Below are 56,942 nucleotides of genomic sequence, written 5' to 3'. Positions count from 1 at the left end.
AAGGGGCTTCTCTTTTACTTGTTAAAAATTGCTAACAGACCTTTTCTTGTCTAGTTGTTGAAATAGCTACTAGCTAGAAAAGATTTGTGTTACAGCCTCGAAAGAGCTGATTTTATTATACTTCCAGCAATTCTTTTTCTTTTTCAGCAGCAATAGCATCCAATTGCTTGATTGCATCGTCTGTCAAAGCTTGAACATCTTTTTCAGCTGTACGGAGATCATCTTCTGTGATATCCCCCGCTTTTTCTTGCTTCTTATAGCCATCTAAGGCGTCCCGACGAATATTGCGGATAGCAATTTTTGCATTTTCTGCTTCTTTTTTCACTTCTTTGGCCAACTCTTTACGGCGTTCTTCCGTCAATTGCGGAATCACCAAACGGATCACAGTACCGTCCGTTTGTGGTGTGATCCCTACATCACTGGTTTGGATGGCTTTTTCGATTTCTTTGATCATTGTTTTGTCAAATGGTGTAATCACCAACAAACGAGCTTCGGGAATACCGATTGAAGCCATTTGGTTGATCGGCGTTGGTACACCATAGTATGAAACCATCACTCGATCCAAGATGCTGGCGTTGGCACGACCGGCACGAATCAAACCCAGTTCCCGTTGCAGCGCTTCTGCTGCTTTTTTCATCTTGTCTTTTGCTTCTTGCATAACTGTATCTGCCATATTATTTCCCCCTCACTGTAGTTCCGATATTTTCACCCATTACTGCCCGACGGATATTACCGACTTCGTTCAAGTTGAAAACTACTAGTGGAATATCGTTATCCATCGACAGCGAACTTGCGGTTGAATCCATTACTTGTAACCCTTTTGCGATGACATCCAAGTGCGTCAACGTATCGAATTTCACAGCATTGTGATCGAGTTTTGGATCAGCTGAATAAACACCATCGACATTGTTTTTCGCCATTAAGATAACATCGGCATTGATCTCTGCTGCACGTAATGCAGCTGTGGTATCTGTAGAAAAGTAAGGGTTCCCGGTTCCGCCAGCGAAAATTACGATTCGTCCTTTTTCCAAGTGACGTTCTGCCCGACGACGGATATAAGGCTCAGCAATTTGGCGCATTTCGATAGAAGTCTGCACCCGAGTCGGTACTCCCTCATTTTCCAATGTGTCTTGCAATGCCAAAGCATTCATGACTGTTGCCAACATTCCCATGTAGTCTGCTTGGGCCCGCTCCATTCCCATTTGCGCACCGATTTGTCCTCGCCAGATATTGCCACCACCGACAACGATAGCCATTTCTACGCCCAAATCATGGACCTCTTTGATTTCTTTGACGATTTCTTTGATCGTTGGAGGCTTGATGCCGAAGCCTTCGTCACCTGCCAAAGCTTCACCGCTCAATTTCAGTACCACGCGTTGATATTTAGGTTTTACCATAATGAATTCCTCCGTGTCTTAATGCTATTGTAGCATATCAAAAAAGTTATGCCAGTTGCAAAGAAGGTCCGAAAAATCTTTCGGGGCGCTTATTTGCAAAAAAAGGGAGCGCATTTTCATGCGTTCCCAGCTATTCAATTAGCGAATAGTCTTATTTTTTAACTTGGCTCATTACTTCTTCAACAAAGTTATCAACTTTTTTCTCGATACCTTCGCCGACTTCAAAGCGCACGAATGATTTCACTGTGCCACCTTTAGAGGAAACATATTCTTCTACGGTCATGTCAGGATCTTTAACGAAAGGTTGGTCAACCAAGGCGATTTCCGCTTTGAATTTCTTCAGACGGCCTTCAACCATTTTTTCAACGATATTCGCTGGTTTGCCTTCGTTCAATGCTTGTTCAGTCAAGACTGATTTTTCATGTTCCAATTCTGAATCAGGAATTTGGCTTTCGTTGACATAACGAGGATTGATTGCTGCGACGTGCATGGCAACATCTTTAGCAACTGTTTCATCAGTTGTTCCTTCAACTACTGTCAATACAGCGATACGTCCGCCCATGTGCAAGTAGCCACCAAATGCGGCATTGTCATCTTTATCAACAGCTTCAAAACGACGGAAGCTGATTTTTTCACCGATGACTTGAGTAGCTTCGATCAATGCTGCTTCGATCGTTTCGCCTTTAGCATTTTTCATTGCCATTGCTGCGTCCATGTCAGCTGGTTTGTTGGCAGCAACCAATTCAGCGATTTCTTTCACCAAGTCTTGGAACATTTCGTTTTTAGAAACGAAGTCTGTTTCAGAGTTAACTTCAACGATAGCCGCTGTATTGCCGTTGACTGCAACTGCAGCCAAACCTTCAGCAGCGATGCGATCATTTTTCTTGGCAGCTTTCGCCATTCCTTTTTCACGCAACAAATCAACTGCTTTGTCGATATCACCTTCTACTTCTACCAAGGCGCGTTTTGCGTCCATCATGCCGACACCCGTCATGTCTCGCAGTTCTTTAACTAATTTTGCTGTTACTTCAGCCATTTTAAGTTCCTCCTAAGAAAGATTAATGCGACCTATTTCCTATCTGCCTTTCCCACATCCCTCTATCAAAAGAGACGCACCAGCTAAGACGGAAGAGCCGTTTTATTGCTTTAAAAAAGCTGCTTCAAAGGGAGTGCGGCTTGTTAGCCCAGCCTTTGAAACAGCTCCTCAATTTATTGATTATTCAGCTGAACCTTCAGAAGCGTTGTCGCCTTCAACGACATCAACGATTTCTTCGATTGAAGTTGCATTGCCGGCTTCAGGTGCGAAGTCTTCTGCAACGACAGCTTGATCTTCACCTTGGTTGCCTTCGATGAAAGCATCTGCCATTTTACCAGTGATCAATTTAACCGCGCGGATCGCATCGTCATTTGATGGGATCACAACATCGATTTCATCAGGGTCACAGTTGGTATCAACCATTGCAACGATCGGAATGTTCAATTTACGAGCTTCTTGAACAGCGATACGTTCTTTGCGAGGGTCAACAACATACATTACATCTGGGATGCGAGGCATGTCAGCGATACCGCCCAAGAATTTTTCAAGACGTTCGCGTTCTTTGTTCAAGCCCACGACTTCTTTTTTAGGCAATACTTCGAAAGTACCGTCTTCTTCCATTTTGTTGATTTGTTTCAAGCGAGCCACACGTTTTTGGATTGTTTCCCAGTTGGTCAATGTTCCGCCCAACCAACGATGGTTTACGTAAAATTGACCAGCGCGAGTTGCTTCGTCTTTAATTGCTTCTTGTGCTTGTTTTTTAGTACCGACGAACAATGCCACACCGCCGTCTTCGGCAACAGCTTTCATGTAGTCATAAGCTGCATCAACCAATTTAACGGTTTTTTGCAAGTCGATGATGTAGATACCGTTACGTTCTGTGAAGATGTACTTCTTCATTTTAGGATTCCAGCGACGTGTTTGGTGACCAAAGTGTACGCCGGCTTCCAGCAATTGTTTCATGCTGATTACTGCCATTTTGTGTTTCCTCCAATTGGTTTTTTTGTTTTCCTCTCCAATCTTTTAGCTCTTTGAAGAACCAACGATACGTCGGCACCCCTTCGCAGATGAGATAGGATGTGGATTTTAGTGTGATCTGTCACACCTCGAATAGTATACAGTAGCTCCTTAAGAAATGCAACTGCTTTTCATGATAACCACGAAAGTAGCCCCTAAGATTTTCTCGTAACGCTAGATTAGACTTCTCTTCTTCCACTAACCGGTAGTCACTCTGTCTGATCGTTATTCCTTCTTTAACATCATTTTGGCTGTAACCGACAAAAAGTCGGCAAGAAGCAACCGGTTAAAACCGTTTCTTACCGACTTTTTCGACCTGTTTTATATAGAAACATCAGTCAGTAGACTTCCCCAGCCCGTTTTGAAAAGCGTGGCGGATCTTAGCGTAGGTTTCAAACGGAGCCGGTGTATACTGCATCAAAACGATTTCCCAGACGGCCTTTTTTTGCAGTAACAACGTGAGGTGGGCCATTCGCTCATCAACAATGTGATCGGTTTGCCGTCTGGTTTTTCCTGTATGGCACCGAAACAGCACGATCGTAGGAGTCAAACGCTTCAGCTCAACTGGTACGGATTGATACAATAGGTCTTGTTCGACTTGAAAAAGATCTTGGACATACTGATAGATTTCATTTTTTCCTTTGACATATGTGCCGTCAAAGGCGATTAACGTACCGTCATTTGCGAAACAAGCCGCGAAATCTCTTGGATTTCGCTGAATCCAGGAGCGCTGCAATTCATTAAATAGCAGTTCTTCTTCCTTCATTTTGATGCACCTCTTTTCCGTAGTTAACTGGTGATTACAAAAAACTTTTATGGCAATTGTGCTGCAAAGTGTGCCATAGCCTCAGTAACTTCGGATACATTTTCAGGCTTCAATAAGGGGATTAATTGTTCTTTTAAAGCGACAAAATCTTCCTTATTAAAATTACCTGTAGCCTGATCGGCAAAAGACTGAAGTAACAATTTTTCAGCTGTTTCCGTGTCTTCATCGCGGGTGCGTTCTTTAAAAAAGTTCAAAAAAAGTTCTTGTTCCTTCAACATAAAAAAGCCTCCTTTTATTTTTTTATTATAGCATCTTCTCCATTTGCAACAAAAATATCCACCTCGGATTTCTTCTGTTCTTTTTAAACCTTTTTTGCTATGATTACGATGAATATCTATGCAGGTTTGGATAGCTCCCTTTTTAGCTCAAGGGTGTTTTCTCAAAATAGTCGTTTAACTACCTGCATGAAAGGAGCAAAATTATGCGCAAAGCCGAGCGTCATGCTATCATCCGGCAAATCATTGCAGCTGAGACAGTGCGTACGCAAGAAGAATTATTGAATTTATTGGAAAAACGTGGTGTCATTGCCACTCAAGCAACCATCTCACGAGACATCCGTGATTTGAAAATCGTAAAGGTGCAAGACAAAGATGGCCAGATTCATTTCGAACTCTTCAATGAATACGAAACGGAGCCTGACAATCACGAAGAAGAAAAACGTTTGATTCGTATGATTGAAGATGTGGTGACCAACGTTGATCGCGTGCAGTTCATCACCATCATCAACACGATGCCAGATAACGCTCAACTGATGGCAGCAGTGATGGATGAGGTCAAAATGCCAGAAAAAGTCACGACGCTGGCAGGGTTTGATACCGTCATCACCATCTGCCGCACAGAAGAGGATGCCGAAAAATTAACTGATTACTTCCGCAGCCATATGCTTAGTTAAATCCATATTTGACGTCTCTGTTGTGTTATCCCATTGCTGCTGGTAAAGGAGCTGAGAACAGATGAATGGAATGTTCACCGGATTAGACTTGATCTCTGGATTGATTTTTTTCGGATTTAGTGCCACCGCATTGCTACTGATTTTAGGAACACTTCTGAAAATCAGTGGCGGCTTGTTCTGGTCTCGCCCACCGCAACGATTCAAAGACGATCAAAACGCCCCTGAATTTGAAACCGAAGAACGACTAGGCAAGGCGTTCTACCACGTTGTTTTCAAATACGTGCCACCTTTTTTTCTGGGGTTTGTGCTGCTTTTATTCTGGCAACTTTTCTTGCGTAAGTAGCTGTGGTGGTAAGACCTTTTTTATATTACTCTTGGCTTTATATCCATAAAAAAATCCGAACTTGACGAAGGTTGTCGCTATCCTTCACAAGTTCGGATTTTTTCATTTTGGACAGTCAGCACTCAAAGAGACAGCCCATTTTTTAACCACTTCTCTCGAAAACGGTAGTCGGTTTTCAGCGTTTGAACATCCCAGTTGTTAACCACAGCAGCGGTCAACTCGTTCATTACCAGATCCATCATCAGATACAAAAAAGCTAATGACTCAGCTTTATCTGCCATCACGATACGATTTTTTTCCAATAATCCTGTCCAGGCTGTCAGTACATGCTCCTCAAGGGCATCGGCAGGAGCCAATCGCTTGGCAAACACATCGCTGCTTTGAGTCAAAAGTTTGATCATCTTCCATTCGTTGTCCTTTCGTTCCAGTTGCATGACACCAATCAAATAAGCTTCAATCCCCCGAAAGAAATCCTCCTGCTCTTCGCTGATTGCCGTGAGAATAGCCTGATGGACTTGGGCCGAAGCTCTTTTAATCATATACAGATGCGCATCTTCCAAATCCTCGAAGTACTTGTAAAAAGACCCTCTGGCCATGCCCATCCCTGTCACAATCTCTGAAACTTTTACCTGTGCCACATGGCGGTTGTAAAACACTTCTAATAAAACATCTTCAACGGCTTTTTTCTTAGCTGGAGGTAAATTCAGAAAAGTTGATTTTGGCACATTTATCACCTGGTTTCTTTTGAATGTAGAAGCCTTCGATACAAAAAACATCAAAACCTCTCATCATGTAATCTAAGCAACTGATTTTGACTACTCTTTACTCTCATTATAGAACAAAAGATCGCGGCTGTCCCCTGTCATTGGAGAGGAGCACCGCAATCTTTGTCCAACAATCTTTCTTTGAATGAAAGACTACATCTTATCTGGCGCAGCAAGTCCCAGTAAGCGCAGGTCTTCTTTAAGAACTACAGTCACCGCGTAAACCAGTGCCAGACGTGCGTCTTTTTGATCATCGTCTGCCAATACTTTAACATTGGCATAAAACTTGTTGAAGACTTGGGCCAATTTGATCGCATGTTTAGCAATCACAGACGGTTCATATTTTTCAGCCGCATTCAAAACTGTGTCCGGGTATTGTTGCAAAAGCTTGATAACTTCCCAGCTATTTTCATCCGACAAGCTGTAAACTGCTGAGGCATCTGGTGTGAAATCAGCTTTGGCAAGAATGCTCATCCCCCGTGCATGAGTGTATTGAACATAAGGACCCGTCTCGCCTTCAAAGCGCACGACTTCTTCCAAATTGAAATCAAAGTTGTTCATCCGATCGTTTTTCAAGTCATGGAAAATGACTGCTCCCACGCCGACTTGTTTAGCGACTTCATCTTGATTTTCCAGCGTTGGATTTTTTTCAGCAATCTGGCCTTTTGCCAAAGCAGTGGCCTCCATTAATACTTCTTCCAACAAGACGATCTTCCCTTTACGAGTGGATAGCTTTTTGCCGTCTTTTGTGATCAACCCAAAAGCGACGTGATAGATTTCATCTGCCCAGTCAAAGCCCATTTCTTTCAAGACTGCTTTTAACTGTTTAAAGTGATAGCTTTGTTCATTCCCCACGACATAGACGGATTTGGCAAAATCGTATGTCCGTTTGCGGTAAAGTGCCGCAGCCAGATCCCGGGTGATATAAAGTGTAGCACCATCGGATTTGCGAATCAAAGCTGGATTCAAATCATAGGCGGACAAGTCCACAATTTCAGCCCCCTGGTCTTCTTTTAACAGGTGCTTTTCTTCCAGCATTTCCACGATTTCTGCCATTTTGTCGTTGTAAAAAGCTTCCCCATTCATGGAGTCGAATTTGACATCCAACAAATCATAAATCTTATTGAATTCTTTCATGGATTCATCACGGAACCATTGCCACAAAGAAATAGCCTCTTCATCGCCATCTTCCAGCTTTTTAAACCACGCCCTTGCTTCATCTTCCAATGCGGGTTCTGTTTCCGCTTTTTCATGAAAGTCGACATATAAGCGCAACAGTTCTTGAATCGGCTGTGCTTTGACTGCTGCTTCTGAACCCCATTTTTTATAGGCCACAATCAGCTTACCAAACTGTGTTCCCCAATCGCCTAAATGGTTGATTCGAATTGGGCGGTAGCCGATTTTTTCCAAGATAAATCCGATAGCATTGCCAATTACTGTAGAGCGCAAGTGTCCCATTGAGATAGGTTTCGCAATATTTGGTGAAGACATGTCGATTGGGACAGTCTGATCCATACCTACAGAAGCATCTCCGTAATGATTTTTTTCAGTAATGACTTGCTTCAAAACAGTTTCAGACACACTACTTTTACTCATGAAAAAGTTCAAATACGGTCCTACAACTTCGATTTTTTCAAAGGCATCGGGTTCGATTTTTTCTGCCAATTCCGCGGCAATTTGTTGAGGTGCTTTGCGATAAGCTTTTGCCAAGACAAATGCCGGAAATGCGACGTCCCCGTGATCTGCCGACTTAGGGTTTTCTAAGAGTGCTTGGACTTGCTCCAATGAAAGGTCGTCTTTCACCACATCAAAGACAGCTTTTGCTACGATTTCTTTGTTATTCATGTCATCTTCTCCTTTTTACGATTGACTGACGGTTTACTACACCTGAGAAATAAGCTGGCACAAGTAGTAATTGGGCAAACAAAAAACGTCCCTGATGTCTACACATCAGAGACGAGAATTCCCGCGGTACCACTCTTCTTGTCCAAACTTATCGGACCACCTCACCTCTAACGGTAGGCTGCCGTCTGCCAGTGCAGAAAACTCACAAGTGCGTTTCACGATGCGACAGATACCCGGCTTCCACCTCCCCGGATTCGCTTTAATCAGACTGCAGCGCTACTTTCTTGCTCAACGTTTCGTATTAAACTGAGACAAGTATAGCAAAAATGCAGCCCGTTGACTAGTTAAAAAATCAGCCATGCTTTTGTCAGCAAATGCAGGGCTACCCCACTTTGCTTCAAACTTTAGGAATAAACAGATTGCCCAGTGTTGCTGCCATCACAGCTTTGATGGTATGCATCCGGTTTTCAGCTTGTTGAAATTGCTTGGCAAAAGGCGCGTTGAATACCTCATCTGTCACTTCCATTTCCGTAATGCCAAAAGAGGCCGCAATGTTTTTTGCATATTGAGTTTTGGTGTCATGAAATGCCGGTAAGCAATGTAAAAAGATGACTTCTTCATTGCCTGTAGCAGCGACCATCTTCCTATTGACTTGATAGGGCAGTAAAAGATCCACTCGTTCAGAAAATTTCTCTTCTTCTCCCATGGAAACCCAGACATCCGTATACAGCACATCTGCCCCTTTGACCCCTTTTGAAACATCAGCGGTAACCAACAGCTGAGCACCAGATACATTGGCATATTCTTGCGCCAAAGCCACGACCTCCTCTTTTGGAAACAGGGATTCCGGTGCCACGATATGCACGTTAACTCCTAACAGCGCACCGGTCACTAATAATGAATTGGCGACATTGTTTCGACCATCGCCGGCATACACCAGAGTCAAGCCCTCCAGCTTGCCAAAATGCTCTTTAATCGTCAAAAAATCAGCCAACATCTGGGTTGGATGCCATTCGTCTGTTAGTCCATTCCATACTGGCACACCGGAAAAGGTCGCCAAGTCCTCCACCGCAGTTTGACTGAACCCGCGATACTCGATTCCGTCAAACATGCTTCCCAATACTTTAGCCGTATCTGCTACAGACTCTTTTTTCCCCAGCTGAATATCATTGGCCCCGAGAAATTCCGGATGTGCTCCCAGATCATTGGCGGCCACAGTAAAAGCGGCTCTAGTCCGAGTAGAGGTCTTTTCAAACAGCAACGCGATATTTTTTCCCTCCAGATATTTATGCGGGATTCCGGATTTTTTCAATTGTTTTAAATGCGCGGAAAAGTCGATCAAATACAGCAGCTCTTCTTTCGTAAAATCCTTTTCCTTCAAAAAACTCTTCCCTTGAAACACTGAATATTCCATCTTCGATCAACCTCCAAAATGTATAATTATTCATTTTGTTCAGTGTATCATAAAAACGGGAAAGTTCAAAGACTTTCCCGCCAAAAAGGTTGACTCATGCATCGGGGACCGCCTCTGCCTCGAGACAGCTCGCCAGAAGGGATCTCAAATACCGTAATCCCAGCTTCTCTCAACAATTCATTGGAAACGTAGTTGCGATCATAGGTAACCACTTTTCCCGGTGCAATCGCTAACGTGTTGGAGCCATCATTCCACTGCTCTCTCGGTGCGGCAATGGCATCACCGCCACCGGTAGGAATCAAAATCAGCTCACTAAGTCCCAACAGCTTTTTCAACACTTGCTGCAAATCCCGCTGGGCTGTGATTTTCAAGTTTTCAGCTGCTGCTTCAATCACATAAATATCCAGCATGCCTTCTGCTGAGAGGATCATTGGATGAATCGTAAATTTGTCTTTGTCCACCATAGTAAAAACCGTATCCAAATGCATCATCGCCCGCTCTTTAGGTATCTTAATTGCCAGGATCTTCTGAAAGCCGCCTGATTTGCCCAAAATATTACGTGCCAGCTGCTCAATTGCTTTGGCACTAGTTCGTTGGCTGATGCCTACTGCCAACACCTCGTTACTCAATACCAAGACATCTCCACCCTCAATCGGGGCGTCATAGTCCCGATCCAGCCAGATAGGAGTTTCTTCTTTGGCAAAATCTGGATGATGTCGATAGATGTATTCTACAAAAAGTGATTCTCGCTTACGGGCTTCAAAAGCAAGGGGGTTGATCAACAAGCCCCGTCCGACACAAGCCAATGAGTCCCTAGTAAAATAGAGGCTGGGCATTGGCATCAGATAAAAAGGTTTACCGTCGTCTCGAGAAAAGTCCAGTAGCGATCTGCCGCTCACCTTGATCTCATTGGTACGAACACCTGCCATCAGCTTTTCCACCAGCGCTTGGGTATCAAGGGCCATCAAATATTCAAAAAGCTCTTGCCTCAAAAAAGGCGATTGAATTTTTGACTCATTTAAAAAATCAACGACAAAGGGAACTTTGGCCCCGCCGGCAGCAATCGCTTCTGCTGCCATCTTTTCCAAATAGCAAACCTCAATTTCCTGTGACCGCAGCAAATCAGCAAAAACATCGTGCTCTCTTTGAATCATCTTCAAAAACGGAATATCATCAAACAGCAACTCTTCCATGCTGTCAGGAGTCAAATTCTCAACTTCTTGTCCCGGACGTTTCAACAAGACCTTTTTCAATTTACCAATCTCGGAAAATACTTCAATGGTACTCACTTTTCCAGCCTCCCGCCACACGTTTTCTGTCAAGAAGCCGCCGTAATTTCCTAACCGACCTCCTTTTGTCTTTCTTAATTATAACTTACTTTGCTATTTTTCTTCATGCAGCACCTCTTCACCGTCTATAAAAAAGATTTGCCAGTTTAGCAATTTACTGTTAGCGATCGCTGACTGTCTGTTCAAAAGCTATCCAAAACATAACAAGTCCATACAAAAAAAGAACAGCCTCCAGCGCTTATTTGAAATGTCATAAAATCGTAAGAACTTCATCAGAAAGAAGTGATACTTGAAACTGCCACTCACGATATGCTGAACCTACAAAATGACTGCATTGCTTTGAAGTACATCGTTTAGATCCTATAAGCAATCAACAAACAGTCGCTATTGGAGGAATCGATTATGGCACACAATAAAACAATTTCTGTCAGACGTTCTTTGACACAAAAAAGTAATAGGCGGCAAAAAAATGTCCTCAAGAGCCGTCTTTCATTGTTTGTGACAGGAACCTTACTACTAATTGTTGGCTACAGCTTAATAGGACGTGGCTATCAACTGCCTTTCAGACTCCCTTGGGGTTTTTCCAGCAGCCCAGGAGTCCAAATTTTACCTGAGAGCTTCAGTCAAAAAGCCAATCAGTTTCTGAACAAAGATAAAAAAAACGGAGATTTGCCTTTGCTGTTACAAACAGACGAACGTTGGGGGGAAGTCACTTACGGTCTGGAAAGCTCAAATAACGACTTGGCTCATAATGGTTGTGCTTTGGCGTCGTTAGCTATGATTAATTCTTACTGGAAACAACACACGACTACTCCTACTGATGTTCTTTCTTGGGCCAAAAACACCTATTACGTCAAAGGGCAAGGAACCTCGTGGCAGATTTTTTCCGACTTTGCAGCTGCCAACAATCTTCAGTTTGAAAATCTCGGAAACCACTTCAATCGCGCCAAGGAGTTTATGAACAACGGCATACCAGTGATTGTCTCCGTGAAACCAGGAACTTTTACTACAGTAGGACACATCATGGTCTTGGCTACCGACAGTCAAGGGCGCCTCAAAGTCTACGACCCCAATGACAGTCCTACAAAACAACATTATCGTGAAACCTACGACAGTGAGACTTTTATTGAAGAAGGCATCAATTATTGGGCACTGTGGAAAAAATGACAGCTGACTCTCCTTACCTTATACTAAGAATAAATTACTGGTATAAAAGGAGCTCCTCCCCATGACTGAGATTCTGATTGTTGATGACGAAAAAGAAATTGCTGATATGTTGGCGGCATTCTTAGAAAATGAAGGCTATCGTGTTCAAGTCGCTTATACCGGTAAAGAAGCATTGGGTCATTTGGATCAAGCCCCACCTTCCCTGGCACTGTTGGACGTCATGCTTCCAGACATTGACGGTTTTTCATTGTTGCGAAAGATCCGAGAGACTGCTTTTTTTCCAGTCCTGATGCTGACTGCTAAAAGTGAGGACCTAGATAAGATTACGGGACTTTCCCTGGGAGCAGACGATTATATCACCAAACCCTTCAATCCTCTAGAAGTGGTGGCCAGAGTCAAGACGCAACTGCGCCGCTACCAAACTTATAATCAAGGAGCTGCCGTATTGAATTTACAGCAATTAGACGAATATGATTACAACGGACTATTCGTTTCAAAAAGCAGTCATAAAGTCGCGCTTTACGGAAAAGAGATTAAACTGACACCATTGGAATTCAAAATTCTTTGGTATCTCTGCAGTCATGCCGGTAAAGTCGTTTCCTCTGAAACACTCTTTGAAACCGTCTGGGGCGAAAAATACCTGGACAATAACAATACCGTGATGGCCCATATCGCTCGACTAAGAGAAAAGCTCCATGAGCCACCACGAAATCCCAAATTTATCAAAACCGTCTGGGGGGTGGGCTATACCATTGAAAAATAAGAGCCGTTTGGCGGGCAAACTGATGCGCCGCTACCTACTACTAACCGGTGGCATGATCCTTATCTTCATTATTTTTCCGCTGATTTTGAAGATGGTTTTGAGTTCACGAACCTGGTATTACTCTGATCCGCTATATCCTTTGCTCAACTTTGTCAATCGTATGCTGGTACCCATCTTAGCATTGGTCGCAGTTGTCATTTGGGTAAGTGGCACCTTTCTTTTTATTCGCAGAGCTGCCAATTATTTGAACGAAACACTAGCAGCAGCCAAACAGCTGGTCCAAGAGCCGGAAAAAGAGATTGAGCTGTCTGATGATTTGGCCGACTTTGCCGTGGAGATGAACCGCCTGCGGGTCAGAAGCCTGCTTCATCAACAAGCAGCCCATGATGCCGAGCAGAAAAAAAACGACTTGATCGTCTATCTCGCACATGATCTCAGAACGCCTTTGACTAGCATTATCGGCTACCTGACTTTGCTGGAGGAAAGCCCAGAACTCCCACCCGAAATTCGTGGAAAATACACTGGCATAACCTTGGATAAAGCTTATCGCTTAGAAAATCTGATCAATGAGTTTTTTGAGATCACCCGCTTCAATTTGGCCTCAGTCAGTTTAACGACGCACCCCACAGAGTTATCTGTTATGCTCCAACAGCTCAGCTATGAATTTTTGCCGCTGATGTCAGAAAAGAATCTTTCCTGGGAACAAGAGCTGGCTAGCGACATTTGGGTAGACATTGATACCGAAAAATTCGAAAGAGTGTTGGACAATCTCATCAAAAATGCCATCAACTATGCAGATCCCGGTACTTCTTTAAACTTACATTTGGCACAAAAAAACAACCAAGGCCTCCTGACATTGGAAAATCAAGGAGCAACAATACCAGAAGATAAATTGGCGCGAATCTTTGAACCTTTTTATCGTGGCGATAGCGCCCGGGGAACCCAATCTGGTGGTACCGGGCTGGGCCTGCCTATTGCTAAAGAGCTCGTGGAAAGCCATCATGGAACACTGCAGGCAAAAAGCTCAGAAGGAACCTTCACGATGATTTTGACTTTGCCACTTTCCAGTACCCATCAAGCTACGTACACCATCACTCACAGCTGACAATCCTCTGTCACAGAGAAAACACAAAAAAAGCGCTCTGCTCACCAGATTTGGTGGAGCAAAGCGCTTTTTAGTTAGACAGCTTGAAAACTAAGACTGGGATTGGCGTTTAGCGCAAGGTCAGCAAAATGTCCTTTTTGCAACTCAATATGCGCTGCTGCCCCAATCATCGCAGCGTTGTCCCCACATAAACGCAGTGGGGGAATCAAAAGCTGCAGCTCCGGCAATTCAACTGCCGTTTTTTGCGCCAAGCCCTCCCGCAAACCTTGATTTGCCGCGACACCGCCGGCCACAATCAGTTGTTTGACGGGATATTCTTTACAAGCGCGAATGGTCTTTTCAATCAACACTTCGCAAACACTTGCCTGGAAACTCGCCGCTAAATCAGCTTTGTCAAATGTTTCTCCCCGTTGTTCTCCATTGTGAACCAAATTGATAAACGCACTTTTCAAGCCACTGAAGCTAAAATCGAAGTTATCCTCGTGAAGCATGGCCCGAGGAAATCCGTAAGCATCATGTCCGGTATGAGCTAAGCGGTCGATTTCTTTGCCACTAGGATAAGGCAGACCCAAAACACGCCCTACTTTATCATAGGCTTCTCCCGCGGCATCGTCTCGTGTCTCGCCGATGATTTCAAAAGAGCCGTCTTCTGCCATGTAAACAAGTTCCGTGTGTCCTCCGCTAACTAACAAAGCCATCAAAGGAAATTCAAGGGGCGCCACAAAACGGGCGGCATAGATGTGTCCTGCCATATGATTCACCGGAATCAAAGGCAGCCCATGAGCCCAAGCAAAGGCTTTGGCCGCAGAGATACCAATCAATAGCGAACCCACTAAACCGGGGCCATATGTCACTGCCACAGCTGTCAAATCTGCTGGCGTTACTTGGGCTTCAGATAAGGCGTCTTCTAAACAGATCGTGATTTGCTCCACATGATGGCGACTTGCTACTTCAGGAACCACACCACCAAAGCGCTGGTGACTCTTGATCTGAGAAGCAACGATATTACTTAAAATCTCGCAGCCGTCTTTGATGACGGCCACACTAGTTTCATCACAACTTGATTCGATTGCCAAAATCAATTCTGTTGGTTTCAACTCTTCCAAAGGTTTCACTCTTTCTTTTCCACCGACAAAAGCTTGCGCATAATCAACGCATCTTCAAAGGGGTGTTGGTAGTATTGTTTTCGTTTGCCTATCACTTCAAAATGCTGGCTGCGATAGAGACGTTGGGCATGACTATTACTACTCCGAACTTCTAAAAAAACAGTCAAAACCGCTTCTTCCTGCACCAGCTTCGCAAATAAAGTTTCCAAAAGTCGTTGGCCCAACTGGTGTCCGCGATATGCTGGAAGTACCGCCAGATTTGTGATTTCCCCTTCGTCAAACAGATGATGGCAGCTGACGAAAGCGATGGTTTTCTGCCCTGCTTTCGCTATGAAGTACAACGTTCGGGGATTTTTCAGGTCATCTTCAAATTGTTGAATAGACCACGGGCTGCCGGCTGGATAGGCAGCAGTGGCCAATTGAAATAGCTTATCAGCCACAGAAGCATCCGTCTTATCCAATAATTCAATCATTATTTTATTAGTCATTGAGAAATTTCACCATATCCAATGCATCTTCGTTGGACTCGTCATAGTAGCCTTTTTTGATTGCACGGGAAACAAATCCCAGCTTCCGATACAATCGCTGCGCATCCCGATTGCTAAGACGCACTTCCAAAGACATGGTCTCACAACCACTTGCTGCCGAAAACTCTTCCATCTCCGTCAGCAGCCGACTGCCAATTCCTTGTCCTTGGTAGTCAGGTAACACCGCCACATTGGTGATATGACCGTCAGTTCCTTGGATGCGGCAGCCGCTAAAAGCGATGATTTCATCTTCATACACTGCACAAAGGTACAAATGTCGCAGCGGGGAAACAAACTCGGATAAAAAAGCAGAACGACTCCACGGTAAGGTTCCCGCATAGACTTTTTTTTGCAATAAAATCAGTGACTTGATGTCCTCGTCTGTCAGCTCCCGCAACAGGTAATGCCGATTTCCGATAGTGACGACTTGACGCTCATATTGCGGTACTCTTTTTTGCCGCCAAATGGAAGTGAGCGCCTTAAATCTTTTCAACATAATTCTCGTCCCCCGGAGAATGAGTGGTCAACCATTTTTCCTCCGCCTCTACCCGTTTTAGATAAGCGGGCAAAAAGCTGTCGATATCTTCAATGGGCGCGGCTTTACTTCCCAGTTCTGCCAAAATACTGCCACGGGGAAAATCCCATTGAGAAAAGTCGTTGACAGCCGCATTTGGTGCAGCTTCTCTAAGTACATCCAAAAATTTCACCGTATCGGCGCCTAAAAACAGCACTTCTTTTTCTGAAGAGAGTTCAGCTGCCAGCTGCGCTACTGGCAGATGTCGATCCGGCACCACATTTACCAACTCATGGTTTTGCCAACGATAGACACCGGCATAGACATTTTGGCGGCGGGCATCAAACAGCGGCACCAATAACCCTGTTTTGTGCCGAGCGTTGGCTGCGATCACTGCCAGACTGGAAATACCTACTAACTCTTTTCTCAAGGTATATGCCAAAGTTTTTGCTGTCGTCACCCCAATTCGCAACCCGGTATAAGAACCAGGTCCTTGAGCCGTCACAATCCGATCCAAGTCCGCCGGCTGCCAACCAGCTTCTATCATCAATTGTTCAATAGCGGGCATCAATGTGACGCTATGGTTTTTATTATTTGTGGTGATTAACTCGTTCACGATTTTATTGTCTTCCGTCAACGCTACCGTCAACGTCTGATTTGAGGTATCAAAGGCCAATACTTTCATTTTCGTCCATCCTTCTTACTGAAACAACCGTCTCCACGTTTGAAAAACAATCTTTTTTCACTCACGCTTACAAACGATATATTTTAGCATATTGTAACACAATTTAAAAGAGCCGCCATTCGACCTTAATCCAATACAAAATATCCGAAGATAATCCCTGTGTTCTTCTCAACCAACTCATCAAGAAGTGATTGCAGCAGGTGCCTATCATCGGATCGTTTTTGTATGTTAGTTTTTACGCTTCAGCTTCAAGCTACTTATTTTGCAGAGTCGCGCAAGACCAATTGCGTGCCTATGGTGATCTTTCTAGGCACTGGAGCTTTCTCACGAGCAATATCCACCATGGTAGCCAATGCCAATTCTCCCATCCACTCCGTTGGTACATGGACAGTCGAAAGGGCTGGCGAAATATATTTCGCGACGGAGACATCATTAAAACCAATCACGGAAATATCTTCCGGAACCTTTAACCCGGCTTCTTGGATGGCTCGTAAGGCACCGACTGCCAATGCATCACTGGAAGCAAACAAGGCGGTAGGCAGCTCGTGGGCCGTTTCCAAAAAGTGTTTCATTCCTTGGTAACCGCCATTTACAGTAAATTCACCGGCAATCATAAATTCAGGGTGAAACATGCGCAAACGGGTCAACCGCTGTTGGAAAAACTGCTTGCGGGGATCAGCAATCTCGTTGCGGCTTTCTTTTGTATACTCAATTCCCGACAAGATGCCGATTTTCTCGTGACCGGTCTTGATAAAATGATCAATCACAAGATCCACTGCTTGCTGAAAGTCCACCACAAGGGAGTCCTGTCCATAAAGCATGCCGTCAAAATCGACGAATAGCAGTGGCTCGTTTAATTTTTGCAGCCGCTTCACCTGTTTGGCATCAAATTTTCCCAACGCAATGATGCCATCTGCCTTGTCTTCGGAAAGCTCATCTAGGTTCTCTTTGATCAAGCGAACCTTCAATTCTTCTGCCTTCTGTTCAATTCCTAGGCGAATAGCCAAATAATACAAGTCAGCCAGTTCTTCCTCGGAATCATACCATTGGATCAGACGAAAGAGTTGATTTTCACTTTTTTGCTTATTCTTATGCTTTGTATAATTGAGCGCCTCGGCTACCTCAAAAATTCGTTTTTTTGTCTCTTGACCCACCGACAATTCCGGATCATAGTTCAATACCCGGGAAACAGTCGCCGGTGATACCCCGGCTTTTTCAGCGATATCCTTGATGGTGGCCATGGGTCATTCCTCCTTACTTCTAAATTGCAGGTGACATATTACTCACAAAATGACAGTCTGGCTCAAAAAGTTCCAGAAAAATCACTTCTATATCTTTAGTCTTTCAATGTGTCAATAAATCGTTGGAAGGCGGCTTGTCCGACTTCATCACGCTTGAATACACCGGCATGCTCCAAAACTTTCGCAAAAACCAATCCGACTTCTTTTTGTACAATAGCTTCTACATTTTCAGCTGTCAAAGAGTAGTTGCTCTTCATTTCATCAGCCCATGGAATATGCATAGGTGCAATTTCATTTGGTTGATCTAAAAGATAGTTGGCTACTTCTTTGAGCTCCGTTGCTAGTCGTGGCGGCAAAACTGCCAGCCCCATCACCTCAATCAAACCAATGTTTTCCTTTTTAATGTGTTGGACTTCCGGATGCGGATGGAAAATACCGTCTGGAAATTTTTCTGAAACATTGTTATCCCGCAAGACCAAATCAATTTCAAACTGATCGCCATTTCGTCGGGCAATCGGTGTGATGGTATGGTGCAAAGTGCCATCTTCAGAAACAGCTCGGACTGAAACCGACTCGTCGGAATAGCCTTGCCATTTTTTCAGGATAAAATCGGCACAAGCTACCAGTTGATCTTGGCTGTCTGATTGCAAACGAATCACCGACATGGGCCATTTGACGATACCGGCGTTAACTTTTGGATAAGCAGGCAGCGTAAAGCTTTTTTCGATTTTAGCTTCTGCCATCGCAAAGGTGTGGCGACCGCCTTGGTAGTGGTCATGACTCAAAATTGAGCCGCCAACGATTGGCAGATCGGCATTGGAGCCGACAAAATAGTGAGGCAACACTTCAATGACTTTCAACAGGCGTTCGAAAGTTTTGCGAGAGATTTTCATCGGTACGTGTTCATCCCGTAAAACGATACAGTGCTCATTGTAATAAGCATAAGGTGAATATTGAAAACCCCATCCCTCACCATCTAAATTCATACGGATAATTCGATGATTGGTGCGGGCTGGATAATTCATTCGTCCTTTATACCCTTCATTTTCCATGCACAACATACATTTTGGATAATCCACAGCTACTGCATTGCGTTGGGCCGCGATTTCTTTGGGATCTTTTTCCGGTTTGGAAAGGTTGATGGTAATCTCTAGCTTGCCGTACTCAGTCTCCGCAAAAAAGACGATGTTTTTGGCGATTGCCCGCGTCTTGATATAGTCATTATTTTTACATAATTCAAAGAAATAATCAGTCGCCGCTTGGGGATCTTTGGAGTACTGCTGGGCAAATAACGCATTGACCACAGAAGGCGGCGGTGTCATCAAATCCATTAGTTGTGCTTCAAAGATTTCTTGTTCAGCCAAAGTAGCTCCGATTACACCGTTTGCTTTGGCTTTGGCCACCAGCTCATCCATCAACTGGATAGAGGTCCGCTCTGGCATCTTGATTTCATATTCTCCCAGTGCATCTTCCCCGATCATTCCCAAGATCCGGTTTTGCAAATAGATGCGGTCCATGTCCATCCAACCACCAGCTTTAATAGCCAGCGTAGTAAAATCAAAAATTGTCTGACTGAGAGTCATGTTTGTTTCTCCCTTCAAAACAGCGAGATGCTGTTTTCTCCTAATCAACTGTCTTTTGAAGACAACTTTTTTCAATTGACAAAATAGACCGGTGACCTTGTGAGACTTCCACGATCAGCCACCGGCCCGCTGTCAAAAATTCAGAGCTGATTTACCAGCTTATTTTTTATCGTCATACCCTTTGGGATGGCTCACATGCCAATTCCAAGCGGTGCGGATAATCTCTTTGACATCCGTGTAAGCTGGTTGCCAGCCTAAAACCGTTTTAGCTTTTTCGCTGGCTGCTACCAATTTTGCCGGATCTCCCGCCCGACGCGGTGCAATTTCAGCCGGAATTTCTTTGCCGGTTACTTCTCGAGCTGCTTCCAACATTTCTTTTACGGAATAGCCATTGTTTGATCCCAGATTGAAAACATTCGAATCATTGCCCGCTTTCAAATACTCCAAAGCCAAGATATGTGCCGCAATCAGATCTTCTACTTGCACATAATCCCGCACACAAGTACCGTCTGGTGTCGCATAGTCGTCCCCAAAAATCTTCAGTGCTCCCCGTTGTCCCAGCGCCACTTGCAAAATGATGGGTACCAGATGAGTTTCCGGATCATGGTCTTCACCAATAGATGCATCGGCTTTGGCTCCAGCAACATTAAAGTAACGCAAAGCAACGTATTTCATCCCATAGGCATCATCACACCACTTCATCATTTTTTCCATGATCAGTTTGCTTTCGCCGTAAGGGTTTTTCGGATTGGTAGGCATTTCTTCTGAGATTGGTACAACTTCTGGTTCGCCATACGTTGCAGCAGTTGAAGAAAAGACAATGTGTTTCACATCGTGTTCTTGCATCACTTCCAATAAGACCTGCATCCCGTATACGTTGTTGTTAAAGTATTTTAATGGCTTTTCAACAGATTCTCCCACAAGTGAAAAGGCGGCAAAATGCATCACACCTTCGATTGCTTCTCTTTCAAAGACACCTGACAAAAATGCTTTGTCGCGGATGTCCCCTTCGTAAAATTTGGCTGCTGGGTGAACGGCAGCCCGGTGACCAGTAAACAAGCTGTCCACCACGACAACTTCATACCCCTTATTGATTAGTTGATCCACTGCATGAGAACCAATATAACCGGCTCCCCCCAATACTAAAATTGACATTTGCTTTCCTCCTCAAGTAATCTTCAGCTTATTTAACTGAAACCTGCTCGTCATAGATTATACCCCATTAATTCAATTTGCGGGCCCCGTCATCAATTGATGCTTTATAAATATCTGTACCATACCCGATTTTATCAACATAGGCTTGTTTAACGTTATTTACAAAATTGTCCCATTCACTGTCCTTCACCAATGCAATCGCGCAGCCGCCAAACCCGGCACCGGTCATGCGAGCTCCTAAGACACCCTCTTGCGCTTGCGCTGCGGCAACTAATGTATCCAATTCAATTCCAGTCACTTCGTAATCGTCTTTCAAAGAGGCGTGGGAGGCATTTAACAGTTGCCCAAAGGTTGCCAAATCACCGGCCACCAGCGCTTTTTTGGCTCTCATTGTTCGTTCATTTTCCAAAACAGCATGTTTGGCGCGCTTAATCAGCGTTTCGTCTTCAATCAACTCTGTGTTAGCAAAGAAAGTTGCCCCATCCAATTCTCCCAGTGACTTGATATCAAGCTTCGTTTGCAACAAGCTCAGTGCTTTTTCACATTCCGAGCGGCGTTCATTGTATTTTGAATCTGCCAGTTCCCGACGCTTGTTGGTGTTCATGATTGCCACGACATATTCACCAAACTCGGCCGGCACCAATTCATATTCCAGGGTATTGGTGTCCAATAAAATGGCGTGATCCTTTTTGCCCATTCCGATAGCAAACTGATCCATGATGCCTGAATTAACGCCGATGAATTTGTTTTCTACCCGCTTACCGATTTCTACTAGGTCGATCATTTTTACCTTCAGATCAAACAGATCATTCAGAACTACCCCTGTCAGCAACTCGATGGAAGCTGAAGATGATAACCCGGCGCCATTTGGAATTGTTCCGTAAAAAATCATATCCAAACCACTGTCGATTGTATAACCATCCGCTTTTAAAAATTTAATCATCCCTTTAGGGTAGTTGGTCCAATCATCCTCTTTACGAAATTCCAGATCATTGACCGAAAACTCAATCACACCTTTACCGGGGAAATTTTCAGAATACAGCCGTACCCGATCATCTTCGCGTTTTTTAGCCAACCCGAATGTCCCAATAGTGATTGATGCTGGAAAAACATGGCCACCGTTATAATCGGTATGCTCACCAATCAAATTGATGCGTCCCGGCGCGAAGTATTCTCCTGCTGTTTCTGTCCCAAATTTTTCTTTAAAAATACCACGAAGATCTTTATCCATGCTGTGCACCTCTGCTTTTTAATTTAGTAAATTTATTATAAAATATTTACTAAATCTTTTCAAGTAGCACTTCGCAGTTTCTTGAGAAATACTTAAATCGTTGCTCATTTTTTCACGTAGACTGACCTATAAGAGTTATTCCTTTTCATTTATTGGGGCTTCCTTCATAATAGAACTATAAAATCTATTACACTTGAGGTGAAGGATGATGAAAAAATTTGTATCTGGCTTGTTAGTGGGCACAGTCGCTACTGCCGCTGCTGTAGCTGGTTTTGCTGTAGCAGTCAAAAAGCAAATCATCGATCCCATCGATGAAAAAGAAGCGATGATCGAAGAAAACCGCAAAAAAGCGGCCCGCAAACGTATCGCCCGCTAATAATAGTTATTCCTAAAACAGGGCTTAGACAATCTTCTTGTCACTGCTCTGCAAATCGAATACTACCAACGTAAGCCAAAAAAGACGGCGAACTTCCATTAATTGATCGGAAGTTCGCCGTCTTTTCATTGGTAAACCTTTCATAAGCGGCAATAATCACAACTATTTTCTAACTAGGTTGAAGTGTTGACCAACTTCCCCTGGGCAAGTAAGTGCTGCCAAAGCGCCTTTCTTTACAATTGCGACAGCTTTTTTTGCACTCAGCTACAACTATTTTTGTCTCATGAAATTTACTGCAAGCCCTCTTTTGATTAGCTTTCCAATAATTCTTTCAAAACAACTGCCTGATTATGCACTTCATTTTTCGCTCCATATAAAAGCGTGACCGTCTTGTGGTCTTTTACGATTGCCTTCAGTTTTTCAAAAGCTTCCGCCTGTGGACCTGATTTAAGCTCCTCCTCATACTTTTTCTTGAACTCGGGGTATTTTTCATCTTCATGATTGAACCACTGCCGCAATTCTTTGCTGGGACCGATGTCTCTTAGCCATTCATTCAATTTTGCCTCAACTTTCTTTTCCCCTCGGGGCCAAACACGGTCGACTAATACTCGATAGCCATCAGTTTCTGATGGCGCTTCATATACTCTTTTCAACTGAATCATTAAAACCACCACCTCCAATCAAAGTGTAGCACCTGGTCATTTTCCCGGCAAAAGAAAAGACAGCCCAGGATGCTTAAGTTTCAGATCCCAGACTGTCATTAACATTTATGTTATTTGCTTTTTGTTTTCCCGCTCCACTCTTGGTAGCCGGTCTTCAAAATATAGATATCTTTAAACCCTTGTTTTTTCAGCTTGATTGCCGCCCGAACAGCCAAGGATTTTTTACGTTCATACAAGTAGATTGGCTGATCTTTACGGAAACTGCCGTAAGAATTAGCCAGTGTGGAAAAAGCGATATTGCGGGCGCCTAAAATGTGCCCCGCATTGAAGTCTTCCCGTTCCCGAATGTCTACTACTTGCGCTTTACGCATGCCTTCTTTGAACTCTTCTTCTGTCAGTTGCGTTGCTGAACGACGGCCCTGAATAAAAATATACAATTCGTGGATAGCAATTGCCAAAACAACAAGTCCTAAAATGATGTTGAGCATGCCAAATCCACTCAGTGCTAAAAACAGTTTCATATGTTCCAAACCTTTCTTTACAAACCTTCGCTGGAAAACCAGATACAGGTTGTAGCTTCATAGTATTATTCTGCGAACTGCAATGCCAATGATCCGGCACCAATCACGCCGGCCTCATTTCCTAATTGTGCCAGTTTAATTTTCGTAGAGTTGGTCACTTGCGGGAAAGTGAATTCACGGAAGTAGTTTTCTACGCGACTGCGCAAAAACTCACCGGCTGCTGATACCCCACCGCCGATCACGATGCTATCTGGATTCAGGGTATTTCCCAGATTGCCACAAGCCAATCCCAAGTAGAAGCAAACTTTATCCACTACCATCAAAGCAAAAGGATCGTCTGCTTGAGCTGCTTCAAACACGTCTTTAGAGGAGATGTCTTGCCCGTCATCCAATTGTTTTTTCAAGTCAGAATCGCCGGCATATTCTTCGGCCATTGTTCGGGCTACTCGCACAACCCCAGTCGCACTGGAAACTGTTTCCAGACACCCCCGTTTGCCGCAAGTACACATAAACCCTTCAGGATCTACCGTCACATGCCCGATTTCACCCGCACAGCCAGCAACACCATGGAGCAGATTGCCTGCTGCGATAATACCGCCGCCAACACCAGTGCCAAGTGTCATGAAGACCACATCAGGATTGTTCTCCCCGGCACCTTTCCAACGTTCGCCCAATGCCGCAACATTAGCATCATTGTCGATTGCAAATTTGATTCCGGTACCGGTTTCAATCTGCTCTTTTACCGGTTGTAGTGTTGTCCAGTTCAGATTGTAGGCACCAATAACCGTTCCCGCCTGAATATCAACGCTGCCTGGTGTCCCCATACCGATTCCGATAAAATCTTCCGGCTTCATTCCATACAAGTTCAGATGGTGGTTAATGGATTCGATAATATCCGGCACAATATGACTGCCGTCGTCCAAAATATTGGTTTCGATACTCCATTTTTGTTGGATTTCGCCATCTGCTGTCATAATAGCAAATTTGGCAGTAGTACCGCCCAGGTCGATTCCGATGATTTTTTTGTCCATGTTCACGTTTTTCTCTCCTATCACAGTTACTGCTCCTGAAGCAATAAGCTAGGGCAGTTGTTGATTTTCGCGATTTTCTTCGATGCGGTGCTCCCGTCTAAGAATATGCCAAGCAGTCATGTAGGTATCATGATCCACCAGATGCCCATCGTACAACTTACGCAGTTCGATTTGCATCAATTCAATATCCCAAATTCGCTTTCCCACATACACGATAATCCCGAAACCTTTCAATAATTGCTGTACATCATAAAGACTTTCCATTTTCAACACACCTAACTATTATACAAGCATTCCGTATTTTTTTAAACCGTATAAAAGGCAAATTCCGAAAAGAAACACATAGAGAACTCCAGTAATGATTCGCGTGTGGATGGAATAGTTTCCGGGATTTTTCGGCAGTGCGATCGTATTTCCCAATAAAAGACCACCAATAATCCCGCCAACATGCCCCCAGATATCAATGGATTGGTCAAAAATACCAAATACCAGACTCAGTAAAACAAACAGTGCAAACTGCCGAACCATCCCTTGAATCGCTGGATTGTGACGGAAATAAATCCCCAGAATCAAAAAGGCACCGAAGATACCAAAAATGGCAGTACTGGAGCCAGCTGACTGAATCCCCGCTGTATTAAACGCAAAGCTGAAGGCATTTCCCAAAATGCCACTCAACAGATACAGGGCTAAAAAGCGAACGTGGCCATACAATGCTTCCACCTGCTGACCGATAAAATACAAGACAAGGGAGTTAATTGCATAATGCGCCAAACCAAAGTGCAAAAAGATTGGCGTGACAAAGCGCCAATACTGATGGAAGAAGGCCACATAAGGACCGTACATCACTCCTTTGGGCTGCAATTGTAAGCTGGGAGCCAGATAAACCAGTAAAAAGACTACTGTTTGAATGGCAATCAAGGTATAAGTAATATATGGGCCGTTTTTCCATTGATTGAGGGTGCGTTTCAAATCAAAATTCATGATGTTCCTCTTTTCTATAAGTGTCGGTAATCAGTTTGTCTACCGGTAGATCAAAGGACTCCGGCTGCCAATCTGAGCGCAGCTGTTCACTAAAGACCAAGCTGATGGTTTTCCCCGGAAAATCCGCTAAAAAGCGATCATAATAACCGCCACCAAAGCCGATACGATACCCCTGGGGCGAAAAGATGACACCAGGAACCAGCAACAAGTCGATGGCTTCTTTTAAAATCGGCGCATGGTGTCCTGGTTCCTCCACACCAAAAGTACTTTTGACATACTTACTTGCGTCAGTTACTTCATGAAAGACCAACTGACGATTGGGAGCAGTCTTTGGTACGACCAACCGCTTTTTTTCGGCAAAGCCTCGAATGAACAAAGGAAGATTGTCAAATTCAATTGCTGTCGAGCGGACCAATCCGATTGTTTTGGCCTCTTGCCAACTGCGAGAAGCAAAGAGAAGCCCAGCGATTCTTGCTTCTTTTTCCTGCTTTTTCTTCGATTGCTGACTGAGTGTCGTCAATTTTTTGATGCCTTCTTGCCGAAGTTGTATTTTATCCATCTTGTCTCCTATCGTGATTGTCCTATAAAAGAAATAGTAACGAAAAAAGCCGAAAATGGCAAACTCTGACAGTCTTTCTTGTCAGAGTTTCCTTTTCAGCATCAGATATAAGAAATAAGGAGCACCAATCAAGGCAATTAAAATTCCCGCCGGCACTTCGCCACTAACCATGAGTAAGCGACCTAACGTGTCTGCTACCAACAAGATGATACCGCCACAAACAGCTGACAGCCAATAAGACTGAGTACCTTGACGACCTGTCAACGTCTTAGCAATATGCGGAGCCAACAGACCTAAAAAGGCTAGACTCCCACAAAAAGCTACGCTGACAGAAGCTAATAATGTCGCGATCACAAGCAACAGTGACTGTTCTTTATTTACCTTTACCCCAAGACTCAGGGCACTTTCCCGCCCCAAAGCGAGTAAATTGAGGATTGGTTGTCGGAACCAGCCCACCAAACTCAAAGCAGCAATCCAGACAATCAAAAGCAGTGCATGTTGCCAAGTAACTCCCCAAATCGATCCCGCCAGCCACCCGGTCACAAATTGATAGCTTTCTTTTGACAGTTTGATGGTCACTAATAAGGTCAGCGCAGAAACGCCGGCGTTGACTGCGATTCCTGACAACAATAATTTATTCATGGATAAGCCAAAGCGACCGGCTGAAAAAGCAATCCCATACACAAGTGCGGCACAGAGTAGTCCACCAACAGCTGCAGTGACTGGCAGCAAAAAGACAGACCCATTGGCAAAAAATCCCAAATACAGCATCACCAACAAGCCGGCTCCGCCATTAATCCCCAGAACACCAGCATCAGCCAGCGGATTTTTTGTTAGCCCTTGCAGCAGATAGCCGCTCAATGCCAACCCCGCTCCGCCAAAAAGTGCAACTAGGCTGCGGGGCAAACGAAAATTCCAGAAAGTCAACTGCACAGCTCGACTTGCTTCCCCTTTAGCAATTGCAAGCAGATCCGTCATGCTTAACATTCTTTGACCAATCATGAGGCTGCCGATGAAGACCGCCAATAAAAGCAGTAGTAGAAATACCTTTTTTGATTTCATCAGTCGGCCACCTGCCAAACTTTATATAGTAAGAAGGGAACGCCGATCACCGCTAACAGAATGCCAAAGGGCGTTTCAAAAGGCGGGTTCACCATGCGAGCTGCCAAATCGGCAATCAGCACCAACCAGGCCCCGCCTAAAAAACACAAAGGCAACAACAAACGCTGATCGGTTCCCACAAAATGACGCATGACGTGAGGAACCAGCAACCCGACAAAGCCCACCGGACCAACTAAAGAAACGCTGGCACCCACTAGAATCATCACCAAAAACAAGACAATCCCTCTGATCAATGATGGGTTACGCCCTAGACTAACTGCTGTTTCTTCACCCAAAAGCAGCACATTCACTTCTCGGGTCAATCCGAAGCACAGCAACAGTGTCAATAACAATATCGGAGCCACTGCGGTCAGTTGCCCCCAAGTTACATTAGCCGTCCCACCAATAAACCAAAAAGCCAAATCTTGCTGCAAATTGAAAAACAGACCAATGCCTTGACTCAGCGCCTGAAAAAAGCTGCTAATAGCCACACCAGCTAATACTAATCCGACTTCACTGCGGCCGGTTCGAGAAAATTGGGTAATGCAAAAAATCAGCAATGTCGCCACAAAAGCGCCAATAAATGAGCATAAAGCTACTTGCATTGGTCGTGCTTGTGGCAAGAATACAAAACTCAACGCCAGGCCTAAAGAGGCACCACCATTGATCCCTAACAAACCTGAATCCGCCAAGGGATTGCGAGTGACGCCTTGAATCAAACAGCCCCCAACCGCAAATGCGCCGCCAATCAAAAGATCTGTCAACAAGCGGGGCAAACGAATGTTCCGTAAGATCTGCTGTTGTTGATCACTAGCATCAAATTGGAACAGCGACCTGCGAATCGTTTCAAAATCAATATTCACCGCACCCCAAAATAACGATAGCCCAAACGTCAAGCACAGCAAAATAAGTAACAGGACAAAGACCAGCGAGAAACGCCGCAACTTCATTTGAAATCACCCGCTTTCCCTTTGATCATGTCGTAGGTCAAAAGTAGCGGTTTATCGCTATTTGGAAAATGACTGATGACCGCAGCGATGGCAAAAAGTTCTGCTAATCCTGCCTCGGTCAGAACTTCTGCCGGTGTACCTTGTAAAAGCAGTTCTCCATCCTTCATTCCATATAAATAATCACAAAATCGTGAGGCCAAATTCAAATCGTGAATGGATAAAAGAATCGTTTTGCCTTGCTCACGATTGATTGTTGTCAATAAGTTCAAAATCTCTAACTGATGGGCCGGGTCTAAATAAGTCGTGGGCTCATCCAAAATCAAAATATCGGTATCTTGTGCCAGTGCCATTGCAATCCAAACCCGCTGTCTTTGCCCTCCCGACAAAGAATTGACGTTGACTTCTGCTAATTCTGTCAATCCGGTAGCCGCAAGCGCCCAAGCAACTATCTCATGATCCTCTTTACTCAACTGGCGAAAGCCTTTGACATAAGGAAACCGACCATAGCTGACCACTTCTTTTACCGGCAAACTGATGCTCGCATCTGCGGATTGCGCCAACAAGGCAATTTTTTGCGCAATTTCTTTTGTCGGATAACTGGCGAGTGGCAATTCATCCAAAAGGACCTGCCCGCTCTCTGGGATCAAAATCCGCGCCAACGCTTTCAAAAATGTTGATTTACCGCTACCATTGGGCCCAATCAATCCTACAATCCGTCCTTCAGGAATCACGACTGTCACATCATGAAGGATTACTTTTTTATCGTACCCCGCCGATACTCCCTCGGCTTGAAGTCTACTCATATTATTCCCTCGAATCCATTGATAATCATTATCAATTATCGCCGTGAAACTACTCTTCGTCAACCGAAATTCGCGTGGCTTCAATAAATTATTAGATTGACAATCCAAGGATTTCTGATAGACTCATTAATTGATAATCATTCTCAGTTACAAGAAAGGATCATCCTATGAAATCATATCGTAAATTACTTACACTCGGCACTGCTTTAGCCGCAACCGTATTGTTGGCTGCCTGCCAGACAAACGGGTCAAAGACAGCTGCCAGCAGCACCAGTGACTCCCAAGCAAAACAAGAACTTGTTAAAAAAGACCATTTGGGCCACGAAGTCACAATCCCCGGACAACCCAAAAGAATTATCGGTAGTTATTTGGAAGACTACCTGGTGGCACTTGATGAAAAGCCTGTCGCACAATGGACAGTCGGCGGCGGCTCTTTGCAAAATTATTTGCAAGATAAATTGAAAGATGTCCCTACCATCAACTATGACCTTCCTTATGAAAAAGTTCTGGAATACGAACCAGATCTGCTTTTGATTGGGGATGACTCCGCTGTTGAAGGCGGAAAATACGAAGAATACAGCAAGATTGCTCCGACCTATGTCGTGAAAAACGGTGCTGATGTGACTTGGCAGGACAAGCTAAAAGATATCGCGAGCATCTTGCAAAAAGACGACAAAGCCACTGAAGTCTTGAAAACGTATGATTCATTGGTAGAAGACACCAAAAGTCAATTACAAGACAAGATTAAGGGCAAATCAGTTGCTGTTTTGTGGGTCACCAACAATTCGGCTTTCATGGTAGCAGATAACCGTTCTAGTGGCGACTTATTGTACAACCAGCTTGGTTTCTCAGTTCCCAACTTAACAAAAGAAATCAGTGCATCGGCAACCTCCGATTGGTCAGCGGTTTCTCTGGAAAAATTAGCGCAACTCGATGCTGATTACCTGATTTTAGTAAATTCCGATACCGGTGCTGCCATGTTTAACGATCAAATCTGGCAAAATATCCCAGCTGTAAAAAATGGACATCTGTGGGAATTCAGTCCAGAGCACAGTTGGCTGTACAACGGACCAATTGCCTATACCAAGATGATTGAAGATGTTTCTGCCAAACTAAAATAGTCTCAAGACGAAACCCTCAAAAAAATATTCTAATTCCATTTGATTAATGGGCTGTGACAATAGTTGAGTCACCGCCCTACGAAGCGAACAATACCAAACATGAGCCACAAGCCAAAGAGAAGTCACTTCCATTAAAAGTAGTGGAAGTGACTTCTCTTTTCATTGCTAAAAATTTCAAACACAGACTTTCCTTGACTTCATCAAGGGAAGTCAGCGTCATTCACTTCTCTCGACACGTATGGTCAGGTTCTCTCTTTGGACTAAGACATAAAAATGATCACAAATTTTCCTCGTCCATATACTTTTTATTAATCGTGGTTAAACATCCGCTGTTTAGCACTTGGAAATTACTTATGTCCCATTTCCTTTGCTTGGAAAACGTCATCGAAAATCAAAGAAAACCCTTTGAAACCGTAGTCTCAAAGGGTTAAAACAAAGCTTATTTTGTTTCACGGTGCAAAGTAACTTTACGTTCGCGTGGGCAATATTTTTTCTTTTCCAAGCGATCAGGATTGTTACGTTTGTTTTTGCTTGTCAAGTAGTTACGTTCTTTACAAGAAGTACACTCTAAAGTGATGTTTACGCGCATGTTATTCCCCCCTATGCAACTGGATTCCTACTAAGATTTCTCTCAGACTTGAATATAATAGCATGATTTTGAAGGCTTGACCAGTGGTTTTGCTGATTTTTGTTAAGTAGTTTTACTTGACGACAAAAAAAGGGATCCTTTTGCAGGATCCCACGCTTTAGACTCGCTTATGCCTCGAATTTGTCACCGTAAACTTCATCCACCGTTTGTTCTGGATTGATCACGATGTACAAGCTCTTCGTCTTTTCAGAAACTCGGGTAGATTGGTATTCGTTATCCAATCCTTCAGTGTCCAAATCTTTGTATGGGAAGTACACCATATCTGGTTTGCCAGACTGGAACAAAATTTCCATTTTTTCGATGTCTTGGTATTTCAAGGCACGGTTGAACATTCCTAACTCCAAACCACCTAAGTTGATGTCTTGTGTCGCTACATGATCGCCTTCTTGATAGACTTCAATTTTGAAGCCGGCACAAGGATGGATTTCCACAAATTCACTACCGTTGATACGGCCATAACTAGTTGTGATCTGTTTGATCCACAAATCACCGATATAGCGACGTTCGATCGTCCAAGTTTCTCCGTTTCGGAAATAGAATTTCAACGCTTTCATTTCTCTTGACATGTTCTTCTCTCCTTATCTGAATGTCGTCTGAGGAGCACCTCAAACAGAAATCAGGATCTGATTCTTACAGCTTCAGTTTAGCACAACTACGATTTAGAAGATAAAACTTTGCTTAGTGCAAGGCTCGTAAAAGCAGGCAGCCATTGTAAACTTAGGACATTTTCGCTAAAAATTGGTCTTTGTCCACGATGAATCGCTCGTGATTGCCTTTGCCGACTTTCTTTTCCCCTTCATAAGCGGAGAAGGAAAAGACGACCTTATTGCCATCTCTTTCATAGAGGTTGGCTTTGATTGTAATCGTTGCCCCTACTGGTGATGGTGCAACGTGTTCTAAAGAGATAAAGCCGCCAACCGTTGTTTTTTCCTTGGCGATTTCGCTTTCTAAGTGTTGGTAGCAGGCATTTTCTACCATAGCTACCAATTCCGGGGTCGCTAACACGTCAAGTCCACCGGATCCCATCGCTTTAGCCGTACGATCCTCGGTGACCAGATAATCCTTTTCGAAATTTTCTTCTGCCATTTTTATTTCCTCCTTGAGGGATCTGAAAAAGATCCTATATAATCGTGGTTCTACCAGAACTGGATTAGTTATTGACTGCTGAAGGTTTTGTCCCCTTTGTGAAAATGGTTTAATGAAGCCCTCTGACAATTTATTCTGCGTCCTGCTTTAAGAATTTCTCGGCCTCTGCCAACAAGATTGGGCCATCGTTTACAAAGCGGCTTTCTACGACACCTTGTTCCAAATAACGTAGCGTGTCTTTAAGCCACGGTCCAGCTTTTTGATTAAACTGTTGTTTCAAATCATTGCCATTTACTGCCAGTTGCCGCAATGAACGAATTGGCAGCTGCGCCAATGCCAGCGCGGTGCGCCCTGCTTCTCCAGGTCGACCGTAATAGGTCAAGAGCGTCTCTACTGTCAGTGCCCGCTCTCCTAAACGGTAAAGTGCCATTGGGGTATAATAGCCCATTTTCCGCTGCCGTAAGCCCCAGACCAGTTCCCGGCATTCTCGAAGAAAATCATTGGAAACCTTCCAGGCTTTCAAAAAAGTGGTGACCTTTTCGGTGGGAATCTCCAAATGATCTAGCAAAACGCTCCAGGCTGCCTCCTCCTTCGTAAAAGGCGTCGGAACCAATTGAGCAAATGCGGTCAATCCATCTTTTGCGTTTTCCATGCCAGGACAATAGCGATAGCATTTTGTTGCGACAAATTGTCGAATGGCTTCATTGCGATGACCACCCAAAAGCAATTTGGTAAACTCGATAAAAATCCGTTCCACCGAAATTTTTTCCAGCAGCGAGTGATTTTCCAAGATAGCAGCAAAGGTTTCGTCATCAAAGGAAAAGCCCAATTGGCTGACAAAGCGCAGTCCTCGCATCATCCGCAGCGCATCTTCATGAAAGCGTTCGTGAGGATTTCCTACCGCTCGCAGGACATGTTGTTCCAGATCCTTCAATCCGCCAAACAGATCAATCACCTCGCCGTCATCCTGAACGGCAAACGCATTGATAGTAAAATCCCGGCGCTTCAAATCTTCTGCCAATGACCGCACAAAAGAGACTTGATCCGGTCTGCGAAAATCCTGATAAGTTGATTCCGTTCGAAAAGTGGTAATCTCATATTGATCATCACCAAACAAAACCAAGACCGTCCCATGTTCAATCCCAATATCGACTGTTCTTGAAAAAATCGCTTTGATCTCGGCAGGAAAAGCACTGGTTGCGATGTCCACATCATGGATGGGTTGGCCCAAAAGAACATCTCGGACACTGCCTCCGACAAAATACGCTTCAAAGCCTTCCTTTTCAATCTCTTCCATTACTGGCAGCGCCCGGCGAAACTCTTCCGGTAAAACTGTCAATTTCATGACTGTTGTTCCTCATTTCTCTGATCTTCTGCAACCCTTCCGTCTTTACGTTCAAAACGGTAGCGGTCTCGTTGATTGAATTTAGCCATATTTGTTTCAAAGACTTCAGTTAAGTCAATGTTTAGTGAATTTGCCATAATCATCGTCACAAATAGCACATCACCTAACTCCTCAGCCACGGTCTTTTCGACTTCTGTTGTTTTTTTCGGCTTTTCTCCGTAATAGTGATTCACTTCCCTGGCCAATTCACCTACTTCTTCTGTCAGGCGGGCCATCTGGGAAAGTGGGCTGAAATAACCAGCCTTGAATTGTTGAATATAGGCATCGACTTCAGCCTGCATTGATTTCAGCGAACGCTCTTCTATCAAAAAATCGACTCCCTTGTATTGGAATTTCTGTTGTTGTTGCTCTCATTCTTTTTACAGGCATTGTCTGCTTCCTTTGAAAAATTAAAACAGCTACCGTTTCACCAAATAGTTTTACAGCTTCCTATGTCCTTATCTTATCAAAAGAAACAGGCAATTCCTAGCAGAACCGACAGACAGCAGTGCCTATGATTGTCGGATTTTGCATTTCATGATACATTACATTTTGTGTGGAGCTTCCGCTCTTTTAAACAGTCGGACACCCCTTAGAGCTGAGAATGCCGGATCATTTGTCCAAACAGGAGGAATTGTTATGAAATTAGATAAAATCGGCCGGGATATCTTCGTGATCCTGCTGGGAACTTGTATTTATGCTTTTGGACTGGTCTTCGTGAATATTCCTAATCACCTGGCTGAAGGTGGTGTTACCGGGATCACATTGATTTTTCGTGCGCTTTTTGGAATTAACCCTGCCCTGAGCACATTGGTTCTCAATATCCCGATAATCGCTTTAGGCGGTCGAATTCTGGGGCGCCGTTCCTTTTTTTATACCATTATTGGAACCTTGGCTTTGTCAGCCTGGCTATTTATTTGGCAAAAAGTAAACTTTTCCATTGATTTGGATCACGACCTCTTGATTGCGGCTTTGGTAGCCGGACTTTTTGGGGGAGTCGGCAGCGGAATTATTTACCGTGTCGGTGGAACTACTGGCGGCAGCGATGTTATTGCTCGAATCTTAGAGCAGAAAATTGGCGTCTCTGTAGGTCGAACCTTGTTTATTTTGGATATTTTGATTCTAACCGCCTCATTGACCTATATCGACTTGAAACGCATGATGTATACACTGATTTTTTCTTATGTATTTGCCCATATCGTGGATGCAATCTTAGACGGCGGTTACTCCGCCCGAGGGATTTTGGTAATCTCCAATGAGTCAGATGCCATTGCACCTCGTTTAATGGAAGAACTAGAACGGGGTGTGACCTTTTTGAATGGCTCCGGGGCTTACTCTGGTGTCGATAAAAAGATCATCTACATGGTAGTCAGTACCCGGGAAATTTCCGAAGTCAAACGTATCATTCATGAATTTGATGAGCAGGCCTTCGTTTCAGTTATCAACGTTCATGAAGTCGAAGGTGAAGGCTTTACCTACCTGCGTCCTAAGAAAAAACTTTTCAGCAAGAAAAAAACGGCTTAATCTTTGGCGGCTCCGACCCTGGTGCGGAGCGGCCTGTTTTGTCCTTGCAACTGCTAATAATTGGTAATTAGTACCAAATTTGAAAACCATTTTTTACTCCTCTAACACACAGCACCACAACTAAAATAAGATTTTAACTATGAAAAAACTGTACCGACAAAAGTCGATACAGTTTTTCATGTGACAACTAAGCAACAGACTCCTTTTTATTCAACAGATTCCTCAGTTTCTTGTAGGTCCTGTTGTGCCAGAGCAGCATTTACTTCATCAGAAAGGGCTAAAAATGTGGCCTTATCGCCTTTTTCCAAAGCCTCATCAATCTTCAGATACAGCTTTTCAATTTTTGATTTCAATTCCTCTTCTTCAATGAACTGATCGACAGCTTCTAAGATTACCGGATCAATTGACTCATTCCATTTCATGTAAGGATTGTCTTCTAGAATCGACAAGTAGGACGGATTGTCCCAGGCATCCGTAAAAAGACATTCGATATACAACGGATCTTTCCAATTCAAGCGAATTTCATGGAAAATCTGATCGCTGTCGGTGAAAAAGCTGCCGTTAAGTTGTAAGCGCAACGGTTCTCCTTCCACCGAAATATCTCGGATCTGCAGTCCTCGCTCTGCCGCTTCGGCATGTTCGACAAAATGGACGTTGGCTAAAATCGCTTCGTGGTTGGCCAAATAGTTTAAGATCCAACAAACTTCACGTCGGCTGAATGTTCCATTGGTTACAAACCAATTCAAAAAGTTTTTCTTTTCGCGAACATCTACATACATCTTTCTCACCTGTCCTTTCTCACCGCCAGTTTATCTTTGCTGTTTTATTGCTGCAACGCTTCAATGATCGATTGTACTTCCAAATCCCCCGGCTCATGTTCCAAATAATGCGTCAAAATATGCAACGCTTCGTCTTTGCGCCCTTCATCTCGCAAAAAGATTCCGTATTCCTTCATAAACTCCGGCTCATGGTTTAATTCAATATTAGCCTGCTGATAGTGAACCGCCGCCTCTGCAAATTCTTCCAACTGGTTGTAGGCGTGGGCCAGATTCCATTGTGCGAAAGCATCATCAGGATTTTCCATCTGCTGAATGGTGTCAATGACAGCCTCATAATCAGCTTCTTTTAAATACAGATTGGAAAGCATAAAGAGGGTTTCGTCAATTTTTTCACCAGTCTCTAATGCTTTTTGCAAGAATTCTTCCGCTTTTTTTACATCGTGCAGGCGATAGGCATTTTCAGAGGCGAATTGGTAGAAATCCACTTGGTAAGGGTTCTCGTTGATTCCGGCTTCGATAGTCTCTTGGGCTTCCTCCAACAATTCTTCTTCCTGCAATGCTTCTGCCAAATACAGGTAGACAGATTGATAATGGGGATTTAACGCCTGCAGCTGCTGCAGATAATTGATTGCCTGCTGGTTTTCTTTCAATTGCAGATAAACAAAAGCCGTATGAAACAAGAGATCGTCGCTATCACTGTTTTTCAAGGCTGTTTCCAGATGGGGAATCGCTTCTTCAAACTTGCCTTCCATGCTCAAGGCCATGCCCAAACGCTCTTCCATCGAAATGCCACCCAGCTGGTCAATATTGGAATTTAGCAAGATCTGATAGATCGTCGCTGCTTCACTGAATCGATCCGTGGTGTAATACAGTTCACCTAATGCAAATTGGATCAAAGGCTCATCAGGTAGTATTTTAGCCGCCTCTTCCAGTTTTGCTTCACTGACCTCGGGAATCTGTAACATTTGATACAAATCAGCTGATAAAAGTAACGCCTGAGGGTAATAATCACTGTCTTTTGGAACCCCTTCAATGAATTCAAAGGCATCATCAATCCGATTGTCTTCCATCGCAATCTCTGCTAAACCCAAAAGCAGCTCTTCATTGCCAGGATACTTTTCTAGTAAGCGAGTAAAGATTTCTTGCGGTTCTTCTAAAAATCCCATCTGAAACAATTGATTTGCCAATTGAGCCAAGGTATCATCGTCATCTTTGGTAAGCGCCTCATTAAATGCCAACTGCGCTTGAACCAGGTCTTCTTTTTCCAATGCTTCCAGCATTTGGTAACTGTATGAATTTTCCATCTGTCTTTTCATTCTCCTGTCAATTGCTGATAAACGGTAGTCATGTGTACCAGCTCTTCGCTATTGGGGTAAAGCACTGCTTGTTTTATACCAATCTTTTGATACAAATCCAGAGGCGGTAAATCCTTCATCAGTTTCATAACCTGCAAGCTGTATTCTGTCATCGAGAGTTGCTTTGGCAGCGTGATTGGAAAACCCAGTGTTGCCAACCAACGGAAAAACTTTGGCAGATCCAGATTCAGCGGTTGCTTTTGATCATTCCAAAGCAAGTGGAATAAAATTCCTAACATCCGTTTCATATTCGCTGACAATAGATGCCCGTTTGGCAACTCATAAAAGGCTAATTCAAATAGTTTTCCATAACCTTCAATCTCTACTTGCTTTTCCTGGTAGAAGCTTGCCAGCTGTTGGATATATGTTACAAAAGAACGGCTGAAAATATTTTGACGTGTTGTAAAACTGCGGTACAAGTCCCGTAAGAACCCATCATCTGAAACTAACCCCGCCCGCAACAATATCAGAAAATCGACTAATTTACCATCCCCTTGTTCTTCTGTGATGGTCTGGTCATAAAAAATATCTTGCGGCAAGTTAGCTACTGACAACAGTGGCCGCAGCTCTTTTCCCACCAGCTGACAATTATCGGTCAATCCTTTAGCCAACGAACGGATGGATACGGGCAGACAACAAAAGCGACTATCTAAAACCGTAGTCTTTTGGATAAAACCGGTCAGCTCGGTTACCCCTTCATTGCCAAAACTTATCAGCAGGTACTTGCGGTCTCTGGGGAAATGTTCTAGAAAATCCAGCAATTCTGCTAACTCTGATAGGTTATTGCAATACATCTGATTACGACAAATGTACCAATCCACATCTATGGCTTGGTCAAACAGCTGACTGATCTTTTCAAAGGAACGATCGTAATACTTTTGATTCGTTATAATGATAACGTGCCTATCTACTGCGAAATCTTTGGAAATTCCTTGATTCAGCGTTTCACCATAGACCAATCTTGCTTGTTGCTGGTCCGTTTGATAAAGCAATTCCACAGGCAGCCCTCCACGTAAAATTTTTGGAGTTTTGAATTACAGCAGGTTCACTGGCAACTAATTGTTCCTCAACTGTTGCTGGCACCTAATTTCAACAAATTATTCTTACTTTAATTTTATCACTATCCGAATGGAATCCCAAAGATTAACCTTACAAAAGACTGTCAATTCCGGAAATATTTCTTTTCAGATTCAGCTTTACTCACAATTGACCTGCTCACAGTTAGAAAATGTTCGATTTTTTAGTTTCATTTTTTACTCACAGAAGGGTTCCACAATCAAGCAAAGAATTTTTAGTTAGAAGGAGCTTTTTAAAATGGAAACTCCCGGAAATTTCAAGCTGACACAAAAAACTCTCAGTAATTGTGCTCTTATCCCTATTTACAAAGAAAAACAGTTGGTACTGACTATTTATTTAACGGCAAAAAAACAAGTACCTTCCACCATTTTAATGGAAGGTACTTGTTTTTTTCTTGTGTCTCACCCTCAGTATTTAGTTTACAGGATGATAGTCTGCTTTTTGTTATACCAGTAATGTATAAAGAGAAGGATTGTCTTGCAAATTGATATAGTTCGAATCAAACTCAGCGAGATTATCCAACAACTGCAGCAGCTCCTCTTTCTTTTTCAACAAGATGCCGATTACCACCGGGCCAGTCCCCCGATTGACCTTTTTGGTGTACTCAAAACGGGTGATGTCGTCATTTGGTCCTAACACTTCTGATACAAATTCTTTCAATGCACCGGGGCGCTGAGGAAAGTTCACCACAAAATAGTGTTGCAATCCTTGGTAAACCAGCGAACGTTCTTCAATCTCTGCCATCCGACTAATGTCATTATTGCCACCAGAAATGACACAGATGACTGTCTTGCCTTTGATTTCATCAGCTACCACTTCCAACGCTGCAACACTGAGGGCCCCGGCTGGTTCACAAACAATAGCCTGCTTTGTGTAAAGCTCCAAAATGGTGGAACAAACGAGCCCTTCATCCACAGAAACCAGCTCATCCACATAGGCTTGAGCGTGGGCATAGGTTAATTCGCCGACTTCTTTTACAGCAGCACCGTCTACAAATTTTTCAACCTGCTCCAACATCACAGGTCCCTGATTATCAAATGCTGCCCGCATAGACATTGCACCAGTGGGTTCGACACCAACTACTTTGGTCGCCGGGCTGATGCCCTTGACATAGGCGCCAACCCCACTGATTAGACCGCCGCCGCCAATTGCAGCCAAAACATACTCCGGTTGATAGCCTTCTGCCTGTGCATCTGCCATCATCTCCAAGGCCAGTGTTCCTTGACCGGCGATGATGTCCGGATCGTTGAAAGGATCGATGAAGCTCATATCCTTTTCTTTGGCAAATTCGCGAGCAGCTTCAGCCGAACGATCGAAGGTATCACCAACCAATTGGATTTCAACTTGCTTGCCACCAAAAAAACGAACTTGCGAAATTTTCTGTTGGGGTGTTGTTGTCGGCATAAAAATCACCGCAGGGACACCAATTTCTTGGCAAGTATAAGCCACTCCCTGAGCATGGTTTCCCGCACTGGCACAAACCACCCCTTGCGTCAGTTTTTCTTTCGGTAGCTGGCGAATTGCATAATAGGCCCCTCGTAGCTTAAACGATCGCACCGTCTGAAGATCTTCTCGCTTTAAAAGGATTGTTGCCCCGTATTTTTCCGATAAATAGCGGTCATATTGCAGTGGTGTGCGGCTGACTGCATTTTTCAACAGCTGGTAAGCCTGTCGCACCTCATGGTCGGTTACTAACGCCACTTTCATCGCCCCCGATTACTTAAAATTAGTCTTTCTTGTTTACAAATGGCATCATTTTACGCAGCTCATCGCCGACTTGTTCAATCTGATGACCGGCAGCTTCAGCCCGCATCTTTTTGAATTCCGGGAAGCCAGCTTTGTTGTCGTTAATGAAACCTTCTGCAAATTTTCCATTTTGGATATCCGTCAAAACATCCTTCATCCCGGCTTTGGCAACATCTGTAATTACCCGTGGGCCAGATACATAATCACCATACTCCGCCGTATTGGAGATGGAGTTACGCATTTTTCCAAAGCCGCCTTCGTAGATCAGGTCAATGATCAACTTCAACTCATGACAAACTTCAAAGTAAGCCAACTCCGGCTGATAGCCGGCTTCTACCAACGTTTCAAACCCAGCTTCAATCATGGAAGTCAACCCACCACACAGTACTGCTTGTTCACCAAACAGGTCGGTTTCAGTTTCTTCTTTAAAAGTAGTTTCCAATACCCCAACTCGTGTTGCCCCGATTCCTTTTGCGTAGGACAACGCAATATCAGTGGCATTGCCCGTCGCATCTTGATGGACGGCAAACAATGCCGGTACTGCAAACCCTTCAGTAAACGTCCGGCGAACCAAGTGTCCTGGTCCTTTTGGTGCTGCCAGGAAGACATCCACGTCTTTTGGTGGGGTGATAACACTATAATGGATATTGAAACCATGACCGAATGCCAACGCATTGCCGGCCTCTAGATTTGCCGCAATTTCATTTTTATAAAGATCCCCTTGAACCTCATCTGGAGCCAAAATCATGACAACATCTGCTTCTTTGGCAGCTTCTGAAACAGGTTTCACATCAAAGCCGTCTTCTTTAGCAGCAGCTGCTGATTTTCCTTCACGGATCCCGATGATTACATTATGGCCGGTATCACGCAAATTCTGTGCATGAGCATGACCTTGTGAGCCGTAACCGATGATTGCGATTGTTTTTCCTGCCAGTGCATCTTCTTGAACTGAATCTTCATAATATACTTTTACCATGTATGTTTCCCTCCAAATATTTGTTTTCATCTATCAACAGCCGGACGACGTATCGCCGGTCTATCAACCCCTAGTAAACCCGGTTACCCCGGTGCGACTCAATTGTTTAATGCCGTATGGTTTCAAAATATCAATACACGCGTCGATTTTATCTTGCGTTCCCGCCACTTGGATCACAATATTTTTGATACCTACATCCACGATATCCGCTCGAAAGGGATCGATTACTGCCTTGATCTCAGAACGAATGGCTACCGGAGCGTTGACCTTTACTAAAGCCAGTTCACGTTCCAGATGAGGCTCATCGGTAATATCCCTGACCTTCAAAACCGCCACCTGTTTGTTTAACTGCTTAGTCACTTGTTCTACGTCAGCCGGCGTTTCGGCATTGATCATGATGGTCATCCGAGAGAGGCCCTCTGTTTCTGTGGGCCCGACTGAAATACTATCAATATTCACTTGCCGTCTATTCATAACCGCGGTAATCCGACTCAACACTCCCACATGGTCTTGTACTACCATAGAAATCATCCGTTTCATCTAATCCACCCCAATCATCTGATTATTCGGCTGGCCAGCCGGAACCATAGGCAGCACATGTTCGGTTTTGGAAACTGCCACTTCGATTAGAACTGAGCCAGAAATTGAGAAAGCTTCTTGGAGTTGTTCTTCTAGAAGTCCCGGTTCTTGGATGCGTACACCTTTGATTCCATAGGCTTCTGCCATCTTCATGAAATCCGGTTGGGTGTGAAACACAGATTTGGAACGGCGATTATTGAAAAACTGTTCTTGCCATTGCCGTACCATCCCCAAAGAACTATTGTTTAAAAGAATAAATTTGATAGCCAATCCATGTTCATTCAAAATTGCCAGTTCTTGATTGGTCATCTGAAACCCGCCATCGCCGACAAAACAAACGACCTCTTTATCCGGATTGCCAAATTTTGCACCGACAGCAGCCGGTATACCGTATCCCATCGTCCCTAAACCACCGGAAGTAATCAGCTGTTTTGCAAAACGAAAAGGATAAAATTGTGCCGCCCACATTTGATGCTGACCCACATCTGTCACGACGATTGCGTTGCCATTGGTCAGTTTCCCGATAATTTCAATAACCTTTTGTGGTTTGATCTCTTCTTGGGTCTCACGATCATAGGAAAAAGGCTTATCTACCTTTCGTTGCTTACACAATTCTCGCCATGCTTTTCCATTAGGGATTCCCGTCTTGATCTCCAACATTTTTTCCAAGCAGATTTTCGCATCAGCGACGATAGGAATGTCCGTAGCGATGATTTTCCCGATTTCTGCTGGATCAATGTCGATGTGGGCAATGATTGCTTCGGGTGCAAAATCTTGTGGCGAAGTCGCCAGTCGATCATCGAAACGACAGCCGACATTGATCAAAAGATCACATTCAGTCAGAGCCATGTTAGCAGCATAGGAGCCATGCATCCCCCCCATTCCCAAAAACAACGGATGATCCACCGGAATAATTCCTAGACCTAATAGACTGGAAACCACCGGAATTTCGTATTTTTCTGCAAATGTCTTCGCTTCTTGCTGAGCTTTTGCCCCAATCACCCCGCCCCCTAGAAGCAACACGGGTTTGCGACTTTGCTCCAACACATTCATCAGTTTTTGAATTTGCAAGACAGACGGCATTGTATTTGGCTGATAGCTGGGAATGTGGAGCTCACAGGCAACCTCGACAGTCGTCTGTTGAATCGTCATATCTTTTGGCAGATCAATCACCACCGGCCCAGGCCGTCCTGTTGTGGCGATATGAAAAGCTTCTTGCACAATTCGTGGCAAGTCGTTGATATCTCGGACCTGATAACTATTTTTTGTAATCGGAACAGTGATTCCTAAAATATCTGCTTCTTGAAACGCATCTTTACCGATTCCGTCAGTGGTGACTTGCCCTGTAAACACAATCAGTGGCGTTGAGTCACTGTTGGCATCGGCAATCCCTGTTACCGCATTGGTTGCTCCAGGACCACTAGTTACGATTACCACACCTGGTTTTCCAGTTGATTTGGCATAGCCCTGTGCGGCATGTACTGCGCCTTGTTCATGTCGAGTCAGGATATTTGGGATCTCTTCTTCATAAAGTTCATCATACAAGGGGAGCACCGCGCCTCCCGGATAGCCGAAAACCAACTCGACCTCTTGTGCCAACAAACATTCCAATAACAAGCGGGCACCTGATACCTGCTGCTTTTGATGGTCAACCTTCAAATTTTCCATACGCTCCCTCCTTACAAAACTGCGAACAGCTCTTGCCGGCTAAATCCCTTGCTGAGACTTTTGGTGTTCTTCCTTTAACACCTTATTCACAGTTTCACTTTTTACGCTGCTTATTTAAACCACTTATTTAGGCTACTCCTTTAAACGACTTCATTGTCTATTCTGGTAAACGCATCACACCACCAGTATGGGCGGAGGTAACCAGTGATGAATAACGGGCCAACCAGCCTTTTTTGACTTTCGTCTCAAATTTTGGCAATTGCTCACGCCGCTGGGCCATGACTGCTTCTGTCAGATCAACATTCAGACTTCGTTCATTCAAATCAATGGTGATGGTATCCCCATCTTTGACTAAAGCCAACGGTCCACCGGCGGCAGCTTCCGGTGAGATATGCCCAATTGCAATCCCCCGCGTAGCTCCGGAAAAACGTCCATCAGTAATCAAGGCGACATCTTTTCCTAAGCCACGGCCAACAATGCTGGAAGTGGGCGCCAGCATTTCCGGCATCCCAGGGCCCCCTTTAGGCCCTTCGTAACGAATTACCACCACATGCCCTGCCCGTACCCTATGATCATCAATCGCTGCAACAGCCTCGTCATGAGAACTAAAACAAATCGCTTCACCGGTAAAGACTTTGACGCTTGGATCGACACCGCCGACTTTAATCACGCTGCCTTCTGGTGCGATATTTCCATATAAGATTGACAGACCACCTACTGGACTATAAGGCGTCTCTTTTGGATGAATGACTTCCGGATTTACGATTGCAGCTTCTGCAACATTTTCTCTGATGGATTTTCCTGTAACAGTGATACGGTCTGGATGAATCGCGCCTTTTATAGAAACCAGTTCATTGATGATGGCTGAAACCCCTCCAGCTTCGTGAACATCATGCATCGAGTAGGCTGAAGACGGTGCGATTTTCGACAGGTAAGGGACTCGTTTGGCGATTTCATTGATATCTTCCAAACGGTAATCAATTTCTGCTTCATTTGCGATTGCCAAGGTGTGCAAGACCGTATTGGTGGAGCCACCCATGGCCATATCCAGTGCAAAGGCGTCGTCAATTGCTTCTTTTGTAACAATGTCTCTTGGCTTGATATCTTTAGCAACCATTTCCATCACCTGTTTGGCTGCTTGGCGAACCAAGTCCCGTCTCTCTGATGAAGTAGCCAAAATTGTTCCATTTCCAGGTAAAGCCAAACCCAACATCTCCATCAAACAGTTCATCGAATTGGCTGTGAACATCCCCGCACATGACCCACAGGATGGACAAGCGTTTTGTTCCATAAATCGAAACTCTTCTTCGGTCATGTTGCCTTCTTTGTACGTTCCTACCACTTCAAACATCGTAGACAATGTCGTTTGATGCCCTCGCAAATCGACACCGGCTTTCATAGGACCACCGGAGACAAAAACTGCCGGGACATTGGTACGTACGGCACTCATGATCATTCCCGGTGTGATTTTGTCACAGTTGGGAATATACAATACGCCGTCAAAACAATGGGCATTGATGACAGTTTCCGCTGAATCAGCGATGAGTTCTCGGCTAGGCAGTGAATAACGCATTCCCAAATGCCCCATGGCAATCCCATCATCTACACCAATCGTATTGAACTCGAAAGGAATCCCCCCGGCTTCCCTGATTGCCTCTTTTGCGACATCCGCCAACTCCCGCAAATGAACATGCCCCGGTACAATATCGATGTATGAATTGCAAATCGCAATAAAGGGTTTATTCATATCTTCGATGTTTTTAACCTGACCGGTTGCATATAACAAGCTACGAGCCGGTGCCGCATCGATTCCTTTTTTGATCTGATCACTTCTCATTTCCATTACTCCCCTCATTTGCTTACAAACGCCTAATAAAAAAAGTATCCCCGAATGAACTGGGATACTTGCCAGAATCCCATTCATAACGCAAATAGGACTCAAACATCGGGTTGTTGCCAGCCGTGTTTCAAGTCCTCTGATAAATGACTAAAATGACGATTTCTTGTCGTTTGTCATGTTTGCGCATCTGAATCGTCTCCTTTACTTTTTTGTAAGATTCGTTGTAAAACAATGATTTTTTTTACTATATCTTGATTCTTTGTGAATGTCAACGAATTTTCAGAATTTTTTATATCTTTTTGCAAATCAATCCAATTCTTTTCATCCCTGAATTTAGTATAGCACGAACGACACTTATGTAAAAATATAATGAGAATAATTAAAATTAAATGTTATATGCCTGTTTTCGATATCATTTAATACGTCTCCTACACCTCCTTATATCATCTCTGAATGCTCCAGAAAAGTAGTCCCAATACTTTCAGAGCAAAAAAAAAGAACCCTTCAAGGAACAAGGGTCCTTCAACACTGTCTTATTTAACAGCATCTTTGAGCGCTTTACCTGGTTTGAACGCAGGAATTTTGCTTGCAGGGATTTTGATTTCTTCGCCAGTTTGTGGGTTACGACCTTTACGTTCTGCACGAGAGCGTACTTCGAAGTTACCGAAACCGATCAATTGAACTTTTTCACCTTTAGCTAAAGCGTCTTGGATTGTTGAAAATACTGCTTCAACAGCTGCTGTCGCGTCTTTCTTAGTCAAGTCAGTCGCTTTTGCAACTTGTTCGATCAATTCTGCTTTGTTTGCCATGGATGATTCACCTCCTCAACACGGGTTTTGATGTTTGACCATCAAGTGCGAAAATTTGAGTGGTCCAAATTTTCGCCGAAAATATTGATTCCCATCAATATTCTGTTAATACGTTATCATAAGAATCGCGTAATATCAAGGATAACACCGATTTTGAAGGCTTAAATTCACCGTTTTCTCGTATTTTTTCAATTTATTCTGAGATCCTTCTGCTTTTCGACAAAAAAACGGTTTAAGGCAACTGCGTTCCTTTGACTAAAGTAATAAGCCCCGCTGTAATAGCCTCTACACGAGTTTTTAAGTTGCTGAGATAGAAATTGCTGAGCCCTTGTGAAAGAGCCTTTCCATCTTGGAGTGATGAATTTGCTCTCAAAGGACTTGATGCTTTTGAAATCAAAAATCGAGCCAACTACTGCTGACTCGACTCTTTAAAATTTATCCGCAAGTTATTTACGTCTTCGTGGAATAATTCGAATCGGTGTTCCCTCAAAGGTGAAGGCTTTACGAATCTGATTCTCAAGAAAGCGAGCGTAAGAGAAGTGCATCAGTTGCTCTTCATTGACGAAGATTACAAAAGTTGGTGGTTTAACCGCAACCTGGGTCGCATAAAAAATCTTCAGACGCTTGCCTTTGTCTGTTGGTGTCGGATTGATGGCTACCGCATCCATAATCACATCATTCAAAAGTGCTGATGGTACCCGCATATTTTGATTCATGCTGACCTCTTCAATCAAATCAGGCAGCTTATTTAAGCGCTGTTTGGTCACTGCAGAAACAAAGATGATGGGTGCATAATCCAGATATTGGAACTCATCTCGAATTTCAACTTCGAAGTCTCGCAGCGTATTGGTTTCTTTTTTCACTAGATCCCATTTATTCACAACGATAATAATCCCTTTACCAGCTTCGTGGGCATATCCAGCCACTCGCTTATCTTGCTCACGAATTCCTTCTTCGCCATTTAGGACCATCAAGACGACATCTGAGCGTTCAATCGCCCGCATTGCCCGCATCACACTGTATTTTTCAGTGGATTCGTAGACCTTGCCTCGCTTACGCATTCCCGCTGTATCAATCATGGTGAATTCTTGTCCAGAATCTGAAACAAAATGTGTGTCAATAGCATCCCGCGTGGTACCTTCTACCTCAGAAACAATGACTCGGTCTTCACCTAAAATTGCATTGATCAATGACGACTTCCCGACATTTGGACGACCAATCAGGCTAAACTTGATCACATTGTCGTCTTCATCTTCCACCTCAGTGGTAAAATGCTTGACTGCTTCATCGAGGACATCCCCAATTCCCAGACCATGACTGCCGGAAACTGGAAAAGGTTCCCCAAGACCTAAGGAATAAAACTCATAGATGTCCCCACGCATTTCTGGATTGTCGACTTTATTGACTGCTAAAATAACTGGCTTATTGCTCCGATACAGAATTCGGGCAACCATCTCATCTGCATCCGTTACGCCTTCACGACCACTGACGACAAAGACGATCACATCAGCTTCATCGATTGCAATCTCAGCTTGGTGTTTGATCTGATCCATAAAAGGCTCGTCACCTAGATCAATCCCCCCTGTATCGATAACGGAAAACTCTCTTCCTAGCCATTCTCCGGTTGCGTAGATTCGATCCCGAGTAACCCCTGGAGTATCCTCAACGATGGAGATACGTTCGCCGGCGATCCGGTTAAAAATCGTGGACTTACCGACATTTGGGCGTCCGACGATCGCAATTGTTGGATTTGCCATAGCGATCCCACCTTTCTTTTTTGATTAAATAAAAATAAGAGACGCATCGTCTCTTGGCTTAGCGACAACTATTTCCGACCTCTGTCAGTTTACCCAATCCAGAAGAAAGTTGCAAGCTAAACCAGCGTTTGTTTCAAAAGACTTAAAAAGGTGCGGCTTTCCTTGTAAAATTTAAATCCCCCCTCTTTGGGATGCACAAAAAAAGCCGAGACACCATTTTACGTCTCGGCTTTTCAAATAGTCGCTTATTTATCTTCTTCAGTTGTTTCTGAATCGTTTTGCAAAGCAGCACCCAAAATATCTCCCATAGAAAAGCCGGTAGATTCTTCAGGCATCACATACTCGTCAACTTCTTCGACCTCTTCTTTAGCATCTGCTGGCTTTTCTTCCAAAGCTTTGATACTCAATGCGATTCGATGGTCTTGAGGATTCACTTCCAAAACCTTCACTTTCACTTCGTCCCCTTCATGTAGTACTTCATGAGGAGTCGCAATGTGTTTGTGGGAGATTTGCGAAATATGCACCAGACCTTCAACGCCTGGGAAAACTTCCACAAAGGCACCGAAGCTTGTCAAACGTTTCACAGTTCCTTCCAGAACTGTGCCAGGAGCAGCAACTTCTTCGATATTGTCCCAAGGTCCAGGCAGTGTATCTTTGATGGACAAGGAAATACGTTCACGATCTGCATCCACAGATAAAACAGCGACTTGCACTTTATCGCCGACTTTCAGCGCATCACTTGGTTTTGCAATGTGGCTGTGAGAAATTTCAGAAACATGGACCAAACCATCGATGCCCCCAAGATCTACAAAGGCGCCAAAATCAGTTAAGCGAGCCACAGTTCCTTCAATGATATCGCCTTCTTGGATAGAAGACAGCAATTCTTGTTTTTTGCCAGCTTTTTCAGCTTCGACTACCGCTTTGTGAGACAAGATCAGGCGATTTTCTGAAGGTTCAATTTCAACGATCTTGAACGCTAGTGTTTGCCCTTTGTAAGTTGAGAAATCAGCTACAAAATGATCTTCCACCATAGAAGCAGGGACGAATCCACGCACGCCCACATCTACTACCAAGCCGCCTTTCACCACATCGGTTACAGGGGCTTCAATGATATTGCCTGCTTGGAATTCTTTTTCGATGTCTTCCCAAACTTTCTTCGCGTCCAGACGACGTTTTGAAAGCAGGTAGCTACCGTTTTCTTTGTCTTTACCGATGGACGAGATGACGACCAGATCCAAGACATCCCCTATTTTAATAATTTCGTTGATGTCTTCGACGGGTAAAGTAGAAAGTTCTTTTGCAGGAACTACCCCTTCAACACCGGCCCCTTCGATACCGACGATGGCCTGTTTGTCTTCAACAGCCAATACTTCTCCTTTGACAACATCGCCGATTTTCACTTCACCGAAGCTTTCCAGAGCGTCTGCCATTGATTCAGTACCGTCTACTTGATTGTTCAATTCTGTCATGACTCATGTCCTCCTAACCAACACAATAATAGATAAAGCATATCTAGACTTCACTCTTAAGTTTAAAATAAAATTTGCGAAAAATAAAGCGATTTCTCTTATTTCTCTGTAATATTCTTGTTTTCATCGGGATATGCCCAGCAAAATCTCTCATTAAATAATCTTTCAACGAAATTTTCTTCACCCTTGAGAGATTTTCTCAGCAACCACATCTTTAATTGCTTGGACGACATCTGGGATACTCATTCCGGTCGTATCAATTCTAACCGCATCCTCGGCTTGTTTCAAAGGTGAAACGTCGCGGTTTGAATCCAGGAAATCCCGTTGCTGAATCTCTTCTTTGAGCGTCTCCAAATCTGTGGGAATCCCTTTTTCAAGATTTTCCTTATACCGACGTTCAGCCCGCTCTTTAACACTTGCAACCAAAAAGATTTTCACACGCGCATCCGGTAGAACAGCCGTTCCAATGTCACGTCCGTCCATCACGACTCCGCCATCAGCCGCAATCTTCTGCTGCTGATAAACCAGCTCTTCACGAACTTTTCCATGAGCAGAGACTTCAGAGACGTTATTAGTCACTTCGGTGGAACGAACAGCTGCGGTGACATCTTCGCCATCACAAAATACCAGTTGTCCATCCGGTGTTTGGCTGAAGGTAATCGGATACTTTTCGATCAACGCGACCAAACCCGCCTCGTCATCAAAAGCTACGCCGTGTTTGAGGGCCAAGTAAGTCACGCTGCGATACATGGCTCCTGTATCAGTATAAATAAAGCCGTAATCTTTGGCTAAGATTTTAGCCACCGTGCTTTTCCCCGATGATGCCGGACCATCGATTGCAATGTTGAATTTTTCCAATGCTTCTACTCCTCTTTTTGCCTGGGGATTTGTATCACGGGTTAACGTGAAAAGGCCCCTTTATTCTCAGGCTTGATCGTAACAAATCCGCCCTCAAACCCAACTCCCGCTGGCTGCGGCAATTTAGAAATGACTGCGATTTGCATAAGAAAAGGCCCACCGCTTTCACGATGAACCTCCAATTCTTAGCGAATGCGGAGTTCTTGCCCCGGATGCAACATGAAGTTGTTGGGGTCGATTCCGTTCAATTGATACAATGTTTCAACTGAGATACCTGCACGAGCGGCCACTTGATTAGGCCCTTCACCATCTCGTACTGTCACGGTATCACCTGCTTGGGTTTGCTGATCGGTTTGATTTTGATTCGTTTGGTCTTGCCCAGTTTGTCCTTGCTGAGCGGCGTTTTGATCTGCCGCGTTTTGCGTAGTGCCACCCTGGTTGTCGCCTGCTTGATTTTCCTCAGGGCTCACACTCGGCTCAGTGCTTTGAGGGGGATTTTGCTCTGCCACTTGTGACTCACTCGGTGCACTGCTACTTTCTACAGTGGAACTTTCCGTCGTAGAAGACTCTGATGTTGAGCTTTCTGCAGTTGAGCTTTCTGCTGTCGTACTGGAGATAGTCGTTGTTTCAGTCGTCGTACTTTCTGGAACAGCCGCCCGTTTATTGTCGTGGGTCACCAGCATATAAAAACCTACAAGCATGGCGATACACACGGCCAATAGTGCAACTAGAATAATCAAAAACATCTTGTTGCCGTTTTTACTGCGACGTTGTTGGGCCCGTGACCCTAAATCATCGCTGTCGGTGTCATAAATTGGCTGTTCCCATGGCTCTTGTGTGTCATTGTTTTGGTAATCATCTTTTTTACTCAATAGTCTGTCCTCCTGCAATCATTCGTTCGCTATTATACCACAGGATATCAGCAGGTGTCTTATAAAATCACAAGGGAATCTCTTCTTTAAATAATTTTAGTAAAATGCTCTGCCAACCTTCGACTGTATCTTGGTTGACACTGGTTTCCGAATTTTCAGAAGCAATTGTATCTGCCGGCAGATACAATTTTCCCTCATGAAAATCACAGCAACGCGCCGGAATCGCTATATTCGTTTCACCAAAATACCTCACCAAATACTCCCGCCGACAGCTAGTCGAAGCGACATAATCTAACATCGCTTGTAACCGCAGCTCTTTTTGAACTTCATTTGTCAGTAACTGTGCAGCAAGCTGACCAGGATCCGCTTGTTTTTCCAGGTGAAGCCATTTTTCCTGCAGCGGACTCAAGGCTTGCTGCCTTTTTCCCGACGACTCTTGTACTGCTAGAATACGTTCAAAGCCTTGCCGTTCTTCTTGTAATTTTTGTCGAAAATAGCGATGAACCTGTTCATCCCCGGGTTGATACAATAAAACAGCCGTCGCCGGTGCACCATCTCTTCCGGCACGACCACTTTCTTGCAAATAGTTTTCCGGACTGTCCGGTAGCTGATAATGAACGACAAAGCGCAGATTTTGTTTGTTGATCCCCATTCCAAAAGCATTGGTAGCGATCATGATTCGCAGTTTTCCCTTTAGAAACTGGTCTTGCAGCAACCGTCTTTGATCGCTGGCCAGACCGCCGTGATAATAACCAACAGAAAACTGCTCTTTTAGTACCTCATACAAATGCTCCACTTCAGTTCTGGTGACACAATAAATCAAACCGATACCCGACTGCTCACCTAAATAACTTTTCAACCACGCTTCTTTTTCTGCTGGCTGTTCAACAAAATAAGCGATATTCGGGCGATCCGCAGAATATTGAAAGACATTCGCCTCTTCCCCCAACAGTTGGCTGGCAATATCTTTGACCACCTCTTTTGTGGCAGTGGCCGTTAACGCTAAAACCGGCGGCTGTTGAAGTTCCTGAATAGTGTCTGGCAACAGACGGTATTCAGGTCGAAAATCGATGCCCCACTGAGACAAACAATGGGCTTCATCCACAACCAAAAATGCAATTTGTTGTCGTTTCAAGGCCTGAATTACCACTGTATTCTGCAACATTTCAGGACTGAGAAATAAAAATTTGTATTGCGACAATCGTGCCAGCAAAAAGTTTTTTTCTTCCCGTGAAAGTTGTGAATTCAATGCGATTGCCCGCTTTTCGCCACTTCTTTGCAACGAAGCCACCTGGTCTTCCATCAGGGCAATTAGTGGCGAAACAATTACCACCAATCCCTCTGATAAATAGCCCGGCAATTGGTAACAGAGGCTTTTTCCGGTTCCGGTGGGCAGAATCCCTAACGTATTTTTTCCTGACAGCAGGCTTTCGATGATCTCTCGTTGCCCCGGTCTGAACTCGTCATAGCCGAAATATTTTTTCAGTGCTAGATTCAAGAGCATAAGGATACCTCCTGCTTTGCTGCAATCTGATACAAAGCAAATGTCAGGTAATCTATCGCTTCTTTTTGAGCGATGTCCCCATAACGCCACGCCACCGGCTCGCCAGAAAGCTGCTGCAATATGTCCAGCGTGTGGTTATCAAAAAAACGAGAATAAGGAAACTCAGAATCTGACAGCGCCCACTCAATCAAATGATCGTTGATCGTGCCGGTTTTCAAATGCCGCTGAGCCATGACGTCTTCCATACTTGCTCCTGCTTGAAAAAGACGACGGCTGATTAAGGCACTTTGATTGGCGTCAGAAAAAGCAACCTGCTGATAAAGCTTATAACTGATAGTTTCAGGATGTGCTGCAACAGTCTTAATAAATAGCTGCTGTCGTGCCTTTATCGCTAACTCTTGCCACGGCTTTTCCAGTAAGCTCTGAGGCAGCAGTTGGTAATCGGCTTTTCCATCCATCTGATATCCGGTCAAACTTTGCGCCAATTCGTCAGCGATTCTCTCTGGCAATTCAGAAAAAAAGCAACTGAGTTCGTCATAAAGTGTTGCTCTTGCCGCAACCCCCTGACTGCGGATCAATTGCCTAACCGGTTCAGTGTATTTGGGGGCTGTTTCCAGGGGAACAAAATTTTTCGAGCGCCGGTACTCAGAGACTGCTTGGATCGCAAAACGAATTAAACGCCAGCCCTGTTCACCACTTTTATTGAAACGAAAATTGTCCAACGCATCTAAAACCGCCGCCTTTTCAAGTGACAAAGATGATTCGTCGGCTATTTTATGATAAAATCCCGTTGAGTCCTGTTCCAGACTACCGGTAGCCTCCAGCTGCTTCAAAATACCCTGGTAGGCTTCTTCTGAAAGTCTGGGGAACAGGCCCCAAAAAGGTAAAAGATCGTTTAAACACCCGTACACCAATACCGAACTGGTACGTCTACCAGTCAAAAGTTGATAAAGAGTGCTGCCTTTTAAAACAGATCTTTTTTCGAATATTCCTAAAATGAACTCATCCATCCGATATTACCTCCGAAAGCAGTGATCATAATGGAACCAATTTGCAAAATAAAACCGGAACTTTGTATCGCCTGCGGCCTTTGTGCTGTGTATGCTCCTGATATCTTTGACTATGATGAAGATGGGATCATTCTTTTTAAAGAAGAGCCCGAAGCTTCACAACAGTTTGTCCGTCCGTTAGAAGAAGCCGCCGTCAAACGGGCCGCGCAAAAATGTCCGGTGCGCGCCATCCTCATAGAAAATCTCTAGTGGCTATCAGTCAAGGCGCCCTTCAATTTAAGATACGCTGTTTTTTTAAGTGGCAGCTTGAAGCCTGGACACTTTCATAATTTTCCAGACTACATTTTATAAACTTTATAAAAAAATCCGGTACTGTGCTCAGCCGCCTCGACATCATTAGTTTCAATGGGTGTGCAGCTGTTGCTTTAGAACCGGATTTTTTAGTAATTTTGTGCTTATTTTTCTACTTGAGGTTCACAGCACATGCGGTACACGGTTTCACTGTAAATTTCCATCACTTTGTACAAACTGCTAAGCGCCCACTGTTCATTTGCTTGATGAACATAGTCTGGCGTATCACTGAACATAGCGCCAAACGCGACACAGTTGTTCATCGCCCGTGCAAAAGTTGCGCCGCCATTTACAAAGGGTTCCGTCATATCACCGGTTAACTCTCGATATGTCGCTAGTAATGTCTGGATCAAGGGACTGTCCAATGGAACATACAGCGGTGCCAAATAATCGTGTTCAGTATACGTAAAACCATACTCGGCAGCTGTTTTGGTTAGAGCTGCAACCAGGACATCTTTTTCCAAAGTCACTGGATAGCGCAGATCCAATCCGATTTTCGACTGAGCTTCAGTGATCTCTAGCGTGGCAACATTCATTGTCATCATTCCCGACACATCATCTGAAAACTTCCCGACAAAGCTGGTTCCGGTGGCATCTTCTCCGATGACGTCGCCGACTAATTTGATGGCAGTAGAGGTGTCTACTGCCGCCAGCGCTTTTGCCAAACGAACGATGGCATTGGTGCCTTTTGGAGCCTCTTTGGAGTGGACACTTTTACCTAAAACGGTGAGCTGATCCTCCTTTTGCTCAAAAGAATAACCCAATCTTGTAAGCTCTTGCGCAGTTTTTTCTGCTAATATTCCCTGATATTCAGCGTGATCTGGAACCACATTCATCGCTCCACCAGCCGAAAGCTGAACCGTATCTGAGCCAGGACCGGTCAGGTAAACCTGCAACAGTCCTTTTTCAGCAAAGATTAGCGGAAATTTTGAATCTGGAGCAAAGCCGGCAGTAATCATTTCTTCTTTTTCGTTGTAGCGGTTGATACAGCGCCACAAGTTCTCTTCGTCCGTGCCAAAGATAAAGCGGACCCGTTGATTAAATGTCACACCGGCATCCATCAATGCTTTAACAGCGAACAATGCGGCGATTGTCGGCCCTTTGTCATCTTGTGTCCCACGAGCAATGATTGCGCCATTTTTGATTTCTGGTGTAAATGGTTCTGTCAGCCAGCCATCTTGTCCGACTGCCGGCACAACATCCAAGTGGCACAAAATTCCAAACAACTCCGACCCTTCACCGATTTCTGCGTAACCATAATACCCTTCTGGATCTTGAAACGTTCGTAACCCCAAGGTCTCACACAATGCCAGTGTAGTAGTTAATGCTTCTAAACACCCACGACCAAAGGGCTGCCCCGGTGCTGTGTCTGTCTCGTCTAATACCGAGGGAATCGCAGCAATTTCCAACAAAGCAGCTACCGCTTGTTCCTGATGTTCTTTTTTAATAAATGTCATAAGTCTTATCTCCGTCATATTTAATTTTCAGTCAGCTTTTATTACAGACAATAAAAGCGCAACTCGCATCATTATGTTAGCTGAGTTTTCTTTTTTTGTCCACCTCACCCCCACCCTCCAACCGGGAATATTATTTCAGAAAATCGTTATCTCTTTATTTCTTTGATAGCTGGTGTCGAAACTCAAAGAAGGTCATTCCTGGTAGTGAATGAGTCAGCATTTGAAATTTTTAACACTAAAAAGACAAGCCCCCTCCCCTGTTTTTTGATGGAAGTGACTTGTCTTTTCGTGTGACTCAGATTTGCTATTGTTCGCATTTAAGCCGGTAATGCCGCGATTATCCCCGACTCTTGGCGTGCAATTAGATTGCCCGTTGTTGACGTTCTCGTTGTTTTTTGGAAAGCCATGGCAATAGTTTCGTGTAGATAACTAGGAAGACACCACTGACGATGATTCCTTTGATTAAGTTAAAAGGAACGACTCCAACTGCGATGTAGCGGCCCAGCGTTGTTTTCAACATCATATCGGCTGTTACGCCGTAAAAACTCAAGTAAAGCGGTGTAATCACAAAATAGTTGGCAATACTCATAAAGAGTGTCATGGCCCCGATACCCGTAGCAATACCCAATACTTTGTTTTTAAGATTGGCAGCGCCGTTTTTGAAGAAGTAATACATCGGCAGGGTAAAGATAGTGGTAGCCATGAAGCTGGCCACATCCCCAACGATATTGGTCGGCTCCAATCCGCTGGTTAGCAGATGAATCGCTGAGCGGATAAAAGCAGTCATAATTCCAGCACCGGGACCAAAGATAAACATACTCATCAGTACAGGCGTATCACTGAAATCCACTTTCATAAAGGCGAAAGCTGGGATCAGTGGAAATGACAAGTACTGTAATACGACCCCGATTGCGGCAAACATTGCGACTCCGATCATTTTTTGAACTTTGGTATTCTTCATTTTGAAATCCTCTCCTCTGGTGTCAGGAAACAGTTGTCTATTTCCTCGTTAGTGGTAAAGGATCCATCTTCAAACGAACCTCTTTGCTGCCTTAGTCAGATTCCGCGGAACTCTGTCACCATTTGCTGTCGCAATAAAAAATCGACGGCAAAAGAAAAACCCTGCTTTCCAGGGGAAAACAGAGTTAGAGTCATCTGGCATAGTGCGCACAAATAAGCCCTATCTTCTTTATCCAGACTGTACTGTCGGTATCGGAATTGCACCGATTCAGCCGCCGCAGTGCGACGGTTCGTGGACTATACCACCGGTCGGGAATTTCACCCTGCCCCTGAAGACGAACCTTTATTAAGTTTTACAGGTTTATTATACAGGAACTGGCATCTATTGCAAGTCTTTGATTCTTATTACTTGGATTGACTTAATAAAGACGCCACTTCTTTTTTATTCAGCTGCCGGAATTCTCCCGGGCGCAAGCCTGCTAACGTCAAGTCACCATATTTTTCCCGTTTCAATTTCTGAACTGGCAAGCCCACCGCCTGAAACATATTTTTAACTTGATGATTACGTCCTTCGTGAATCGTCAAAGCAACAATACTGTTTTGTGCTTTCAAGTCAGTTGACAGAATTTCATAACGAGCCGGTGCCACGCGATGGCCATCGATGCGCATGCCTTTTGTCAGTGGATACAGGTTTTTCTGATCCGCCACACCTTTGAGCTTAGCAACATAAACCTTATCTACCTCATGCTTCGGATGAGTCAATCGTTGGGCGAACTCACCATCATTTGTCAACAACAATAAGCCAGAGGTGTCATAGTCCAACCGTCCTACTGGATAGATTCGTTCCGGCACATCAGTGAAATAATCCACTACGACTTTGCGGCCCTTGTCATCAGAAACTGCCGAAATCACACCGCGGGGTTTGTAAAATACGAAATACACCGGTTCTTCTTGATAGATTGGCACATCATCCACTTCAACACGGTCCTTACTGCTGACTTTGACACCTAATTCTCTAATCAGCTCGCCATTGACCTTGACCCGCCCATTCAAAATCAGCTCCTCTGCTTTTCGTCTTGAAGCGATGCCGGCATGAGCAATCACCTTTTGTAATCTTTCCATCTATTTTTCCTCATTTCCTGACAAAGAAGTAAATCCTGTCAATTCGTCGTCTTCTATTTCTGCTAAAGATTCCGTTAGAATTGCTTCATCGTTTCGCGACGGATC

At 44.1% G+C, this 56,942-nt stretch carries 59 protein-coding genes and 1 riboswitch; of the genes, 9 read left to right on the top strand and 50 right to left on the bottom strand.

Going from position 1 to position 56,942, the window contains the following annotated elements:
• Positions 1 to 115: 115 nt before the first annotated feature.
• The 6 genes from frr to BAU14_RS13015 form a co-directional block, all read right to left on the bottom strand.
• On the bottom strand, positions 116 to 673 hold the full coding sequence (frr, locus tag BAU14_RS13040; protein ID WP_161900541.1) for a ribosome recycling factor: 558 nt from the start codon (positions 671 to 673) through the stop codon (positions 116 to 118).
• Between the two features lies 1 nt (position 674).
• Entirely contained in the window at positions 675 to 1,397 is a 723-nt protein-coding gene (gene pyrH / locus BAU14_RS13035; protein ID WP_161900540.1) for a UMP kinase, read from the bottom strand.
• Positions 1,398 to 1,548: 151 nt separating this feature from the next.
• Positions 1,549 to 2,433, bottom strand: coding sequence for a translation elongation factor Ts (tsf, locus tag BAU14_RS13030; protein WP_161900539.1), 885 nt, complete (start codon positions 2,431 to 2,433; stop codon positions 1,549 to 1,551).
• Positions 2,434 to 2,613: 180 nt separating this feature from the next.
• On the bottom strand, positions 2,614 to 3,411 hold the full coding sequence (rpsB, locus tag BAU14_RS13025; protein WP_161900538.1) for a 30S ribosomal protein S2: 798 nt from the start codon (positions 3,409 to 3,411) through the stop codon (positions 2,614 to 2,616).
• A 373-nt stretch (positions 3,412 to 3,784) separates the two neighbouring features.
• The gene (locus BAU14_RS13020; protein ID WP_161900537.1) at positions 3,785 to 4,216 is read right to left on the bottom strand and encodes an SgcJ/EcaC family oxidoreductase; all 432 of its coding nucleotides are present in this window, start codon (positions 4,214 to 4,216) and stop codon (positions 3,785 to 3,787) included.
• A gap of 47 nt (positions 4,217 to 4,263) precedes the next feature.
• Positions 4,264 to 4,494, bottom strand: a complete 231-nt coding sequence (locus BAU14_RS13015; protein WP_161900536.1) for a hypothetical protein — start codon at positions 4,492 to 4,494, stop codon at positions 4,264 to 4,266.
• Between the two features lie 203 nt (positions 4,495 to 4,697).
• Here BAU14_RS13015 and argR point away from each other — a divergent pair, with 203 nt between their 5' ends.
• Positions 4,698 to 5,168, top strand: a complete 471-nt coding sequence (gene argR, locus BAU14_RS13010) for an arginine repressor (RefSeq protein ID WP_161900535.1) — start codon at positions 4,698 to 4,700, stop codon at positions 5,166 to 5,168.
• 61 nt (positions 5,169 to 5,229) lie between these two features.
• Complete coding sequence (locus tag BAU14_RS13005) at positions 5,230 to 5,511, top strand: hypothetical protein (protein WP_237580470.1); 282 nt, start codon at positions 5,230 to 5,232, stop codon at positions 5,509 to 5,511.
• 122 nt (positions 5,512 to 5,633) lie between these two features.
• On the opposite strand, the gene BAU14_RS13000 is transcribed toward BAU14_RS13005, so the two are convergent.
• The 4 genes from BAU14_RS13000 to arcA all read right to left on the bottom strand — a co-directional run bounded on the left by BAU14_RS13000 (position 5,634) and on the right by arcA (position 10,823).
• The gene (locus tag BAU14_RS13000; protein WP_161900534.1) at positions 5,634 to 6,236 is read right to left on the bottom strand and encodes a TetR/AcrR family transcriptional regulator; all 603 of its coding nucleotides are present in this window, start codon (positions 6,234 to 6,236) and stop codon (positions 5,634 to 5,636) included.
• A 192-nt stretch (positions 6,237 to 6,428) separates the two neighbouring features.
• The gene (argS, locus tag BAU14_RS12995) at positions 6,429 to 8,120 is read right to left on the bottom strand and encodes an arginine--tRNA ligase (protein ID WP_161900533.1); all 1,692 of its coding nucleotides are present in this window, start codon (positions 8,118 to 8,120) and stop codon (positions 6,429 to 6,431) included.
• A gap of 397 nt (positions 8,121 to 8,517) precedes the next feature.
• Positions 8,518 to 9,534, bottom strand: coding sequence for an ornithine carbamoyltransferase (argF, locus tag BAU14_RS12990; RefSeq protein ID WP_161900532.1), 1,017 nt, complete (start codon positions 9,532 to 9,534; stop codon positions 8,518 to 8,520).
• A 65-nt stretch (positions 9,535 to 9,599) separates the two neighbouring features.
• Positions 9,600 to 10,823 carry an arginine deiminase gene (arcA, locus tag BAU14_RS12985; protein ID WP_161900531.1) on the bottom strand — a complete coding sequence of 408 codons (1,224 nt, stop codon included), beginning with the start codon at positions 10,821 to 10,823 and terminating at the stop codon, positions 9,600 to 9,602.
• 402 nt (positions 10,824 to 11,225) lie between these two features.
• On the opposite strand from arcA, the gene BAU14_RS12980 reads away from it, so the two are divergent.
• The 3 genes from BAU14_RS12980 (at position 11,226) to BAU14_RS12970 (ending at position 13,858) form a co-directional block, all read left to right on the top strand.
• Positions 11,226 to 11,990 carry a C39 family peptidase gene (locus BAU14_RS12980; RefSeq protein WP_161900530.1) on the top strand — a complete coding sequence of 255 codons (765 nt, stop codon included), beginning with the start codon at positions 11,226 to 11,228 and terminating at the stop codon, positions 11,988 to 11,990.
• Between the two features lie 61 nt (positions 11,991 to 12,051).
• Positions 12,052 to 12,753: a VanR-ABDEGLN family response regulator transcription factor gene (vanR, locus tag BAU14_RS12975; protein WP_161900529.1), complete on the top strand. Its 702-nt coding sequence runs from the start codon at positions 12,052 to 12,054 to the stop codon at positions 12,751 to 12,753.
• Positions 12,743 to 13,858: a sensor histidine kinase gene (locus BAU14_RS12970; protein ID WP_161900528.1), complete on the top strand. Its 1,116-nt coding sequence runs from the start codon at positions 12,743 to 12,745 to the stop codon at positions 13,856 to 13,858. The genes vanR and BAU14_RS12970 overlap by 11 nt, the downstream gene beginning before the upstream one ends.
• Positions 13,859 to 13,932: 74 nt before the next feature.
• Here the strand turns inward: BAU14_RS12970 and tsaD are convergent, their stop codons facing one another.
• The 8 genes from tsaD to BAU14_RS12930 all read right to left on the bottom strand — a co-directional run bounded on the left by tsaD (position 13,933) and on the right by BAU14_RS12930 (position 21,900).
• Positions 13,933 to 14,955 (bottom strand): tRNA (adenosine(37)-N6)-threonylcarbamoyltransferase complex transferase subunit TsaD, encoded by a 1,023-nt coding sequence (gene tsaD, locus BAU14_RS12965; protein WP_202622235.1) that lies wholly within the window; start codon positions 14,953 to 14,955, stop codon positions 13,933 to 13,935.
• Between the two features lie 14 nt (positions 14,956 to 14,969).
• Positions 14,970 to 15,452 (bottom strand): ribosomal protein S18-alanine N-acetyltransferase, encoded by a 483-nt coding sequence (rimI, locus tag BAU14_RS12960; RefSeq protein ID WP_161900526.1) that lies wholly within the window; start codon positions 15,450 to 15,452, stop codon positions 14,970 to 14,972.
• On the bottom strand, positions 15,445 to 15,987 hold the full coding sequence (gene rimI / locus BAU14_RS12955) for a ribosomal protein S18-alanine N-acetyltransferase (RefSeq protein WP_161900525.1): 543 nt from the start codon (positions 15,985 to 15,987) through the stop codon (positions 15,445 to 15,447). The genes rimI (BAU14_RS12960) and rimI (BAU14_RS12955) overlap by 8 nt, the downstream gene beginning before the upstream one ends.
• Positions 15,971 to 16,690: a tRNA (adenosine(37)-N6)-threonylcarbamoyltransferase complex dimerization subunit type 1 TsaB gene (tsaB, locus tag BAU14_RS12950; protein ID WP_161900524.1), complete on the bottom strand. Its 720-nt coding sequence runs from the start codon at positions 16,688 to 16,690 to the stop codon at positions 15,971 to 15,973. Before tsaB ends, rimI (BAU14_RS12955) begins: the two co-directional genes overlap by 17 nt.
• 257 nt (positions 16,691 to 16,947) lie before the next feature.
• A complete protein-coding gene (locus BAU14_RS12945) occupies positions 16,948 to 17,931 on the bottom strand; it encodes a LacI family DNA-binding transcriptional regulator (RefSeq protein ID WP_161900523.1) in 984 nt (327 codons plus the stop codon).
• A gap of 95 nt (positions 17,932 to 18,026) precedes the next feature.
• Positions 18,027 to 19,514 (bottom strand): UDP-glucose--hexose-1-phosphate uridylyltransferase, encoded by a 1,488-nt coding sequence (gene galT / locus BAU14_RS12940; protein ID WP_161900522.1) that lies wholly within the window; start codon positions 19,512 to 19,514, stop codon positions 18,027 to 18,029.
• Between the two features lie 159 nt (positions 19,515 to 19,673).
• Entirely contained in the window at positions 19,674 to 20,669 is a 996-nt protein-coding gene (gene galE, locus BAU14_RS12935; protein WP_161900521.1) for a UDP-glucose 4-epimerase GalE, read from the bottom strand.
• 67 nt (positions 20,670 to 20,736) lie between these two features.
• Complete coding sequence (locus BAU14_RS12930; protein ID WP_161900520.1) at positions 20,737 to 21,900, bottom strand: galactokinase; 1,164 nt, start codon at positions 21,898 to 21,900, stop codon at positions 20,737 to 20,739.
• Positions 21,901 to 22,108: 208 nt separating this feature from the next.
• Between BAU14_RS12930 and BAU14_RS12925 the strand changes: the two genes are divergently transcribed.
• A complete protein-coding gene (locus BAU14_RS12925) occupies positions 22,109 to 22,276 on the top strand; it encodes a DUF3042 family protein (RefSeq protein WP_161900563.1) in 168 nt (55 codons plus the stop codon).
• 311 nt (positions 22,277 to 22,587) lie between these two features.
• Here BAU14_RS12925 and BAU14_RS12920 read toward each other — a convergent pair whose 3' ends face one another.
• The 9 genes from BAU14_RS12920 to BAU14_RS12880 all read right to left on the bottom strand — a co-directional run bounded on the left by BAU14_RS12920 (position 22,588) and on the right by BAU14_RS12880 (position 28,884).
• The gene (locus tag BAU14_RS12920; RefSeq protein ID WP_161900519.1) at positions 22,588 to 22,938 is read right to left on the bottom strand and encodes a DUF488 domain-containing protein; all 351 of its coding nucleotides are present in this window, start codon (positions 22,936 to 22,938) and stop codon (positions 22,588 to 22,590) included.
• Positions 22,939 to 23,048: 110 nt separating this feature from the next.
• Positions 23,049 to 23,459, bottom strand: coding sequence for a rhodanese-like domain-containing protein (locus BAU14_RS12915; RefSeq protein ID WP_161900518.1), 411 nt, complete (start codon positions 23,457 to 23,459; stop codon positions 23,049 to 23,051).
• Positions 23,460 to 23,524: 65 nt separating this feature from the next.
• The gene (locus BAU14_RS12910) at positions 23,525 to 24,490 is read right to left on the bottom strand and encodes an ROK family glucokinase (protein ID WP_161900562.1); all 966 of its coding nucleotides are present in this window, start codon (positions 24,488 to 24,490) and stop codon (positions 23,525 to 23,527) included.
• Between the two features lie 48 nt (positions 24,491 to 24,538).
• A complete protein-coding gene (locus BAU14_RS12905) occupies positions 24,539 to 24,754 on the bottom strand; it encodes a YqgQ family protein (protein ID WP_161900517.1) in 216 nt (71 codons plus the stop codon).
• 18 nt (positions 24,755 to 24,772) lie between these two features.
• Positions 24,773 to 25,471 carry a rhomboid family intramembrane serine protease gene (locus tag BAU14_RS12900; protein ID WP_161900516.1) on the bottom strand — a complete coding sequence of 233 codons (699 nt, stop codon included), beginning with the start codon at positions 25,469 to 25,471 and terminating at the stop codon, positions 24,773 to 24,775.
• Positions 25,461 to 26,030, bottom strand: a complete 570-nt coding sequence (locus BAU14_RS12895; protein ID WP_161900515.1) for a 5-formyltetrahydrofolate cyclo-ligase — start codon at positions 26,028 to 26,030, stop codon at positions 25,461 to 25,463. Before BAU14_RS12895 ends, BAU14_RS12900 begins: the two co-directional genes overlap by 11 nt.
• A gap of 81 nt (positions 26,031 to 26,111) precedes the next feature.
• A complete protein-coding gene (locus BAU14_RS12890) occupies positions 26,112 to 27,092 on the bottom strand; it encodes a FecCD family ABC transporter permease (protein ID WP_161900514.1) in 981 nt (326 codons plus the stop codon).
• The gene (locus BAU14_RS12885; RefSeq protein ID WP_161900513.1) at positions 27,092 to 28,081 is read right to left on the bottom strand and encodes a FecCD family ABC transporter permease; all 990 of its coding nucleotides are present in this window, start codon (positions 28,079 to 28,081) and stop codon (positions 27,092 to 27,094) included. Before BAU14_RS12885 ends, BAU14_RS12890 begins: the two co-directional genes overlap by 1 nt.
• On the bottom strand, positions 28,078 to 28,884 hold the full coding sequence (locus tag BAU14_RS12880) for an ABC transporter ATP-binding protein (RefSeq protein ID WP_161900512.1): 807 nt from the start codon (positions 28,882 to 28,884) through the stop codon (positions 28,078 to 28,080). The genes BAU14_RS12885 and BAU14_RS12880 overlap by 4 nt, the downstream gene beginning before the upstream one ends.
• A gap of 167 nt (positions 28,885 to 29,051) precedes the next feature.
• Between BAU14_RS12880 and BAU14_RS12875 the strand changes: the two genes are divergently transcribed.
• Complete coding sequence (locus BAU14_RS12875) at positions 29,052 to 30,005, top strand: ABC transporter substrate-binding protein (RefSeq protein WP_161900511.1); 954 nt, start codon at positions 29,052 to 29,054, stop codon at positions 30,003 to 30,005.
• A gap of 439 nt (positions 30,006 to 30,444) precedes the next feature.
• On the opposite strand, the gene rpmG is transcribed toward BAU14_RS12875, so the two are convergent.
• From rpmG to BAU14_RS12850, 5 genes are all read right to left on the bottom strand, one after another.
• On the bottom strand, positions 30,445 to 30,594 hold the full coding sequence (gene rpmG / locus BAU14_RS12870; protein ID WP_010753318.1) for a 50S ribosomal protein L33: 150 nt from the start codon (positions 30,592 to 30,594) through the stop codon (positions 30,445 to 30,447).
• Positions 30,595 to 30,761: 167 nt separating this feature from the next.
• Entirely contained in the window at positions 30,762 to 31,220 is a 459-nt protein-coding gene (locus tag BAU14_RS12865) for a hypothetical protein (protein WP_161900510.1), read from the bottom strand.
• Between the two features lie 151 nt (positions 31,221 to 31,371).
• Positions 31,372 to 31,740 (bottom strand): thioesterase family protein, encoded by a 369-nt coding sequence (locus tag BAU14_RS12860; protein ID WP_161900509.1) that lies wholly within the window; start codon positions 31,738 to 31,740, stop codon positions 31,372 to 31,374.
• 130 nt (positions 31,741 to 31,870) lie between these two features.
• The gene (locus tag BAU14_RS12855; protein WP_161900508.1) at positions 31,871 to 33,085 is read right to left on the bottom strand and encodes a CCA tRNA nucleotidyltransferase; all 1,215 of its coding nucleotides are present in this window, start codon (positions 33,083 to 33,085) and stop codon (positions 31,871 to 31,873) included.
• Positions 33,082 to 33,453, bottom strand: coding sequence for a nucleotide pyrophosphohydrolase (locus BAU14_RS12850; protein WP_161900507.1), 372 nt, complete (start codon positions 33,451 to 33,453; stop codon positions 33,082 to 33,084). Before BAU14_RS12850 ends, BAU14_RS12855 begins: the two co-directional genes overlap by 4 nt.
• A 310-nt stretch (positions 33,454 to 33,763) precedes the next feature.
• On the opposite strand from BAU14_RS12850, the gene BAU14_RS12845 reads away from it, so the two are divergent.
• Entirely contained in the window at positions 33,764 to 34,648 is an 885-nt protein-coding gene (locus BAU14_RS12845) for a YitT family protein (RefSeq protein WP_161900506.1), read from the top strand.
• A gap of 206 nt (positions 34,649 to 34,854) precedes the next feature.
• On the opposite strand, the gene BAU14_RS12840 is transcribed toward BAU14_RS12845, so the two are convergent.
• The 15 genes from BAU14_RS12840 to BAU14_RS12770 all read right to left on the bottom strand — a co-directional run bounded on the left by BAU14_RS12840 (position 34,855) and on the right by BAU14_RS12770 (position 52,947).
• Positions 34,855 to 35,427: a ReoY family proteolytic degradation factor gene (locus BAU14_RS12840; RefSeq protein ID WP_161900561.1), complete on the bottom strand. Its 573-nt coding sequence runs from the start codon at positions 35,425 to 35,427 to the stop codon at positions 34,855 to 34,857.
• 44 nt (positions 35,428 to 35,471) lie between these two features.
• Positions 35,472 to 36,731 (bottom strand): tetratricopeptide repeat protein, encoded by a 1,260-nt coding sequence (locus tag BAU14_RS12835; protein WP_161900505.1) that lies wholly within the window; start codon positions 36,729 to 36,731, stop codon positions 35,472 to 35,474.
• An 8-nt stretch (positions 36,732 to 36,739) separates the two neighbouring features.
• Positions 36,740 to 37,780 (bottom strand): hypothetical protein, encoded by a 1,041-nt coding sequence (locus tag BAU14_RS12830; RefSeq protein WP_161900504.1) that lies wholly within the window; start codon positions 37,778 to 37,780, stop codon positions 36,740 to 36,742.
• A 523-nt stretch (positions 37,781 to 38,303) separates the two neighbouring features.
• A complete protein-coding gene (ilvA, locus tag BAU14_RS12825) occupies positions 38,304 to 39,566 on the bottom strand; it encodes a threonine ammonia-lyase IlvA (RefSeq protein ID WP_420022092.1) in 1,263 nt (420 codons plus the stop codon).
• Positions 39,567 to 39,585: 19 nt separating this feature from the next.
• A complete protein-coding gene (gene ilvC / locus BAU14_RS12820) occupies positions 39,586 to 40,581 on the bottom strand; it encodes a ketol-acid reductoisomerase (RefSeq protein ID WP_161900502.1) in 996 nt (331 codons plus the stop codon).
• 63 nt (positions 40,582 to 40,644) lie between these two features.
• Entirely contained in the window at positions 40,645 to 41,121 is a 477-nt protein-coding gene (gene ilvN, locus BAU14_RS12815; protein ID WP_161900501.1) for an acetolactate synthase small subunit, read from the bottom strand.
• The gene (gene ilvB, locus BAU14_RS12810) at positions 41,122 to 42,828 is read right to left on the bottom strand and encodes a biosynthetic-type acetolactate synthase large subunit (protein WP_161900500.1); all 1,707 of its coding nucleotides are present in this window, start codon (positions 42,826 to 42,828) and stop codon (positions 41,122 to 41,124) included.
• A gap of 157 nt (positions 42,829 to 42,985) precedes the next feature.
• On the bottom strand, positions 42,986 to 44,665 hold the full coding sequence (gene ilvD, locus BAU14_RS12805; RefSeq protein ID WP_161900560.1) for a dihydroxy-acid dehydratase: 1,680 nt from the start codon (positions 44,663 to 44,665) through the stop codon (positions 42,986 to 42,988).
• 536 nt (positions 44,666 to 45,201) lie between these two features.
• The gene (locus tag BAU14_RS12800; RefSeq protein WP_161900499.1) at positions 45,202 to 45,477 is read right to left on the bottom strand and encodes an HU family DNA-binding protein; all 276 of its coding nucleotides are present in this window, start codon (positions 45,475 to 45,477) and stop codon (positions 45,202 to 45,204) included.
• A gap of 446 nt (positions 45,478 to 45,923) precedes the next feature.
• A complete protein-coding gene (gene der, locus BAU14_RS12795) occupies positions 45,924 to 47,234 on the bottom strand; it encodes a ribosome biogenesis GTPase Der (RefSeq protein WP_161900498.1) in 1,311 nt (436 codons plus the stop codon).
• Between the two features lie 245 nt (positions 47,235 to 47,479).
• Entirely contained in the window at positions 47,480 to 48,703 is a 1,224-nt protein-coding gene (gene rpsA / locus BAU14_RS12790) for a 30S ribosomal protein S1 (RefSeq protein ID WP_161900497.1), read from the bottom strand.
• 180 nt (positions 48,704 to 48,883) lie between these two features.
• Entirely contained in the window at positions 48,884 to 49,561 is a 678-nt protein-coding gene (gene cmk / locus BAU14_RS12785; protein ID WP_161900496.1) for a (d)CMP kinase, read from the bottom strand.
• Positions 49,562 to 49,746: 185 nt separating this feature from the next.
• Positions 49,747 to 50,433 (bottom strand): LysM peptidoglycan-binding domain-containing protein, encoded by a 687-nt coding sequence (locus tag BAU14_RS12780; protein WP_161900495.1) that lies wholly within the window; start codon positions 50,431 to 50,433, stop codon positions 49,747 to 49,749.
• Positions 50,434 to 50,500: 67 nt separating this feature from the next.
• Entirely contained in the window at positions 50,501 to 51,937 is a 1,437-nt protein-coding gene (locus tag BAU14_RS12775) for a RecQ family ATP-dependent DNA helicase (RefSeq protein ID WP_161900494.1), read from the bottom strand.
• Positions 51,928 to 52,947, bottom strand: coding sequence for a helix-turn-helix domain-containing protein (locus BAU14_RS12770; RefSeq protein WP_161900493.1), 1,020 nt, complete (start codon positions 52,945 to 52,947; stop codon positions 51,928 to 51,930). The genes BAU14_RS12775 and BAU14_RS12770 overlap by 10 nt, the downstream gene beginning before the upstream one ends.
• A 30-nt stretch (positions 52,948 to 52,977) precedes the next feature.
• Between BAU14_RS12770 and BAU14_RS12765 the strand changes: the two genes are divergently transcribed.
• Complete coding sequence (locus BAU14_RS12765) at positions 52,978 to 53,196, top strand: ferredoxin (RefSeq protein ID WP_161900492.1); 219 nt, start codon at positions 52,978 to 52,980, stop codon at positions 53,194 to 53,196.
• 206 nt (positions 53,197 to 53,402) lie between these two features.
• On the opposite strand, the gene BAU14_RS12760 is transcribed toward BAU14_RS12765, so the two are convergent.
• The 3 genes from BAU14_RS12760 to BAU14_RS12750 form a co-directional block, all read right to left on the bottom strand.
• The gene (locus BAU14_RS12760; RefSeq protein WP_161900491.1) at positions 53,403 to 54,755 is read right to left on the bottom strand and encodes a M20 family metallopeptidase; all 1,353 of its coding nucleotides are present in this window, start codon (positions 54,753 to 54,755) and stop codon (positions 53,403 to 53,405) included.
• A 361-nt stretch (positions 54,756 to 55,116) separates the two neighbouring features.
• Positions 55,117 to 55,716 (bottom strand): ECF transporter S component, encoded by a 600-nt coding sequence (locus BAU14_RS12755; protein WP_161900490.1) that lies wholly within the window; start codon positions 55,714 to 55,716, stop codon positions 55,117 to 55,119.
• Positions 55,717 to 55,933: 217 nt separating this feature from the next.
• Positions 55,934 to 56,056, bottom strand: a riboswitch (FMN riboswitch).
• 64 nt (positions 56,057 to 56,120) lie between these two features.
• Positions 56,121 to 56,837, bottom strand: coding sequence for a pseudouridine synthase (locus tag BAU14_RS12750; protein ID WP_161900489.1), 717 nt, complete (start codon positions 56,835 to 56,837; stop codon positions 56,121 to 56,123).
• Positions 56,838 to 56,942 lie beyond the last annotated feature (105 nt).

Source organism: Candidatus Enterococcus leclercqii, assembly GCF_009933135.1.
Lineage (GTDB): Bacteria > Bacillota > Bacilli > Lactobacillales > Enterococcaceae > Enterococcus_C > Enterococcus_C leclercqii.
Note: the sequence above shows the minus strand (reverse complement) of the source record. Positions and strands in the feature narration are given on the sequence as shown.

What these genes read in the sequence shown, in the direction of transcription:
- BAU14_RS12925 (WP_161900563.1), top strand. Translation starts at nt 22,109, where the DNA reads ATGAAAAAATTTGTATCTGGCTTGTTAGTGGGCACAGTCGCTACTGCC.
- BAU14_RS12865 (WP_161900510.1), bottom strand. Translation starts at nt 31,220, where the DNA reads ATGTCAAGAGAAATGAAAGCGTTGAAATTCTATTTCCGAAACGGAGAA.
- BAU14_RS13015 (WP_161900536.1), bottom strand. Translation starts at nt 4,494, where the DNA reads ATGTTGAAGGAACAAGAACTTTTTTTGAACTTTTTTAAAGAACGCACC.
- BAU14_RS12875 (WP_161900511.1), top strand. Translation starts at nt 29,052, where the DNA reads ATGAAATCATATCGTAAATTACTTACACTCGGCACTGCTTTAGCCGCA.
- BAU14_RS12800 (WP_161900499.1), bottom strand. Translation starts at nt 45,477, where the DNA reads ATGGCAAACAAAGCAGAATTGATCGAACAAGTTGCAAAAGCGACTGAC.
- rpsB (WP_161900538.1), bottom strand. Translation starts at nt 3,411, where the DNA reads ATGGCAGTAATCAGCATGAAACAATTGCTGGAAGCCGGCGTACACTTT.
- BAU14_RS13020 (WP_161900537.1), bottom strand. Translation starts at nt 4,216, where the DNA reads ATGAAGGAAGAAGAACTGCTATTTAATGAATTGCAGCGCTCCTGGATT.
- pyrH (WP_161900540.1), bottom strand. Translation starts at nt 1,397, where the DNA reads ATGGTAAAACCTAAATATCAACGCGTGGTACTGAAATTGAGCGGTGAA.
- BAU14_RS12765 (WP_161900492.1), top strand. Translation starts at nt 52,978, where the DNA reads ATGGAACCAATTTGCAAAATAAAACCGGAACTTTGTATCGCCTGCGGC.
- BAU14_RS12890 (WP_161900514.1), bottom strand. Translation starts at nt 27,092, where the DNA reads ATGAAATCAAAAAAGGTATTTCTACTACTGCTTTTATTGGCGGTCTTC.
- BAU14_RS12775 (WP_161900494.1), bottom strand. Translation starts at nt 51,937, where the DNA reads ATGCTCTTGAATCTAGCACTGAAAAAATATTTCGGCTATGACGAGTTC.
- rimI (WP_161900526.1), bottom strand. Translation starts at nt 15,452, where the DNA reads ATGACTAATAAAATAATGATTGAATTATTGGATAAGACGGATGCTTCT.
- rpsA (WP_161900497.1), bottom strand. Translation starts at nt 48,703, where the DNA reads ATGACAGAATTGAACAATCAAGTAGACGGTACTGAATCAATGGCAGAC.
- BAU14_RS12895 (WP_161900515.1), bottom strand. Translation starts at nt 26,030, where the DNA reads ATGGATAAAATACAACTTCGGCAAGAAGGCATCAAAAAATTGACGACA.
- argF (WP_161900532.1), bottom strand. Translation starts at nt 9,534, where the DNA reads ATGGAATATTCAGTGTTTCAAGGGAAGAGTTTTTTGAAGGAAAAGGAT.
- BAU14_RS12980 (WP_161900530.1), top strand. Translation starts at nt 11,226, where the DNA reads ATGGCACACAATAAAACAATTTCTGTCAGACGTTCTTTGACACAAAAA.
- BAU14_RS12760 (WP_161900491.1), bottom strand. Translation starts at nt 54,755, where the DNA reads ATGACATTTATTAAAAAAGAACATCAGGAACAAGCGGTAGCTGCTTTG.
- tsf (WP_161900539.1), bottom strand. Translation starts at nt 2,433, where the DNA reads ATGGCTGAAGTAACAGCAAAATTAGTTAAAGAACTGCGAGACATGACG.
- BAU14_RS12910 (WP_161900562.1), bottom strand. Translation starts at nt 24,490, where the DNA reads ATGGACAAAAAAATCATCGGAATCGACCTGGGCGGTACTACTGCCAAA.
- argS (WP_161900533.1), bottom strand. Translation starts at nt 8,120, where the DNA reads ATGAATAACAAAGAAATCGTAGCAAAAGCTGTCTTTGATGTGGTGAAA.
- BAU14_RS12835 (WP_161900505.1), bottom strand. Translation starts at nt 36,731, where the DNA reads ATGGAAAATTCATACAGTTACCAAATGCTGGAAGCATTGGAAAAAGAA.
- ilvN (WP_161900501.1), bottom strand. Translation starts at nt 41,121, where the DNA reads ATGAAACGGATGATTTCTATGGTAGTACAAGACCATGTGGGAGTGTTG.
- ilvD (WP_161900560.1), bottom strand. Translation starts at nt 44,665, where the DNA reads ATGAGAAGTGATCAGATCAAAAAAGGAATCGATGCGGCACCGGCTCGT.
- BAU14_RS12945 (WP_161900523.1), bottom strand. Translation starts at nt 17,931, where the DNA reads ATGGCCACCATCAAGGATATCGCTGAAAAAGCCGGGGTATCACCGGCG.
- ilvB (WP_161900500.1), bottom strand. Translation starts at nt 42,828, where the DNA reads ATGGAAAATTTGAAGGTTGACCATCAAAAGCAGCAGGTATCAGGTGCC.
- galT (WP_161900522.1), bottom strand. Translation starts at nt 19,514, where the DNA reads ATGACTCTCAGTCAGACAATTTTTGATTTTACTACGCTGGCTATTAAA.
- der (WP_161900498.1), bottom strand. Translation starts at nt 47,234, where the DNA reads ATGGCAAATCCAACAATTGCGATCGTCGGACGCCCAAATGTCGGTAAG.
- BAU14_RS12905 (WP_161900517.1), bottom strand. Translation starts at nt 24,754, where the DNA reads ATGGAAAGTCTTTATGATGTACAGCAATTATTGAAAGGTTTCGGGATT.
- BAU14_RS12840 (WP_161900561.1), bottom strand. Translation starts at nt 35,427, where the DNA reads ATGTATGTAGATGTTCGCGAAAAGAAAAACTTTTTGAATTGGTTTGTA.
- BAU14_RS12920 (WP_161900519.1), bottom strand. Translation starts at nt 22,938, where the DNA reads ATGATTCAGTTGAAAAGAGTATATGAAGCGCCATCAGAAACTGATGGC.
- rimI (WP_161900525.1), bottom strand. Translation starts at nt 15,987, where the DNA reads ATGTTGAAAAGATTTAAGGCGCTCACTTCCATTTGGCGGCAAAAAAGA.
- BAU14_RS12770 (WP_161900493.1), bottom strand. Translation starts at nt 52,947, where the DNA reads ATGGATGAGTTCATTTTAGGAATATTCGAAAAAAGATCTGTTTTAAAA.
- rpmG (WP_010753318.1), bottom strand. Translation starts at nt 30,594, where the DNA reads ATGCGCGTAAACATCACTTTAGAGTGTACTTCTTGTAAAGAACGTAAC.
- ilvC (WP_161900502.1), bottom strand. Translation starts at nt 40,581, where the DNA reads ATGGTAAAAGTATATTATGAAGATTCAGTTCAAGAAGATGCACTGGCA.
- BAU14_RS12845 (WP_161900506.1), top strand. Translation starts at nt 33,764, where the DNA reads ATGAAATTAGATAAAATCGGCCGGGATATCTTCGTGATCCTGCTGGGA.
- BAU14_RS12860 (WP_161900509.1), bottom strand. Translation starts at nt 31,740, where the DNA reads ATGGCAGAAGAAAATTTCGAAAAGGATTATCTGGTCACCGAGGATCGT.
- galE (WP_161900521.1), bottom strand. Translation starts at nt 20,669, where the DNA reads ATGTCAATTTTAGTATTGGGGGGAGCCGGTTATATTGGTTCTCATGCA.
- BAU14_RS13005 (WP_237580470.1), top strand. Translation starts at nt 5,230, where the DNA reads ATGAATGGAATGTTCACCGGATTAGACTTGATCTCTGGATTGATTTTT.
- BAU14_RS12915 (WP_161900518.1), bottom strand. Translation starts at nt 23,459, where the DNA reads ATGAAACTGTTTTTAGCACTGAGTGGATTTGGCATGCTCAACATCATT.
- BAU14_RS12750 (WP_161900489.1), bottom strand. Translation starts at nt 56,837, where the DNA reads ATGGAAAGATTACAAAAGGTGATTGCTCATGCCGGCATCGCTTCAAGA.
- vanR (WP_161900529.1), top strand. Translation starts at nt 12,052, where the DNA reads ATGACTGAGATTCTGATTGTTGATGACGAAAAAGAAATTGCTGATATG.
- BAU14_RS12930 (WP_161900520.1), bottom strand. Translation starts at nt 21,900, where the DNA reads ATGGATAAAGATCTTCGTGGTATTTTTAAAGAAAAATTTGGGACAGAA.
- argR (WP_161900535.1), top strand. Translation starts at nt 4,698, where the DNA reads ATGCGCAAAGCCGAGCGTCATGCTATCATCCGGCAAATCATTGCAGCT.
- BAU14_RS12880 (WP_161900512.1), bottom strand. Translation starts at nt 28,884, where the DNA reads ATGAGTAGACTTCAAGCCGAGGGAGTATCGGCGGGGTACGATAAAAAA.
- BAU14_RS12900 (WP_161900516.1), bottom strand. Translation starts at nt 25,471, where the DNA reads ATGAATTTTGATTTGAAACGCACCCTCAATCAATGGAAAAACGGCCCA.
- tsaB (WP_161900524.1), bottom strand. Translation starts at nt 16,690, where the DNA reads ATGAAAGTATTGGCCTTTGATACCTCAAATCAGACGTTGACGGTAGCG.
- frr (WP_161900541.1), bottom strand. Translation starts at nt 673, where the DNA reads ATGGCAGATACAGTTATGCAAGAAGCAAAAGACAAGATGAAAAAAGCA.
- BAU14_RS12885 (WP_161900513.1), bottom strand. Translation starts at nt 28,081, where the DNA reads ATGAAGTTGCGGCGTTTCTCGCTGGTCTTTGTCCTGTTACTTATTTTG.
- BAU14_RS12755 (WP_161900490.1), bottom strand. Translation starts at nt 55,716, where the DNA reads ATGAAGAATACCAAAGTTCAAAAAATGATCGGAGTCGCAATGTTTGCC.
- ilvA (WP_420022092.1), bottom strand. Translation starts at nt 39,566, where the DNA reads ATGAAAGTGGCGTTAGTAACCGACCATGAGGTGCGACAGGCTTACCAG.
- BAU14_RS12855 (WP_161900508.1), bottom strand. Translation starts at nt 33,085, where the DNA reads ATGAAATTGACAGTTTTACCGGAAGAGTTTCGCCGGGCGCTGCCAGTA.